Raw genomic sequence first — 57,671 nt, forward strand, 5'->3', positions numbered from 1 at the left:
ACATGCCGCAGTGAATTTCATATTCTCCAGGCTGCAAATTTTCATCAACCGTGTAGTAGTTGTCTCCTTTTTGCATGTACAAATCCATTCCCAGATCCTGTGAACCAACCGATTTCACATGGGTGACTGACCGGGTAAGAATAAAATTAATTTTAGTGGGAACTCCGGCTTTAACTTCAATCACCCCAGGCTCAAATCCGTCATTACTCACATTCACATCAATAACTTCATATCCTTCCAATTCTTCAGACGTCTTCGCTTGCGCCGTTACCGAACTTCCTGCCCCTGGAGACATGTCCTTGCCCATGAAATAAACCAAAAATGATCCGAGTAATACAATAACAGCAAGGCCCAGCGTGAGCCACGGCCACATTTTCTTAATCGAGCTATTCATATCAGCATGCCTCTTTTCCTGAAATAAATGTACAGCCTATATCATACCTTAACCCGCTGCAGAAGAAAATGGCTCCTATGGGCCATGTCTGATCATACTTAGCAAGTGAGGGCTGTATATCCAACTGAAAACTTCGTTTCATTAGAAAAAGCCTGATTACTCAGGCTTCTCTACTGTTTTATATTTATATCCATGATAACTCTAGCGCATCCCCGGCTTACTGGGTTAGTTAAGAGGAATACTGCGGAGCACTTCGACTCCGTTTCAGCCTTAGCTTATATAACTCTGGCAGTGCAACGCCGATCAGAACGATAATGACGCCAAACCACTGCAGTCCACTAACATGCTCATGAAGCACGATGGAAGATAACAACACCGCAACCGGAAGCTCTACTGCACCCAGAATGCCTGCCATATCGCCCCCAATATGAGGAACCCCAATGGCGAACAACACTGGCGGAATGAAAGCACCGAAGAAACCGAGCAGTAATCCGAACACAAGCAGCTGGCTCCAGATCAGTCCGTTAAACAGGAATGTCGGCGGGAACAGAATGCAGAGCAGAATCAATCCGCCAGTAACCATCCACGCGCTGCGAAAAGCAGGATGAGCTGACGGGACAGCTTTGCCGCTAAACAGCACAAACAGTGAATAACTCACAGCAGCCATCAGTCCGAGTGCAATTCCCAGACCGTTAAACTCGCTCAGTCCCTGCTCCAGGAATCCTGCAGCAAGGAGAGTACCTCCGAACAGAATAATGAGTGTTAGGAAGGTTACTTTGTCTGGACGTTGCCGTTTACTTATCGCCTGAATCAACACGCTAATCCAAGTAAACTGAAACAAGAGAATAATGGCGAGGGATGCGGGAATGTAACGTAATGACTGATAATATACCAAACCTGTAATTACTGTTGGCGTACCTGCAGCCATTAACAGTAGACGCTGCTTCCACGTAAGTCGCGTAAACACACGGGTCGCTGCTGCTGTTTTGCTAGTTTGTGATCTGCGTTTTGTTTTAAATTTCGTGTATAATGCCAGCAACCAGGACAGGATGAACCCCGTGACCAGCTGTGAACCGACAACCTCTCCGAGTTGATATCCTTCACCGTATGCCAGCACAACTATAGTTGATAAGATGCCATAGCTCATCGCTCCAGCGAGAACGGACAAATAGTATTTCATTATGAATAAACCTCCTGATGATCGATAATACGTCCGCATGTCTAATCCATGCCAAAGTCACAACCTGCCATCCAAACGCAAAAAATCCTAACTTCGTGCAAGGAATAAATGAAATTCCTGGCATCGTAGTTAGGAAGTATAGGCTTCCCGTAGAGACCCTCGCCCTGTGTACACTTTTGGCCTGCGAGGTTATACGAAATGAAGTATGCTTTTGTGATGTTACGTATGTGACGACTTTTCATATATTACATGGCAGGTGAGATGGTGTCAACCCCATCATTCAATCGAAAATGAAATTGGACAGCTAGGGGTATCGAAGAATATCATCCACGGCGTTATCTCATTCAGGAGATTCCCAAGCCAGCGTTTGTTCCAAACCCTCCTGTAAACCTTGCAGATCCAAGCCATCCACGGCAAAAGCTTCCCGGATCAGTGCCGGGGCCACAAATTCATCGTATTTGCCTAGATACGGGGCCTCGTCTTCCGCCAGCAGTCCTGAAGCATCCTCAACGGTTCGGCATTCGCTCATAATCTCTGCCAGTAGTGTTCGTGCATCCACTTTACCAGAGACGACAAAATAATAAGGCTCCATGGGCACGACAGACCGCAGCGCAAATCGATCGGACAGATTATGCTTCATCAGTCGTTCCAGTGTACGAAACGATTTGCTTCCCACCCAAGGGAGAACATACAGGGAATCACCACCAGCCGGAATAACCACCTGCTTCAGCAATCCGCTTTCCCGAGCCAACCGGCGTGCACGCTCCAAGCGATTCACTGCTTGTGGAGACAGATAAGGATAGATCACTGAATCCGACAGAACCTCACGCATTTTCTGAATGACCAGCGTATGAATGTCACCCCCCGCTCCTAGCCATAGGGTGTCCACTTTGCCTTTGGCCGCCTTCACATATACGGCTTTGTGTTTATGATCCACTTCTTCGACTTTCCAAAGCTTTCCTGCAAGGGAAAAGCAATAGCCTGGCGGTGGAACTGTCGTTATCGAACCGATTTCCTCTGAACCATTCAGCACCTTGTGTTCCTCATCATCTTTGAAAACCGCGTAAAAGCGATAATTATTCACCGTTTTCTCGCCAGTGAGCCCAATGATTAATGTCTGTTCCTCGGTCCACTGCAGATGATCAGTTTCAATCAGATAATTTAAGAATGTTTGGTACTGATCGGGCTGGATCTGACTGAACGGCGCAAGTGACAGCACGGCATACGCGAGTTCGCGAGGCTCTGCCTCCCCCATACTTTTCAGCATGCTCATCGTCTGATGGTAGAGAACACCCATTGGCATTTTGCGAGCCTCAAGCGGTTCGACCCATTTGGTCTTCACATACAGTTCTATGACAGCAATCGCACGCAGCAGCGTCCATGGCATGCGAGCTGGAAGCTGCGCTTCTTCATCCTCTTCTTCCGGACAAACGAATAACATTTCCGAAGCCATGTCATCCCGTCTTCCTGACCTTCCCAGACGCTGGACAAAACTCGAAGCACTGTAAGGGGCACCGAGCTGCACAACCCGTTCCAATTCACCGAGGTCAATCCCCAGTTCCAATGTTACCGTAGCCGCAGCTACTGCCGGACCTACCCCGGTCCGCAGGGCCGCCTCCGTCTCTTCGCGAAGCATGGATGATATGCTCCCATGATGCACATGAAATACATCCCTTTCTTCCCGGCGTGCAGCGACTCTTCTCATTTCAAGGATGGTCACTTCGGCATCCGTTCGGCTGTTGGTGAAGATTAGCGCCTTTTTACGATGGGTACTCTCATAGATGAAATCGTAAAAGGCCTTGCGTGCGTTGTGCAGATGTTCAGCCTGCTCCTCATCCCGGGCATCCGGAAAAGAGAAATGCTCCACCCGCAAGCGCAGCTTGCGGCCACCTGGAGAAGACACGACATCTACCCCTTCCTGCGTTCCTGCTGCCAGCCATGAAGTTGCTGCCTCATAATCACTCAGTGTCGCAGATAATCCAACTCTGCGGGGTCTGCAGCCAGCCATCCGCTCAATCCGGGCCAGTTCACTTAATACCTGAATTCCCCGATCTGCTCCCATAAATGCATGGACCTCATCAATAATAACGTACCGCAAATCATGAAACAGCGCTGGTATGGCATTGGGACGGTTCATGAGCAATCCCTCGAGCGATTCCGGTGTAATCTGGAGCACGCCGGACGGATTTCGCACCAATCGTGTTTTTTCCGCTTGAGGCACATCCCCGTGCCAGTGCCACACCGGTATGTTGCCCTCAGATAGCAGATCCTTCAGGCGCTCGAATTGATCATTGATCAGTGCCTTAAGTGGTCCGATGTACAGAATGCCCACTGATTTGGAAGGACGTTCATACAACTCGGTCAGTGCTGGAAAAAAGGCTGCTTCCGTCTTGCCTGATGCCGTTCCTGCCGCGATCAGCATATGATGCGGGGTATCGAAGCAGATATGACAAGCCTCAATCTGTGCAGGGCGAAGCGAATCCCATCTTTTTTTATATATAAATTCCTGGACAAAAGGCGCCAGTCTGTAAAAAGGATTGTCCCTCATAATTCAAATTCCGCCAGAAAATCGTCCATCTCATCCGGAGCAGAAGATGATGCATTTCCTTTTCCGCCATCCTGTGGCCCGGCTGCCCGCTCACCAAGCAATTGGGCATAGGTCACTTCCGGATTCTGGTGGAGCGTATGCAGTACATCCATAAAATCTCGCACTACTTCACGGGTTGTTAACAGCTCATCCGCCCCGAGACGGTTCACCGCCGTTTGCATGAAATCAACCAGATCTTCATCCGTCAAGCTGGCCCGGTAACCAAAATGAAGGGCATGAATCTGACGCAGCTTCTGCAGCAGGATGAGAATCTCTTCATGAGATAACATCGCAAGCTTTAGAATAGGCCCTGTGTAATTCGCATATTCTCTCGCTGCATAACGACCATCGATCAGTCTGGAACGAAGCGCCTCATAACTAAACAATCCGCGCCTCTCATCCTCTACAAATTGCGGCGTACCGCCAACAAAGATGCCGAGGTGCTCCGCCTTGCCCTGCATCGTGTCATTAAACATGGTCAGCAATTTCTCATAATTGCTTTGCCGAGAGATGCTATTTGTGATCTTGTACAGATTCACCGCTTCATCAATAAAGAGCAGTAATCCTTTATAACCTATACGTGCCGTAAACTCCGACCATAATTTGAAATAATCATACCAGTTGTCATCATCGATGATCACGCCGACAGCAAGTTCCTTTTTGGCTTCCGTCTTGGTGGCATACTCCCCTCTTAGCCAGCGAAGCGCAGCCTGTTTGCGATCATCATCTCCCAGCTTGTATCCGTTCCAGTACGAAGCAAGAACTTTGGCAAAATCAAAGCCATGCACCAGGTTCTGCATTTCGTTCGTGACCGCGTATATCTGCTTCTCTACCTCTAACGGCAGGGCAGGATCATCAGGTCGCAAACCCTGGTTCTGCATCGTTTGCTGTTGCAGGGCAGCAATCCACTTTTGCAGAATCGGTTCAAGTGCTCCACCATCCGGACGTGTGCGCGTGGACAGACGGGTCATCAGTTCTCGGTACGTTGCGAGTCCTTGACCTTTGGTACCTACCAATCTTCGCTCTGGGGACAGGTCTGCATCTGCTACAACGAACTCCCGGTCCATCGCATAGTTCCGAATCATTTGTAAAAGAAAGCTTTTCCCGCTGCCGTACCTTCCTGTAATCAGTTTAAATGCTGCTCCGCCTTCGGCAATGTTATCCAGATCACGCAATATCGCGTCCACTTCGGGCTTGCGGCCGACGGCAATCTGCTCCAATCCAATTCGCGGTACAACACCCGCTGTCAATGAATTCACCAGCGCAGTGGTCAGCCGTTTCGGTATTTTTAGTTCTGTCACTGTCCTCTCACCTCGTCACATGTTCAAATACATTCATATATTCAGAAACAATCCGGTCACTGTCAATCAGTAGGTCACCAATCGTTTCCATGGCCAGATCGTTAATTTCATCAAGCAGAAGTGCAGGCATTGTTCCATATTGCTCAGCCACAAGGTTCAGTTCAGTATCTGGGTGCTCGCCGAGCAGAGCATGAATGGCCAGCACATGCTGAGGAGCAAGCTGGTCCGCCAAGTGGAGCCATTCTTCATCCAAATCCCCGGCAATCGCTTCCTCCCACTGCAAACGGACTGGCTTATCGTTCGGTGCGACGGGCTCGGAACGTTCAGCTAACCCCTCATCAGCCTCTGGTTCGAGAGAGTGATCCTTATCCTGTTCGGTCATGTATTTCACGGTATCGTTCGCTTCTCTCTCCACCGCAGCCTGATGTTCGAAGGGAGGCGGTTCATGTCCCCTGTCCACATCTTCCTCAATCGTTAAAGCCTGGCGGACATATTCGCTCTCCTGCTGTAATGACGTCAGTTTCTCCGGATCAATTCGAATCATTGGTTTCTCGGCGGCTTCTGCTTGTTTAGCAGCATATACCTTGTCCAAATAACGTTCGATCAAGCCTGCGAGTTCAGGTTCCAGAGTCTTTCCACGCAATCGGCCTCTGAATCCGAGCAGTTCCCGGCATTTGTTTTCGGTACAGCGAAAGATGCGTGTAACCAACTGAACAAAATCCGAATTCTCTCCAACCGGAACATAGGATAAGGGAACCGTTTTCCCATAAAGGGTATCGTCATATACCGCTTTGCGAAAGAGCACCCGCTCCGTTGTTCTCGGCTTACCCTGTATAAACTGGTTCGCGATCCCTTCCTGACGTGTTCGCAGCAGATAGGAATCGACGAGCACCATAACCTTGGGGATAACCTCTTCCAGCACTTCCTGGCCGCCATCCCTATAAAATTTGCTGAGCGTGATGTCATAGTCATAATATCGACGCAGCAGATTCAACGAAACGTCGGAGATTCGATTCTGCAAAATCCGCTGCATCTCCATATCCTGTATCTCAGCGGGAAGATATCCGCTTGAAATGTCGAGAATCTCGGACAACGGCATATCCAGTTGATGAACCAGCGTGTAATCCACAAGCCATTCCTGCATATACATGTCCAGCTGCGGATTCCGGACACGGTAATGTATCCATAACTGTTTCAGTTGATCGAAACCCGCTTGAGGATCTCTCCACCCTACGCCGTTAATCAATTCATACGTATGAACGAATACGTAGGACAGATCTGTATCCGGGAAACGTCTTTGCCTCACTTCCGACCTCCAGTACAAGTACCACTCGCGCTGGGACTCGTTCATGACACCATAAGTCGGCCAGTAGCTCATAAAAGGAACAAACGGAGCAGGTTCTCCCTCCACTTCTTCAAGCTGCCGTGCCTCTTCCACGAATCGCTTCTCCGAAGACAATATGCTGCCGCCAGCACGGCTTGAATGAAATTGCCTGTGGGGAATGGTTGAACGTTCAGGCACCGGAATAGCCGAGGCTTCTGGCTCTTCGGTCAGATCGATCTCCATAAATTCCAACTGTCTTGAATGATCTTTCATTGAAACTGTTTCACCATCCTCCATCCTTCATAATACGAACAAGTGTATCCATATGCATCATTATAGCACTTGTCCTGTGACAATGGCGATGAGAATGCATTTTTCAAAAAAAGAAAGAATGGCGTTCAAACTGGCCTCCAGTTCAAACGCCACCCTATAATTGATCAACAGCCTTGCTAAAATGAATTTGTGATCCGTGAAGGATATCAGACCATAGTGATCCGATTTTTCCCTTCATTCTTCGATTGAAGCAATGCCTGCGTTCCCTTTTCAATTAAATCAGACACGGCCAGACTCTCTTCTGGCACCATGACAGCACCGCCCACACTGACGGTAACGACTTCATCCGGGCTGGACGGGTCCCGCTGAATTTGAAGAGCAAGTACATGTTGCCTGATCTCTTCTGCAAGCTGGTCAGCCTGTTCTGACGTTGTGCCCTTGAGTTTCAGTATGAACGTTCCTCCGCGCAGGCGGGAGATCAGCGCTTCATTCTGCTCACTAACGACAGCCAGCACTTCGCCTATCCATTGCAGGCAGAGATCTCCGCCCTGGAGACCGTAGGTAGCATTGTAGGATCGGAAATCGTCGATATCAATAATCAGCAGTCCCAGACTGCATTTTCCCTGCAAACACTCATCCCAATCTTCCTGAAGCTGAGATTTAAATATGGATTGAATTGGCATCTCCGTTAACGGGTCTGTATTAAGATAGTTTTGCAGCTGATTGGTTGTCTCCGTATAACGTTCCTGCTCGTGGTTGGATACTCCACTGTTCAGAACGACCATAACCGAAGGTTTGCCTGCGTGCATAACCGAAGCAAGTGTAACTTCCAGGAGCAGGGAAGCTCCTGCAGCTGTTGTGAAATAGGACTGATTTGTGTACAAACGTGTATCATCCAGTTTCAACTCTTCCAGATGCTGCTGCAAGACGGCTCTTGCATTATCAGGTACGAATTGGCTGAAGTCCATGCCGTTCAGAAGCTTGGAGTTTTCATACCCCAGCAGTTCTACCGCCCTGTTATTGCAGTATATAATTTTGCCATCCGTCAACGTAAAGAAGGCTACAGGTGAGAACTCCATGAGCTGCAAATAGCGTTGTTCATTTTGCCGCAAAACACGTGCATTTTGCAGCGCCTGTTCTTCGGCCTGAACCAGTTGATTTTCCGTTTGGCGGCGCACAATGCTTTTGAGCAAAGGCAGCACATTCAGCTCTTTTGTTGTCCATGGATAGGAGGTGGATTGTACAACCTCTCGCCATTTCTCAAATGATTTTCGCGGAGAGAGACGCACACCGTCATCGTTCTTTATAACTGCTTTGGCCGGATCCCCCGCCCAATCCACAAGTTGAATCACCTCAGGCCGGAACCAGATCATATAATGATGCTGCCCGGGTGAAATTGCAACATAGATTACACCCGACACTTTCTCCTTGTAGGCTAACGCAGGACTGTACTCCAAACTCAGCTTGGATGTATGGTAACTATAGTCCTCTGATTTACCCGCAAGCCAAGCGGCAAGCTCACGCACTTGTTCTCGTGTCGGTGTATCGCCATACAACATTAATTTGTCCTGATAGCAAATGGCAGCCCCGGAGGCACTCATGAGACCAAGTAACGTTTGCTCTTCACTCTGAAGCTCTTCCAGAATTCGGGCAAGGCTGGTATTCCCGATAAATATGCTGGAAACCCGGGAAGCAGCTTCCCGCGACCTGATCTCTGCCTGATATTCATCCAGCTGTTGTCGCTGGAACAATTCACTGGAGAAAAACGCACCCAGGAAGTTGCATAAGTTTCGTACACGATGAGGTACATATCTGGCCGAGTAATGATGGCATGTAATCAATCCCCACAGCTGATTGTCATGAATCAGAGAAATCGTTACTGTCGCCCCAACGCCCATGTTCTGTAAATATTCAATATGCAGTGGCGATACACTGCGCAGGACCGAAAGACTCAGATTGAGTGGTTTACCCGTCAAAGGCTGCAGTGTAGGGATGATCTCTACAGGTTTGTAGTTGACATTAACGATGGTACGCAGCCAGTTCCGCAAATATAATTCACGCGCCTGTTTAGGAATATCCGAAGCCGGATAATGATGTCCGAGAAACGGTTCTAGCTGTTCCTCACGCGCTTCGGCAATGACCTTACCATTCCATTGCTCGTCAAATTCGTAAATCATGACCCGGTCATAACCGAGCATTTCCTTCACTTGCTCCGCTGCAATCTGACTGGCCTCAATTCGGCTGTCCGTGCTCTTGATCCGTCCAAAAAAGCGTGAGATCCACTCAAAATCATTACCTTCCATCGTTCTGCTCTCATTGGAAGGCTCCATCTCTAGTATGAGCAAACCTTCGCTCTCATGGATCACCGACGTGAACACCTGATCATGTCCGGCGATGTTGATTGTGAGATCCATATATTGCAGATCTGAGGTTACAGAAGCACTGAAGCTGCGTGCAAGGATCTGGTGAAGACTCTCTCTGCCAATCAGATTTTCGAGAGGCAGACCGAGCACTTTATCGGCTTCAAGGCCGAGAAGCTCTTCTGTATTCTGACTGCATTGTACAATGGTAGGGACATGCTGGGTATTAACAGCCAGTAGTACACCATGAGGCTGAATGAAGCCGGGAATATGAATCGGTTCTTTATCACAATTGTTAAGATCTATAGGATCATTGGTGTACGTACCTTGATGAAGCAGCGTACGGTTAAGTAGATTATTATCTTTCCTGGACTTCGATTCGGCCATGGCCTGAAAATACCCCTCTCATGATATCCCCCATATATAAATTAAAAGGATTCCTTCATTACATAGATTTGCTTATTACTTATTTATATATCTCATTTGGTATTAATCCATTGGTCAAGCAGCCGGAAAGTTTCCGAAGCCGTATGAACCATTTCATTTTGTTCTTCCTCGCTGTGAGCGAATTGGACCAGCTGCTCCATGAATTCAGCCCATCTTGTTCTGGTCTCGGAACCATAAGCGTTGAAGTATTCAAGTCCGCGACCCGCATCAATCGGCAAAAACTGTGAAAGACGTTTGGTTATGATCTGACCTCCGTTGGTGGAACCTTCAATGACGTACAGATACCCGAACAATCGTGCAGGTGAAGATATATCCGGCAGTTCCTCACATCTTGGCAGCTGCTTGATCTCGTCATCACTGGAACCTAAATTACGCAGGTCGTTTTCAAGTAATGCAGCTTTCCCCCGAATCTCGTAGTCCAGTCCGGTGCTCTTCCAAAACGGCTGCTCTAGTGCATGTTCTTCCAATGGTTTTAAGAAGCCATAAAATTTCGCTAAATATTCCTTATACTCTTCTAAGCTCACGGTTTGATTCATAATAGCCTTCGCATAGTCGTTCTGTTCCACTTGTCTGTGATAATGAGCTGTCTCACTCTTCAGACGTTCCATAATGGTACTGGCTGTCATGTAATCATCACCTTTCTCTACTTCCTTTATCAAAAATTAAAACAAACAAAAACAACATGATGTTCAGTGCAGGTTACAATAGGTGCCCACTAATCCAGATAAAGATTCTATGTAAGTATACTTTTTCTCACAGAAGAAAACTACTTGTACCCCGTCCCGTTACCTTTGAAACGTTTTATACAGTTGTTAAAATACGTTCTCCCTCATATATGTAGTCCATTCTCGTTGTAATGCGAGGTAAAATGCCCCTACCATCATGTTTGCCGGGAGCCACCAGTAATTTAAATCTATTATTAACCTTGGTCAATCTAGCAGTGAAAAACACAACCCGATGTTTAGCAGTAAATCTACAATGGTTAATGCTGGAATATGATCAAAATGATACACTGAGGATATATTCTGTCATTGGAGGTATCGTATTCATGGAGGTACGTGTTCAAGAAATTATCGATCATATGACTGCTCATGTTGAATTGCAGGATAGCACCGTGGATCAGTTAATTAGCGGATCGATGGATCAACTCGTCACTGGTGTTGTTGTTGCATTCATGCCCACTCACCAGGTCATTGAACGTGCAATACAACAGGGAGCCAACCTGATCATCGCCCATGAGCCCCCCTTCTATAACCACCATAGTCATACGGATTGGTTAACCGAAGATACTGTCTATCAGACGAAGCGGAACCTCATTGATGAAGCCGGAATTGCCATTTATCGCTGTCATGATTCCATTCACCAAGTTCAACCCGACGGCATCACCGAAGGTTTAGTTCAAGCATTGGGATGGACATCCTTCCGTGAGCAAAGGAAGCCAGAAGCAGATATTCTTTCTTTTGATCCAGGTATGACGGTTCAGCAAATTGCAGAACATATCAAACATACACTTCAGATTGAATATGTGCGCGTTGCCGGTAACTTGGAGATGACTTGCCAGCGTGCAGCCGTATTGGTTGGTTTTCGCGGTAATGGGAATCTAACGATCCCCCTACTGCATAACGAACGATTGAACCTGATTATTGCAGGCGAAGGCTTCGAATGGGAAACACCAGAATACATACGTGATGCTGTACAGCAAGGCAGGCAGCAGGCTCTTATCATGATCGGTCATGCCGAAAGTGAGTCTTCCGGGATGAAACTCCTAGCAATGAAGCTGGATCAAGCCTATCCTGAATTACCTGTGACCTTTGTTGGAGAACAGCCTGTATATAACGTGCTTTAATTGATTTTGACTTGATCGCCGCCCTCTGCGAAGAGGGTTTCTTTTATTTCCTCCAAAACATCCTTAGTTGCTGTCTGACTGATTAAGCTTAGATTGTACGACCTCCACTTCGCTCACATGTGGATTTTTATGCTCCAATGTTGTACGCTGATTGCTATGGTTTTAGAGTTCAGGACATTTGTCCTTGGCGATCGGGGCACTTCTATCATTTAATAGAAGTCGAAGTAACACAGTGATAAGGAGCGTACAGCATGAAAGGAATTATTTTTGCATTACTCGGCGGTGCCTGCATTACGCTGCAAGGTGTAGCCAACACCCGGATTAGTACGGACATGGGTACATGGCAAGCCGCCACCATTACACAGTTTACCGGCTTTATCTTGGCAGCCATCATTCTGATGTTTGTCCGTGATGTCAATCTTCAGGGATTAAAACAAATCAAACCGTTATATCTCGCCGGAGGAGCTTTCGGTGCGGTTATTATTTTTAGTGAAGTGTCTGCCATTCAACAAATTGGGGTAACCTTCACGATCTCTGCCCTGCTGATTGCACAGCTGTTCCTGACTTTTCTGGTCGACAGCAACGGGTGGTTTGGAGTCGTGAAGCAGAAGATGAAGCTGCCGCAATTTCTAGGCATAGCACTCATGATTACGGGTGTTATTATTATGAAACTGTAGTTTCTTTTTAGTTTTCAAAAGAACAGGTCGGGGGAGAAGTACTTTATGGAAGAAATCCATGATGAAAATCAATTGTTATACTACTTGAAGCAGTACCAGCTCGAAACCGTATTTCCCGAACCCCTGCATCCATTGATGAACGTATGTCATTTTGAAAAATGTGAATTGATCTGCCGCCAAGGTGAAGCATCTGAATACTTATATGTACTGGTAGAAGGCAAAATCAAGATTTTTACGACGTCTGCCCAGGATAAAACACTCGTGCTCTGCTTCAAAACCCCACTTGAAGTTGTTGGGGACGTGGAGTATGTCCGGGAAAGTCATATCATTAATACCGTGCAGGCTGTCACACCTGTCGTCATGCTGCGTATCCACTACCGACACCTGGCCGAACTTGCCGGCGACTATGCCCCTTTGCTTAAATTTTTGCTAAAGATCATTTCTCATAAGTTCTACATCGATTCAAACTTCTCAAGTTTCAACCTGATGTACCCAGTTGAGGTGCGGTTAGCCAGTTACCTGCTGTCCATCTCCACCGAGGAGGCAGGTGCCGTCGTACATGAGGGACTGGATTCGTTCAATCTGACGGACATTGCCAATCTGATCGGCACAAGCTACCGGCATCTAAATCGGGTCATCCAAAAGCTATGTACGGACGGGTTCATTGAACGCAACCAAGGTTTTATTCAGGTCAAGGATCGAGCCGGTTTGCGTCAAATTGCAGGTCACAACATCTATGAATAAGGAGATTACAGCTAATGATTGTTACGGGTATTTTGCTCGCATTACTTGCAGGTGCACTCGTCAGTCTGCAAACCGTTTTTAATAGTAAAGTCAATGAAAAGACTGGGTCATGGTCCACGACGACGATGGTTCTTTTCACCGGATTCCTTGCCTCTTTCCTGATTTCGCTGCTGGTGGAAGGCAAAAACACGTTCAGCTTCCAGCATATGCAGCCATGGTACTGGGTAAGCGGTGCTATCGGGGTAGGCGTCGTATTCTGTCTCGTTCAGGGAATGAAGCTGCTCGGGCCTACCTTTGCCATATCCATTGTCCTGACCTCCCAGCTGAGTTTTGCTCTCTTGTTTGATTCGATGGGTTGGCTTGGGCTGGAAAAGATCCCCTTCTCCTGGAATCAGCTGCTCGGCGTGCTTGTAATCGTGGGGGGAATTGTACTATTCAAATTTGTCGGCAGTAAAAGCAATACAGCAGAGAAACCTCGTCGTGCTCTGCGGTCCAATTCTTAATTACACATGCAAAAAAAGAGTGTCTGACCATCAGCAAGATGGATTGGACACTCTTTTTCTTATAGACACAAGCATATGCATGATATCTTATACAAACTCTACGTTGTGGTACACTTGCTGAACATCTTCCAGGTCTTCCAGAGCATCAATCAATTTTTCGAATTGAGCCTGTGCATCCTCGGGAAGTTCGATATGGTTTTGCGCCAGCATCGTCAGCTCGGCTACGGTGAACTCAGTAACACCAGCAGCTTTGAAAGCTTCCTGAACGGCATGGAATTGGTCTGGCTCCGCATATACGATCACGGATTCATCCTCATCCACGATATCCCGCACATCCACGTCTGCTTCAAGCAGGATTTCCAGCACTTCTTCGGAGTTTTTGCCTTCTACACCGATGACCGCAGTTGGATCGAACATGTAAGCAACCGAACCGCTGACGCCCATGTTTCCGCCGTTTTTGTTAAACGCGGAACGAACTTCAGGCGCTGTCCGGTTCACATTGTTGGTGAGTGCATCCACGATGACCATCGCACCATTCGGTCCGAAGCCTTCATAACGCAGCTCTTCATAGTTCTCATCCCCGCTGCCTTTAGCCTTTTCCATCGCGCGATCGATAATCGCTTTTGGTACATTATACGTTTTCGCACGTTCCAGCACGACTTTCAGCGCACGGTTTGCCTCCGGGTCTGGTTCACCCTTCTTGGCAGCTACATAAATCTCAACGCCGAACTTAGCATAAACCCGGCTTGTATTTGCATCTTTTGAAGCTTTTTTTTCCTTAATATTATTCCACTTACGACCCATATCGTTTCCGCTCACTTTCAACATGTAATCTGCATTCTACCTAGTTATTATATCTTGTTGAGACTGCTTCAACAAGTTCAGTATGACGAAATAATGGTAATGTTTCATAGCAAACGGTCGTCAGATGCAGCCTGAAACGTCATTTGACCTTTCATTAACCTTTCGGCTCCCTCCTAAATATACTTTGATTTCCTAATGTATGAGGAGCTTCGCCGAATACCAGATCAATCAATAAATCTAGCACAAAGAGCATTCCCGCAGGAATGCTCTTCTAACAATCCGATTCAATCAGGCATGAAACTGCTGTCCATCCAGCACTTCAGGCACATAACCGGCACGAATAACAAAATCACCGAAATGTTCCCCTTCATGACGTTCTCTCGCATACTGATGCACCATCGGAGTCAACGTATTCAGGATCTCTGCTTCACCAATGTTTTCTTTATAGAGCTTGTTTAGACGATGCCCCGTGAAGCTGCCACCCAGATACATATTGTATTTGCCGGGAGCCTTCCCAATAAATGAAACCTCGGCGAGCATTGGTCGCGCACAACCATTCGGGCATCCAGTCATACGAATGACGATCTCTTCGTCTCTCAGCCCTGCTTCATCCAGAACAGGTTCCAGCTTGTCGATCAGGGACGGCAGATACCGTTCGGACTCCGCCATGGCAAGACCGCAGGTAGGAAGTGCCACACACGCCATGGAATTTCGGCGCAGAGCCGAATAATGAGCCCCATCCGTAAGATTATACTGCTGAATCAGCGCTTCGATTTTTTTCTTCTTCTGACTGCTGATGTCCCCGATAATCAGGTTTTGGTTGGCTGTCAGTCGGAAATCGCCACTATGAATCTTCGCAATTTCGCGCAATCCCGTCATAAGCGGATAGCCGTCGATATCTTTTACCCGTCCATTTTGGATAAACAACGTATAATGCCATCTGCCATTACTGCCTTTGACCCAGCCGTACCGATCTCCGTTATGATCAAAATGGTAAGCGCGTGCTGCTTCCAAGCTCCAGCCCAGGCGGTTCGTCAATTCCTCCACGAACCAGCCGAGCCCGCGGTCATCGATGGTATATTTGAATCGTGCATGCTTCCGTACTGCACGATCTCCATAGTCCCGCTGAATCGTGACCGTTTTCTCCGCAACATCAATCATTTGCTCCGGTGTGCAGAAGCCGATGACTTTGGACACTTGTGGATATGTCTTCGGATCACCATGCGACATCCCCATTCCGCCGCCTACCGACACGTTGAATCCCTGCAGTTTGCCGTTCTCTACGATGGCGATAAACCCAAGATCCTGTGAAAATACATCGACATCATTCGATGGAGGAACAGCAATCCCGATCTTGAACTTCCGCGGCAAATATACTTTGCCGTAGATTGGTTCCACTTCCTCGTCACTCGCTCCGGTATCGATCACTTTCTCCCCGTCCAGCCACAACTCATGGTATGCCCGAGTACGCGGATCCAGGTGGTTGCTCACTTGGCAAGCCCACTCATATACTTCTGCATGCACATCGGACTGATTCGGGTTCGGATTACACATCACGTTCCGGTTCACGTCTCCACATGCCGCAAGTGTGCTCAGCAGGGAGTCGTTCACTTCACGAATCGTATTTTTGAGATCCCATTTCAATACACCATGAAGCTGGAAAGACTGACGTGTAGTCAAGCGAATGGTTCCGTTCGCATATTTATGGGCGACTCGGTCCATCATGAGCCATTGCTCAGGAGTTACAATTCCGCCCGAAGCTCGTACACGCAGCATGAACTGGTAAGCAGGCTCAAGCTTCGACTTGTTTCGTTCGTTGCGCAGATCACGGTCATCCTGCATATAGCTTCCGTGATGCTTCATCAGCCGGTTGTCATCCTCCGGAATCGAACCACTAATACGGTCCGCCAGTGTTTCGGTGAGACTGCCGCGCAAGTAATCACTTTTGATCTTTATATCTTCCACATCACTGTTAGCGCGCTGCGGATTCAGTAAGTTATTATAAACCATGCTGCTTTCTCCTCTCGTCTCTGCGGGTGCCTTCATCCGGTATTTCCGAATTAATACACGTCCCGCTGATAACGTTTTTCCTGTTGCAACCTAGTCAGATACTCCGAGGCCTGCTCAGAAGTCAAACCGCCCTCTTGTTCAAGAATGGTAGCAAGTGCGCCATGAACATCATGCGCCATTTTCTTCTCATCACCGCACACATAGATGACTGCACCTTCCTGAAGCCATTGATACAGCTCTTTGCTATTCTCCAGCATCCGGTGCTGAACATATACCTTATGCTCCGTATCCCGAGAGAAGGCCACATCCATCTTGGTGAGCACGCCGTCTTTGAGCCAGCGCTGCCATTCCGTTTGATATAGGAAATCCGTGAGGAAATGTTGATCCCCGTAAAACAACCACGTTTTGCCCTGTGCTCCCGTTTCTTCACGCTCACCCAGGAACGATCTGAATGGGGCTACTCCCGTTCCAGGACCAATCATGATGATTGGGGCATCCGGGTTCTCCGGCAATTTGAAGTTCGGGTTATGCTGGATGTATACGGGCAGGCTGTCTCCTGCCTCAATCCGCTCTGCCAGATGAACTGAACAAACTCCATAACGCTCTCTTCCGCGCGCTTCGTAGCGCACCGTACGCACTGTAAGATGTACTTCATCCGGGAATGACTTCGAACTGCTGGCGATGGAATATAAACGTGCAGGGATTTTACGAAGAACGGCAACAAACTCTCCCGCCGGTATGCCCTTCAGATGATAATCCTGCACCAGATCCAGCAGATCGCAGCTGTTCATAACATTGCGGAACTCGGCGTCATTTGCGAGCAAATCGGCAAGTCCACTGTCAGGACTTAGTTTTGCAAGCTCCTGGACTACAGGTTTGGTCACAGCAGTAATTTCGAAATAGCGCAGCAACGCTTCATACACCGATACCTGCTCTCCTGATTTGTTCACCGTTACACGTTCATCGGCATTCCATCCCATGGCTGCAATCAGCTCATCTACCAGACGAGGATGATTTTCCGGGAATACACCCAGGCTGTCTCCCGGCTCGTAGTCCAGATTGGAACCTTCCAGAGACAATTCGATATGACGAGTCTCCCGGTCTGATCCCCTGCCGTTCAGATTAAGATTCTCCAGCACTTCTGCCTTGAATGGATTGGTCCGATTGTACTCGGATTCCCCGCCACTCACCGCAGCGACGACAGCTTCGCTGGATACGGTACCCGCAGCTGCTGGCGTACTGCTAAGGGAGGCAAGAACGTCATTCATCCATTCCGCTGCCGCTTCGTCAAAATCAACATCACAGTCTACACGAGGAACAATTGGCGTACCTCCAAGCTCCTGCAGACGCTGGTCGAAATCCTTGCCAGTTTGGCAGAAGAACTCATACGACGTATCTCCCAGCGCCAGCACGGAATACTTTAATCCATCAAGCTTCGGAGCACGTTTGCTGTTCAGGAACTCATGAAGCGGAATCGCATTATCCGGCGGTTCGCCTTCACCGTGAGTACTGACAACAATGAGCAGATTCTCAATTTTTTTCAGTCCGTTCGGTTTGAAATCTCCCATTGATGATAACGTCACCTGAAGACCTTGCTCTTCCAATTTCTTAGCCAGCTTCTTGGATAATCCGCTGGAATTCCCTGTTTGGGATCCGTAGAGTACCGTTACTTCCCGGGAAGCCGGGGGTACACTGACAGCCGATACCGCTTCCGCTTGTACATTTGATGCTGCACCTGTTCCGGCCGCTGCTGCTGCGATCCCCTGAATAGCTGTTAAATATCCGCTAAGCCAAGTCTTTTGTGCATCGTTCAATGTAGGAATAAGACGGTTGAGCAGCTCAACCTGTTCCTGATTAAAAGGGCTGTTTGTCACTTGAAGTTCCACCATTTGCCACCTCGCGCATTGCTTCAATTTTAATTCCTACTAAAATGATCAAATTTATTTCTACTCTCTAGAACCTAACACACCGGGTGTTAGGGGTCAATTTCAATCATTTTATAACATTTATCAGTTTCGCTGATAAAGGAACAATATGTACGAACCCACTCCATTTATGGTCATGCAAAAAAGGCTTACTGAGACCTTCAATCCAGGCCTCAGTAAGCCTTTTCTTCTTCTACTTCATTATATTGTTTTCGTTAGTTAGGCCACACCAATTTGTCCATCATTGCGTACACAAGTGCAGCCGATTCAGCACGGGTCGCCTCGGCAAGCGGCTTGACCTCGCCGTTGTACCCGCTAACGATACCAAGATCCACTAGAGTGGCCACACTGTCCCGGGCATATGAGCGGATTGCAGAAGCGTCGCGGAAGCGAGCAAGGCTATCCGTGGAAGCCGATTCGGGTTTGACTAATCCTGCCACCTGCAATGCTCTTACCGTTAGCGTGATCATTTCCTGACGGGTGATGGTGGCTTCAGGCTTAAAGCGCCCATCTCCCGTGCCGCCAGTAATGCCAAGCGAGCGAGCGGCATTAACTGCTTCGTAGTACGAAGCGTCAGTACTTACATCCGAGAACGGAATACCAGGCGCACCATTCAAGCCGAGTGCCGTAATCAGCCACTGCACGTAATGACCACGCGTCATCTCTTGTTTCGGATGTAATTGACGTTCGCTGCCGTTTTCAGCTGCATCCAAGACGCCGCGGACAGCCAGTGCCTCCAATGCATTCTTGGCCCATGGCACATCGGTGATATCTGTGAATTCCTGCTGCACAAATACGGCTGCATAATTTCCTGCTGCCGACACCACGGAGAATGCTACTTCCCTCTTTTCTTGATCGTAACGGCTTTGCGGCAGCGGGGTTGCCACATGGTTCGCATTCAACGCGAACGCTACGATTCTATCTCGCTCTGCACCTTGCAACGATCGGTAAGGCAGGTGAAGCTTCAGCTCATGTGTTTCTGGCCAAGCATCGCCATCCAAAACGAGTTCAAGGCGTACTCCATGCTGTGTTCCGAGTTGATCGGCGACTGTTTTTGGCAGGTCCGTGCGGATGAATCGCACTTTAGCCAGTTCGTGGCCTGCCAAGTCTTCTGTTGATAGTGTCGCAGGAAGTTCTATTGTTCCCAGTTCCGTAACGATCTGGAACACGTGCGATTCGCCTTGATCCGCCAACGCCGAGGCTGGCAGGGACACTTCATACGTGCTCGCCCCTGAGACTGGTTTCTGCCGAAGTTCAACCTGACGAATACCCTTACCTGTAGGAGGTGCAGCTTGGAGGGCTTCTTTGATTACAGAAGCATCCACACTCGTCTGCACAACCCCATTCTTATCTGCCACCCCTTGTAACTCAAGAATGGAACGATCCTTTTGTAGTTCAGGTTTTGGCGAAGAATTCCCTGGTGTTGGATTACCAGCCCCCGGTTGTCCTCCGGAATTGCTCGAGCCTCCATTAGAATTTCCACCTGAACCATCGGAGCCGGATCCGCCCGGGGAAGGCGTATACCCAGGTACGTACACCGTTAACGGCTGGGTCATGGCTTTGCTGTCATCCGAGGTTCGAGTAACCTCCAGTTCCAATGTCACCGCAGTTTCCTTGGGTGGAGGCACGATTGTTCCATCGGTTTGAATGACGGATGGTAACGAGCTTGCAGCGATCTTTACTGTAAAACCTTGCGGTACGACCGGAAGTTTTAACTGCTTGGCACCTGCAGAAGGCTGCTCCAAGGTTGTAATGCGTGCAGCCACATCAGCAGCGGCCTCTTCAGCGGTACGCACTAGATAAGCAGAAGATAAACCACGAATGGTACGCCCTGAGGCATCAAAGGCCTCCACTTTGTAATAGTATTCGGTGCCAAGACGCAGCCCACCGTCGGTGTATTCCCGAAGACTACCGCTGTAAACGACATTATACTCCCCCTGCTCCTTGTTCGAACGGTAGAGCTTGTAGCTTGCTGCACCTAGCTGAGCATCCCAGCGAAGCGTAGCACTCGCTGCATCCGCTATTTCGGCATCCAGTCCGGCCGTGTTGTCCATCGGTGGAACTGCACCCGGCTTGGCGATCACGATCCAGCTAATCAGCGGGTCCTGTGATGCCGTATTGCGCACCGTCAGTTCAAGCTTATTCTCTGTAACGGCAATACCTGTATGAGCTCTGACATTAGCAGGCGTATACGTCACCGGACCCGTGTTATTGCCGTTGATCAGGAAATTTGCTCTGCGGGACGTATTGGTCCACGGATCGTTGAAACCCGCGTATACATCATAAGTTCCATTCGGAACTTCAAAGGTGTAGGTGAGATCGCTGCCCTTTGGCGAATTGCTCACATTACCGCCGTTCAAATAGCGTACGGTCGAGTAGATATCCCCGCCAGCTGAACCGGATGGCAATGCATCTGCACTAACATAACCCCAATTACGTCCTTCCGCCGGTGCATACAGCTGGTCAGCCGTTCCCGTATTGGCAAGCGAACCTTTCATATATTCACCCATTAGTTTGTAATCAGCCGTTTCATAGCCTCCGCTGTTCACGAAATAGATTGCATTCTCCGGTACGACATATACACGGACCGCCTGTTTCTTTTTGCCGTACTCCGGTGTTGTGACCTGCAGCGTAATCGGTCCCGGTTTGGCAAAATCCCCTGCCGTCATCGCTCGATTATCTACCGTCCATACTGCTGGTGTTGGCACAATCGACTCTCCATCCCGCACGTTAACCGTTGTTGGTAGAGAGGGTACTTTCCCCAGAGGCACGGCCTCAGGCAGCGGATCGGCGATGTCCACCTTGCCCATTGAATTCAGCAAATCAGGTGTCCAGCTGTCGTACCATCGAATTGCAATGTCGGAGCCCATGCCAAACTCAATCGGCAAGAATACGTATTTAGCCCCATCATTGGAGAAATTCCCGCCGTTCCACGTATCTCCCACGTATATGAATTTTCCTTTTTCAGGGTCAACAGGAATGACCGATGTAGTCTGCGTGCCGAATGCCTTGCCTGGATCAGGATCGCTCGGCAGGGTACGAATGAATGGATTCGTCATTGTGGTCCATGGGCCAAAAATGTTATCCGCCACAGTTACCTTATTTTCGTTTGGAGACCACCCAGATGCACCGGAGGTCAAAATGTAATATTTGTCCTGATATTTGAACATGGCGGGTGCTTCGCGTTGTCCACCCGGGAATACTCTGACGTAATCAACGCCGTATTCCGCCTGATACGCAGCATCTCGCACCGGATTGCCTTTCTCATCCGTGAGACCTTGCTTATGCCAACCTGTCACATCGCTGTAATCTTCGTTCAGTTTGGAAATATACAGGGTCAGATTTTCCTCACTGGAATAGATCAGGTATGCCGTACCGTCATCGTCCTTGAATAAAGTCATGTCACGTGCCATGCCCCGATCGCTTGGGAAGTAATCTTTTTCCCCTTCCGGAGCTCTGTCCATCCGGTAGCTCTTTTGGTAAACGAACGGCCCCGTTGGCGAATCGCTAATGGCATAACCAGCCTGTGCTTTTCCGTAATTGGCACTATCGTTGTAGGGATCCTTGTCTCCATCCATGTGAGCCCACATGACGTACTTTTTCGTTTTGTCGTTATAAATCACCTTCGGACGTTCAATAATTCGCCCTCTACGGATATCGGCCCAAATGTCCACCTTATCATCACGTCCAGCATACAATTTGGAAATCAGCGGATCCTTCTCGAAATCATCCATGGATTGAATCATGGTGAGTGCCATGCCTTCATCCGTCCAGTTCAGCAGATCCGTCGATGAATACACGCGAATACCAACGGCAGGCCATCCTCCCGTATGATATTCCCCATACCAGTAGTACTTTTCTGTCTGCTCATCGTAGAAAAAGCCAGCCCCATGTGCATCGATGGGCTTGCCATTCAGATCCGGCCATAACTGGCCCGGTGTAAAGCTCGTGCGAATTGTGGCAGCACTCAGTGGTGCAGATGCAGGAGAAGGAACCCCATCCACAGTTGCCTGAAGAATATAATAATATCCTGTGCCCATCGTCAGGCTGCCATCGTTAAATGTGTTACCGTCACCGCTATAGACCTCCTGATACGTACCGCCTGCACTGGTGGCCCTGGATACGGAATACGTCACTTCGGAACCCGGCAGCGCTTTCCATCCGAGGCTAATCGACGTATCGGTTACGTCCGAAACGGTAAATTCGGCGGGGGAGTCCGTCAGGTACGTTGTCACCTCTGCAGCTGCATATTCGGACTCTCCGGCGGCATTATACGCCGTTACACGATAGCCGTAGCCTTGGCCGGATGCAAGACCTTGATCCGTGTAAGTGAGTGCCTGGCCTTCGTACACCTGCTCATATTGCTCACTGCCCGCCTCAGAACGGACGATACGGTATCCGGTTGCGTTATCCACAGCTGGCCAAGACAATTTCACACTGGATGTATCCAGGGCCAGAGCCTTCAATTCTCCTGGAGCCTGCGGTGCGGTTGCTGCTGTCCGAACCTCAAGTGGTGCCGACCATAACGATTCCGTCATTCCCCCGTATTCATAGGCGAGCTTGTAATAATAGACCGTATCGGTGATTAAACCATCGTCTACATAACCAAGTGATTCGGTATCCGCCACCAGGGAATATCCCGCTTCAGGCGAGGTGGAACGATACACGCGATAGCTGGTCGCACCTGCTGTCTCGGTCCACTGCAGCGAGACCGAGGATGACGTCTGCCCATCGACTGAGAGCACAGCATCGTTTCCTGGCGGCGGCTCGGTGATGATCACGTCATCTGCATGAACCGACTGCCAGCGATTTCGTATGCCGAGGCTGCCCGCACCGTATGTAGTATCGATCAGATCGAACACCAACCGATTTGCTCCGTTTTCGACGATGTACCCGCGAATGGAAGGTCCTGACAGCACTATTTTCAGGGTATACCATGTATGTTTGGCAAAAGAATAATCCACTGACTTTAAGGTGGTATCCGCTCCATTCACCCGCTTGGAGAAGACGAGTTTATTGGCTGGAACCTGCATTTGAAAATAATAAAAATTGCTCTTATCCTGAAACCGCGGCAGCATTCCCGGATATCCCTGACCATCTCCCGTGTAAAAGCGCATGGACACCGTCATATCGGACATGATGTCACCGGTGGAGATGATGCCTTCCCCGGTATCGCTCTGAAAAAGCGTCTGGTTCGATTCGTCTGTAGGATCTGAGCTTACCTCCCATAGACCTGAACTTACGTTCCATGCGGGTGATGCCGAGTAATCCCCATCAGAAAAATCGTCCTGCAGCAGCGTACCAGCCATGCTGTAAGCATCAGCATATGTCTTGCCTGGCAGCATCAAAGGTCCGGAAGATAACACGAGCGTAGCAGACAACATGAATATGAGCGGCTTTCTGAGTTTATCCAATATCCATTCTCTCCTTTGCCTTGGAAAATGAAAGCATGGTCCTGATAACACGGTGCTGTTATTCGGCGTTACCTGTGTATCCAGCGCGCGGTAAGGCGTTTCACCTCCTTCGGCTAATGAAATCGGTTTCATTAGAGGGCAAAAAAAGACCTGTCTCCCCTGCTAAGTGCAATGATCCCAATACGGATTACCGTGTCTTCTTTGCCCTAAGGAGTGAAACAGGTTGCTTATGTCATGTGAATGTAAGTGCTTTCTCGCATTATATTATCGTCTTATTGACACTGTCAACCACATCACAGCTCGAACATTTTTCGCAGAACCACGCAAAAAAACACGCATTCTGCCGCTTCCGCAAGCAAAATACGTGTTCTTTTTTTGGTTCGAGTTTATTCGCAATTGTGCTCATTTGGCACCATTCGATCGGGGCCAAGACGGATGTATTTTCAGATTGCGAAAAGTCTCACCTTTTCTTTTCGACATCAATTTAGAATACTTTCGTTGTCCACGATTCGCAGTTCCATGTTTCCGTCACAACATCACGATAGAATTCCGGTTCGTGCGAAATCAACAGAATGCTGCCTTTGTAGGCTTTGAGCGCGCGTTTCAGCTCATCCTTGGCATCCACGTCCAGATGGTTCGTAGGCTCATCGAGTACAAGCAGATTGGTTTCGTTGTTGATCAGTTTGCAGAGACGCACTTTAGCCTTTTCTCCACCACTCAGCACAGCAACCTTACTCTCAATGTGTTTCGTGGTCAGTCCACATTTCGCAAGGGCAGCACGAACCTCGAATTGTGTATAAGACGGGAACTCCTGCCAGATCTCTTCGATACAGGTATTGTAGTTCGCATCCTTCATTTCCTGCTGGAAGTACCCGATCTCCAGATGCTCCCCGCGCTGAACTGTTCCTTCCAGGGCCGGAATTTCACCCAAAATGCTGCGCATCAGGGTCGTTTTACCGATTCCGTTTGCACCCACGAGTGCAATCTTCTGACCACGCTCCATACGCAGATCCAGCGGTCTGGACAATGGCTCGTTGTACCCGATCACCAGTCCTTTGGTTTCAAAAATTAGCTTGCCGGATGTTCTGGCATCACGGAAGTTGAACTGTGGCTTCGGCTTCTCCTTGGCGAGTTCAATCACATCCATTTTGTCGAGCTTCTTCTGTCTGGACATCGCCATGTTGCGTGTCGCCACACTGGCCTTATTACGTGCAACAAAATCCTTCAGATCGGCAATTTCCTGCTGCTGACGCTTGTAGGCCGATTCGAGCTGCTGCTTTTTCATTTCATAAACTTCCTGGAAGTGATCATAATCCCCCACGTAACGGGTCAGGTCCTGATTTTCCATGTGGTAGATCAAGTTAATGACACTGTTCAGGAATGGAATATCATGCGAGATCAGAATAAATGCATTCTCATACTCTTGCAAATAACGCTTCAGCCATTCGATATGCTGTTCATCCAGATAGTTCGTCGGCTCGTCGAGGAGCAGAATATCCGGCTTTTCTAGCAACAGCTTGGCAAGCAGCACTTTGGTCCGTTGACCACCGCTCAGATCATTAACGTCCTTATCAAGACCGATATCCGTCAGACCCAGACCGCGTGCAGTCTCGTCCACTTTTGCATCAATCATATAAAAGTCCTGGTTGGTCAGGGTATCCTGGATGGTTCCGACATCCTCAAGCAGCTGTTCGAGTTCCTCGGGAGTAACGTCTCCCATCTTGCCATACATCTCGTTCATTTCCTGCTCCATGTCGAACAGGTATTGGAACGCACTGCGCAGGATATCACGAATGGATTGTCCCTTGTTCAGCACGGCATGCTGATCGAGATATCCCACGCGCATGCGCTTGGACCACTCGACTTTGCCCTCATCGGGCTGGAGCTTGCCAGTAATAATGTTCATGAAGGTGGATTTACCTTCACCATTGGCCCCGATCAGTCCAATGTGCTCGCCTTTCAACAGGCGGAAAGATACGTCGTTAAAGATAGCACGGTCACCAAAACCGTGACTTAATTTTTCCACATTTAATATGCTCATTCATGACACCTTTTCTATATAGACTTCATTCCTGTATATTATAATCGTTATAACCTGCACAACTCAACGCCATATTTGCCTTATATGCATGAATCGGTTAAAATTTGGCCTTAAACTACTATAGAACGGAGCTCTCTCAGGCGAGCATCAGGTGAACATTATGATTGAAGTAAAACAATCCAAATTGGGTGATGGCGAATTTAATCGAGGGGTTTTTGCCACAGTGGATATTCCCAAAGGTCAATTGATTCATCAGGCCCCGGTTGTCCCTTATCCCAACGAAGACCACGAACATGTCGAAAAAACGATCCTGGAGGATTATGTATTTGAGTACGGTGCCAACCACACCGCCATTTTGCTGGGATACGGCAGCTTGATCAATCATTCGTACGAACCCAACGCAACCTATGATATCAACTTTGAAAACCATACATTTGACTTCTATGCTTATACAGATATCAAAGCGGGCGAAGAGATCCTGATCAATTACAATGGCGAAGAAGACAACATGGACCCGTTATGGTTCCTGGACGATTATGAAGAACGGATGCGTGAGCTGAACGAAGCTGAGGAACGTAACGAAGAGAATGATAATGGTGAGAACAATGAAACGAAGTAATTTGATGTAAAAATGAGTAATCCAGAGACTAGACAGAATAATCGCAGCGTCACATCTCGCGGAATTCCTGCTGAGGATTCTGTCTACTCCCCTCCCCAGAACGTAAACAAGCAAGCCTTCCATACAGGAAGGACTTGCTTGTTTGGCATGGAAAGAACCGTTCAACGGTTGCTTCCGTTCTCAATCCAGTATGGGCGGATCGGTGTGCAAATCCTCATCAGGTGCCGTTGTTCTCCACTTCGTGAATGCCACTTCAAATCCCGCTCGCTTGGGTGAACACAGGAATGGACCTGCCTGCTTGTTCGCCGGATAAGCAAAACGCGCAACCCGAATGGTTCGCCAAGGATGTTTGTCCGTACGCGCCCGAATGACTACCGCTTCGTTGTGGTAGGAAGCTCGAATGGTAACCTTACGTCCTCCCCATTCCGGAACAGGCGATAGCGACCAGTCCGAGAAGTGATCCGTTACCACAGCGCCGATATGAACGATCCCATCGTTTACTTCCACGCCAGCCTTGATCCATTGTTCACGGCTGTGCCAGAGCATTAAACCTGCCTGATCATAAAGTTCAGTAAAAGAACTTAGATCAAACGTAATTTCGACGGCTTCATAACCGTCCCAAGGCGTCAGAAGGGCATGTCCATTTTGGTGACTGAATCCATAGAACGTGTTCTCCCAAAAATCACTGCCTTCCTGTGCCTCCACGATGAAACGCTCTCCCTCTGTACGGGTTGCAACCGGTTCAGTGGTCCATTTGGAATCTGATGTGCCCAGAAATTGTGCTGCAGACATGTTTTCAACACCCTCCCCTAATCAAAACGTCAAATCAGAGAGCCCAAATCCGATGCAGCGGTAGGATATGCAAAATTCATGGTGCTTAACTGATCGGCTGTCAGTTCGAACTGAATGGCCATGGCAAACAGGTTAATCAGCTCTTCGGTCTCGCTGCCCAGTACATGGGCTCCCAGGATACGTCCTGAGTCGTTGTCGATCACGACTTTGGCCATGGCATACTTCTCATTTGTCCGTTTATAAGTATACCATTGCGACATGTCATTTACCTTCACCTCGTAGCCTTCCTCCTGCGCTTGATCCACACTAAGACCAACAGAGCCCAGCGATGGTACGGTAAACACGATGGACGGCATAACGTTGTAGTTCGGCACCGTATGGTTGCCCTTCAGCAAATTGAAGGCTACAGCCCGTGACTCTTGGCCTGCCAGAGGCGTTAGGGGAAGCCCCTTCGTTGCAGCAACGTCACCGGCTGCGTATACTTGGGGATTGCTGGTGCTTTGTAAATACTCATTCACGGTGATGCCATTCTCACTATAGCTGACCTTTCCCTTTTCCAGTTCCAAACTATCCATATTAGGGATACGTCCCGCTCCATGCACCACCCGTCCACCATGCCACTGATGATCGGCTCCGTTCCGGGTACCACTGACCACGAAGGTCTCCCCCTGTTTCCGAATAGACTTCACTTCCGCGTTCAGATGAACGTGAATGCCGATCTCTTCCGATTTTTGAACCAGCAAGTCAACAAGCTCCGGATCAAACTGCTCCAGCGGCCGCTCTCCCCGGTGGATAATGTGCACCTCGCTTCCTGCTCTTGCAGCGATGTGGGCAAATTCAAACGCAATGTAACCTCCGCCCACCAAAATCAGTTGATCCGGAAGCTGATCCAGTTCCAGAAAATCATCGCTGTAAAGTAGATACTCTGAGCCATCTATTGGAAGCGGTGCAGGCTGCGCGCCAGTTGCAATCAGAATATGTTTTCCATGCAGCACTTCATCTCCCACACGAATGTGATCTTCATCTACAAAAGAAGCCTTGCCATGGAAGGTATCCATGCCGGCCTGTTTGAATTTATCCTCGCTGGCTCTCGGAATGCTCGCCGTAAATGTTCGTTTGAAGGCCATAAGTTCCGGCCAGTTTATGGTCGTCCTTCCCTGAGCCCCCTTCCCCAGCATCCGTTCATTCCAGTCGATCAGTTCAGCAGCTCCTGCTAGTACTTTCTTCGGATCGCAGCCTCGCAGGGCGCAAGTTCCGCCAAATTCACGCTCATCAATCACGGCTATTTTCCACCCGGCTTCAGCACAGCGAGATACAACTGAATTCGCTGCACTACCAGTTCCTATTGCAATTAGATCGTATACTTGTGTCATGAATTGTTCCTCCTCTTCCCTTTTCCCCATTGAAATTTATAGTAAACCCGCCTTCTGTAAATAGTCGGACGCAACCTGCTCCGGACGGGCTCCATTCACATTCACCTCATAATTCATCTGACGCATCTCATCATCTGTAATGCGTCCCGCCAGCTGATTCAGTATCTCGATCAGCTGCGGATAGGCATCTGCGGTCTCCTTGCGCAGCAGCGGTGCTCCCTGATATGGCGGGAATAGCTCCTGATCATCTTCAAGCACCACGAGATTATACTGCCTGAGCTCACTATCCGTGGAATAGGCATCAACCAGATTAATATCACCTCGCTGAAGAGCAGCATATCGAAGTTTGGGTTCCATTGTGGCGACGTCAGGAAACTGAATGCCATATTTCTTCTGTATCCCCAGATAACCGTCTTCACGGTCCGAGAATTCAAGTGTGAACCCAGCCTTAATCTGCTGCTGAGCAGACTTGAGGTCTGATATGGTTTTCAGGTCATATTGGTCGGCAACCTTCTCCGGGACTGCCAACGTGTACGTGTTGTTGTAAATCATCGGGTTCAAAAGAACCATACCAAAACGGCTAAGCATTCCGTCTCTTGCCTGTTCATAAACTTGTGTGCGATCCGTATTAATAGCCGTTTCCTTCAAGAATTCTGATATTGCTGTCCCAGTAAATTCAGGGTAGATATCAATGTCGCCGGATCGTAGAGCATTGAACAAAAAGGGAGTCTTCCCCAAACCAGGTTTCAATTCAACCGAAAGATCGGTGTGCTCCTCAATCAGCAGCTTGTACATGTTAATGAGAATCTCAGGCTCTGCACCCAGCTTCCCCGCAATGACCAGATCCTTCTGTTCACTGCGGAATAGTAACGGAATGGTAATCACAAGTACAGCGATCAAGGCCAGTGTACCAAGTGTACCAACCGTTTTTCGAAAAGACAGCCGTTGGAACTGCCGAAGCAGGACATCGAACAAAATCGCCAATAATGCTGCCGGTATCGCCCCTAAAATAATAAGTGCTGTATCATTACGATCGATCCCAAGCAGAATCAGATCACCCAGGCCACCTGCGCCTATTAAAGCTGCTAGAGTTGCGGTACCCACGATAAGAACCATTGCCGTACGAATCCCTGCCATAATGACAGGCATTGCAAGCGGCAGCTCCACTTTGCTCAAACGCTGTCGACTATTCATGCCCATCGCATTGGCGGCTTCAATCATGGAAGGGTCCACTTCGGTTATCCCTGTATAAGTATTGCGGAGTATCGGAAGCAGGGCATACACCACTAGTGCAATAATCGCTGGTACTGTACCGATACCAAACAGCGGAATGAGCAACCCAAGAAGAGCAAGTGATGGAATGGTCTGCAAGATAGCCGTAACACCGATGATCGGTTCAGCAACTTTGGGTTTTCGGGTTAGATAAATGCCGAGTGGAATTGCAATGAGAACGGCGAGAAACAGGGCGATAAATGAAATCTGTACATGCTCCAGAAGAGCTGTTAACAGCTGCCCTTTGCGCTCATTAAATACCTCTGAGAATTTACTCATGGGTCTCACCCCGCTCTTGCAGCTGACCAGACCAGTACCTCAGCACATCCGCCCTGCTCACTTGTCCTACAATCTGATGATTCTTCTCGACCAGCAAGGTATCGTATGCATCCAAGACATCCAATAACTCCGTCAATGTCATAGAAATCGGGACTGCTGTCTTGGCAGACTTCGGAACATGGCCTGGTGCAATAGGCGTCATAATCGATTCAAGATTGAAATTTGTCTGAGTATGAGAAGACAAGTTCACGCTATGATCTTGATTCACGTCTGTGCCAGGACTTCCGACAAAATGACGCACAAATTCATCCGCGGGGTTCTGTAACAGCTCTTCAGGTTTTCCCACCTGCAGTACTTGTCCATCCTTCAAAATACATATGCGATCACCCAGCTTCATGGCTTCTTGTATGTCATGCGTAACAAACACAATCGTTTTCTTCATCTGACGCTGAATCTCCAGAATATCGTCCTGCAATTTCTCCCTGCTCATTGGGTCGAGTGCACTGAATGGTTCATCCATAAGCACAATCTCGGGATCTGCCGCCAGTGCCCGCAATACGCCGATTCTTTGCTGCTGTCCACCCGACAGTTCTGCTGGTTTGCGATCACTGTAGGTCTCTCCGTTTAATCCCACCATATCTAGCAAGTTATGTACCCGTTCATTAATCTGGGCAGGCTTCCATTTTTTCAATTCAGGAACAACAGCGATATTTTCGGCAATCGTCATGTGCGGAAACAAGGCGATCTGCTGCAGTACATACCCGATATTCCAGCGTAATTCGTGAATGTTAAATTCATCGATTGGCCGCTCCTGGATACGAATCGTTCCATCCGTTCGTTCAATCAGGCGATTTATCATTTTGAGCATCGTCGTTTTGCCGCAACCGCTAGGCCCAATCATGACCATTAGTTCACCTTTATTGATTTTGAGATTAACCTGATGAAGAGCCTGTGTCCCATCAGGGTATTGCTTGGATACATTTTTGAATTCAATCATCCGTACATGTCTCTCCTTTAATTAACCTTTCATATCTCATCTATTTCCCCAAAAGAACACCCCAATAATCATCACATGCACGGAGATCTTCTTCCGATCCGACCAGACATGTATAAATTATTTGCGTTGATTTGGAAGCAAGGTGGTATAATGAAAGGAGAGTCAACTACTTCATTTACATTTCAGGATTATTTTCAACATATAAGGAGTGAGCGCGATGCATATTCAAATTACAGATCTGGCTGCAGCGAGATTAACCGAGAGCTTGAATGACAAACCTGGCTACTTCAAAGTGTTTTATGACACTGAAGGCTGTGGCTGCAACGGAATTCTGGTCCTCTTGATTGTAGATGAACCTGCTGCACTGGATGAGCAGATCGAGACCAACCTGGTTCCATTCTATGTTGATCCGAAGCAACAATTAAATCTCGAACAGCATATGAAGCTGGATACGGAGGAAAACTATCCTTCCTTCACGTTGAGCAGTGATTCCGGTGTACTTAGCAGCAACGTTCGGGTTAGGGATACGCGAGCTGTAAGTGCGGGAAAATCCAGTGCACCTGATGCATGCATGCTGTAAACAATAACTTTCATGATCTCAAACAATCGTTGAACATTAATTATCAGATAAGCAAAGACTCTGCACTGAATGCAGAGTCTTTTTTTGTGTTCCTTTTGGCCAAATGACCGAAACTATGAATCTCGCATGATTTGTTTACAACTCGGAAACAATTGGAGAACCTATGGATATAATCCTCTAGTATACTCGGTATATAGAAACGCATGCCTGGTATCGATCAGATGCAGCATGCCAGAGATTCATTAACCCGAGGAGGAACATCATGAAATCATTCACACGCAAATCTATCATATCCACTCTACTCATAGGCTCTGTCGTAGCAGGAGCTGCCTTCACTGCCTTTCCCTTTGTACCATCCATGACGCCAGTCGCATCGGCTGCAAGCTCTAGTTTCACTCAATTTTTGCATGATAACGCGCCAAGCCGCACCATTAAAACAAGCAGCAGCGGTCTCGCAACGGTAACGAATCTAGCCAGCACCGTGGTACTCGTGAACAAAAAAAGAAATCTGCCTTCAACCTATGCACCCAAAGATTTGGTTGTACCGAATATTCCATTCAGCTTCTCCGGCTCCAGTCCGAAGAAACAAATGCGTAAGGTCGCTGCTACCGCGATCGAAAAGCTGTTTGCAGCAGCCAAAAAAGACGGCATTGACATCAAAGCCGTATCTGGTTACCGTTCCTATTCGACACAGAAATCCATCTTCGAACGAAATGCAAGTATCAAAGGTGAAGCTGTAGCCAACAAGACAAGTGCTCGCCCAGGTCAAAGTGAACATCAAACCGGACTTGCAATGGATATTTCCAGTGCATCCGTAGGCTACGATCTGCAGCAGAGCTTCGGCAACACCAAAGAGGGCAAATGGCTGAAGGCCAATGCCCACAAGTATGGATTTATCATTCGATATGGCAAGGATCAGGAGAAGTTGACCGGTTACTCTTATGAACCCTGGCATGTGCGTTACGTTGGGGTCTATATCGCTGGGGAAATTACAAGTCAGAAACTTACTCTGGAACAATATCTGGAGCGCGCCAAATAACGAAGAGGTTGCTGTACACTAAGGAAAAAATTGAACCAGGAGCCGGAGCCCGGAAGGGGGCATTCTGCTCCTGCATACTACACGATAACTACATGATGCTTTGGGTTAAGACATCATAGGTTTCTGCAGCAACATTTTTATGATTAAAAACTGACCATTCTTTTGACCGCTAGAGGCAGTCGTTTCAAACCTTCGGTTCCCGCCCAGGAACCTGCTCCTGCCAGGAGTGCATTGTGACACAAATAAAATGCAGCATGGTAGGCAAGCGTGCCAACGATGATTTCCATGACGAAAAATCGCTTCAATGTGGAGGATTGAATGACATATACCTTGAATTCGTGATAGGAGCTCTCCCTCCTGAATCTGGTGATGAACGTCCTCATGTTTCACCTCTACTGTTTTTATTAAAGGTTATGGCCCTTTGGTCTTGTCTTATTCGAAAATAATACTTACCAAAAGTAACCAAGCGTGTTATAGTCAATTTATACTTTATACATAAGCGAGGTAAACCACCATGAGTGCACTGGAAAACTTGGTCAAAAACCGTAGATCCGCCGTTATTTTTGAAGAAGGTATCGAAATCCCGGAAGCCGATTTGCAGCAGATGTTTGCATTAAACAAATTTGCCCCATCAGCCTTTAACCTTCAGCATACCCACTACCTGGTCTTGACCGACCCGGCCCAAAAAGAAAAAGCATACGAAGCTTCACAGCAATACAAAGTAAAAACCGCCTCGGCTGTCATCGTTGTTCTGGGTGATATCAAGGCTCACCACCACATCCGCACGATTAACGAAGGTTTACTGCATTTGGGTGTGCTCAATCCGTTTGAATATGAACAGGAGTCCCAAAGTGTTTTTGATTTCTACGAAGCCCGTGGCAGTGTGTTTCAGCGTGAAGACGCCATCCGTAATGCCAGCCTGTCGGCGATGCAGCTGATGCTGATTGCACAGGATATGGGATGGGATACGTGTCCCATGATTGGTTTTGACGCCGATGAACTGCAGAGCAGTCTGAATGTTCCCGAACATTACGTTCCTGTCATGATGATTACGATTGGTAAAAAGTCAGAAGCCAAACAACGCCCACGCGGCTATCGTAAACCCACTAACGAGTACGTCAGCTTTAATAAAATGCATGCAGAGTAAATCCATCCAAATAGATATACCAAAAAAGCCACGGTTCCGTGGCTTTAATACATTTCATAGATCAGCTGCTCCGACAATTGTAGGTTCTCATCGAACTCCGCATAGATGTACATTCGGCCTGCTGGTGTATCACCCGCGTCATACCCGAGCCTGAAAACCTCACAGTCCTGAAATTCCACATCTGCCAAAACCAATTCTGATACATCCTCATCCGGATGCGCTTCGGCGATGAACACCAGTGCTTGTTCAGTAAGCGACTGCCATCGCCTCCACGCTTCTTCCATATACGGAGTCAGCTCTTCCATCTCTGCCTTAGTCGAAACCTGTGCGGTAACGACGAGCTCACCTCCCCCTTGGATCGGCAAATTCAGTTGATAGTTGGAGAATGAGCCATTGTATTGAAACACACCCATTCCCTGAACTGCATGAGCAGATTCCGTCATCAGATTATCGACAGTATGCAGTTTCTCCAGCTTGGAATTATGACTGCGGTCCAGCTCCGTGAGTTTGTTCTCTGAACAATAGAGTTCTCTGAGCTGTGTATTATGTTGAATATCCAGTTTGCTGATATGGTTGTTGAAGCATCGTACACTTTCAAGCTTCGGGTTAGAACGTAAATCCAACTCTTTGATATGGTTATCATGGCATCGAAGTTCAATTAATGCTCTACAGTTCGTTAGATCCACACTCGTAAGGTAATTACTGGCGCAGTTAAGCTGCTTAAGCAGTGTATTATGATGAAGCTCAAGTGAAAAAAGAGCATTATAGCTGCAACCCAGTTCTTCAAGCTCTACCTGCTTGTCCAGATCCAATTGGGACAGCATGTTCCAATGGCATTCCAGATGAATAAGTTTGGGATTATGACTTACATCCAATTGCCGCAGTCGATTGAAGCTGCAATCCAATCGTTCCAATTCGGTATTCGAGCTAAGGTCAAGCGAGAGAATTTGATTTTCCTTGCAGTGTAAAATTCTGAGCTTATTATTGCGCCCAAGATCCACATACGTTATTTGATTATAGCTACAGTCCAGTTCTTCGAGGTCTCTGAAATATTCAATCCCGCTCAGACTTCTCACATCTTGTCTTATGATTTGCAATGAAGTTACCTCTTGGATGTCACTCTCCTGAATAGAATCCCGTTGATTACAAAAGTGGTCTAATACATACTGTCTGAAACGTTCATCCGTAAAGGCATGTGTAATATCCATATCCGGAATCTCCCTTCCTCATTTCATAACGAAACGTCCACCAAGCATATCATCCCTATTCTATGGTGAACCGGTTCAGGAATCAATCAGGAAGCTTACATACAAGACCTAGAACCCACCGTTAAACGAAGTCCCCTCCTGCGTCTCTCCTTATACGAAAAGAGTTATGCAAATTTTTTTATACCATGTTAACATCCATCAAGTAAGAGAATTCCTTTGGGAAGGGAAGGTAAAAAAAATGGAAATGTCTATGGAACATCTGGCGGCATGTCGAATCGCTTATGTAAGGCAGGTTGGTCCTTATGGTTCTGCAAACGTCCAAGCTATGAACCAGTTAAAACAGTGGGCAAACGAGAAACGATTACTCACAGAAGCTGCCGTATTATATGGCATACCACAGGATAACCCATCAACGACACCACCGCACCACTGCAGATACGATGCCGCAATCGTGCTCCATGAACTTGAACTCCCTGAAGATGACTCGATAGAGATTGGAGAGCTCCAGGGCGGGAACTATCTCATCTGCAAGGTTAGACACACGCCAGAAGGTATTCAGCAAGCATGGAATGAAATAATCCCTTATTTGCAAAACAACCGTTATATCATGGATCACCAACCGGTTCTGGAGCGATATCGTTGGGATCTCCTCGAACAACATGAGTGCGAAATATGTGTCCCTGTGAAACAGGTCTAAACTAATCCGTTGGACAGCACAAAAAAGTGACTTCATCATTGAAGTCACTTTTTCACTAGTCTACTCTGTAAAAATATTAAAATGCCCAGTTGCCTTTGCGGAATACTGGTTCAATTGTGCCATCCTGCAGCTCGCCGTCAATGTCCAGTTCAGCCGATCCAATCATGAAGTCGACGTGAGTCAAACTCACATTGCACTCATGTTTAAGCAATTCCTCGTTGGACATCGTTGTGCCATCCTTCATATTAAACGGATATGCGCTGCCTACAGCCAGATGGCAGGATGCATTCTCATCAATACCGGTATTATAGAAAATACGATTCAGGTTCGAGATAGGTGAATCATGCGGTACAAGTGCCACCTCACCCAGATAACGCGCTCCTTCATCCGTAGCGAACAGGTTCTTCAGATGCTCTTCACCGGAAGCCGCTGTGAAAGCTACAACCTGGCCGTCCTTAAACGTTATTCTCATCTGATCTACCAGCTGTCCGTTCAAGTTCAGAGGCATCGTACTGCTGACATATCCATTAACACCGCTGCGTTTCGGCATAGTAAATACTTCTTCGGTTGGCATGTTCGCAACGGTATACACACCTGCTTTATTCTCACTTCCGCCGCCACCCCAGATGTGATTGTCTACCAACTCAATTTTCAAGTCCGTTCCTGGTGCGCGGTAGTGCAGGCTCTTATAATTTTTCTGATTCAGCTGATCACTCTTCGTGTTAAGTGTGTCCAGATGCTGTCTCCAGTTCTGGATGGCATCACCGCCATCCACACGATTCATTTTGAAGATGGTGTCCCACATCACATTGATGCGTTCTTCCTCAGGTATGTCGGCAAACACCTTATTCGCCCATGCCTTGGTCGGCGCCTTGATCAGGCACCAGCTGATTTCATGGTTGCGCGTATATTTCGAATAACCGCGGCGTGCCTGGGCAGCCGCCTTGGTAGCACGAGAAACCTTGTCGGAATCAATTCCGTTATACAGTTCCGGGTCCGGTACTTTGATCGTTAAGGTAGCGCCGCCAGCCTCTGCAAATCTCTCCATCATGTCGCCTTTCCATGCCGGATAGTAATCGAAGCTGTCGTCAGAACCTTGCTGGAAACGACTGCGTGTAATTTGATCGTCTTCAAAATCCACCTGTACATACTTGGCCCCGGCAGCATATGCCTTTGCAACGATCAGGCGAGTAAACTCAAGCGTTTCGATAGGAGCTGTAACAAGCAGATCCTGTCCTTTTTGAATGTTCACGCCTACTTTGACCACCAGTTCTGCATATTGTTCCAACGATTGCTCAAACGTTTGCTCGAAATTACTCATAGATTCATTCACTCCTGATTCATATAGAATTAATTCATGTTTTACGCATTTTTCTTTTCCTGCTCGCGCAGTTCAATCCGGCGGATCTTGCCAGAATTCGTCTTCGGCAGATCCGTCACAAATTCAATTTTGCGCGGATACTTGTATGGTGCGGTCCATTCCTTGACGTGATGCTGCAGCTCACGCACCAGTTCTGGTGAAGCAAGGGACTCGTCTCTGAGCACAACAAAGGCTTTGACCACATTGCCCCGAATTTCATCCGGACTGGCAACGACGGCACACTCCTTCACACTGGCGTGTTTCATCAGCGCCTCTTCCACTTCAAACGGTCCTATTGTATATCCGGAGCTGATGATAATATCGTCGCTGCGGCCTTCGAACCAGAAGTATCCTTCTTCGTCCCTGCGTGCGCGGTCACCTGTTACGAAATATTCCCCGCGCTGATTTGCTTCTTTCCGTCCTGCATCCTTATAATACGTCCGGAACAAGGCAGGCATATCCTGATGAACGGCGATATCACCCACTACCTCTGCGGGTTGAGGTTGTCCTTCCTCGTTAACAATCTCAATGAGGCCCGGCGTAATCGATTGTCCCATGGACCCGATCCGTACTGGCGCATCTTTCAGACTGCCGATCAGCAATGTACTTTCGGTCTGGCCGTATCCATCACGAATGGTCAGGTCGAAGTGACGCTGGAAGATCTCAATCACTTCCTGATTCAAGGGTTCACCAGCTGATACTGCACTGCGGAGTTTGGACAGATCATAGTGACCGAGGTCATCGGCTTTTGCCATCAGACGATATTCCGTTGGTGTGCAGCATAGTACGTTAATGCCATGCTCCTGCATTAGCTCCAAATAGCGCTTTGGCTGGAATGATCCGTTATAGACCAGACCTGTTGCTCCTCTTCCGAGTACGGAAAGGAACGGGCTCCAGATCCATTTTTGCCATCCCGGCGCGGCTGTGGCCCATACGATATCTGATGGCTGAATATCCAGCCATAACGTGGAAGCGATACGCAGGTGGGCATATCCCCAGCCGTGGCTATGTACAACTCCTTTTGGATTTCCGGTTGTGCCGGAAGTGTAGGCCAGAATGGCGATATCATCACGGTGTGTCTCTACGGCATTCATCTCATCCGACTGACCTTCCATCAGCTGATGTACGTTAACCCAGCCCTCAGCGGGAACGCTGCTGTCGCCAGATGGTGATGCCACGATGCGGTGAGCCAGTGCAGGCAGGTCTGCATCCATTTTCTCCACTTCAGCCGTTGTCTCGGACCATACAATGACCGCACGCGCCTCTGAATGCCGCAGGCGGTACTCCAAGTCCTTGGCACGCAGCATTTCGGACGAAGGAATCACGGCAATCCCTAGTTTCAGACAAGCGATATAAATGACATAGGCAATGATGCGGCGTGGTACCATGACCAGCACCCGATCACCCTTTTCCAAGCCCAAATCACGCAAGCCTCCGGCAAGACGGTTAGCCTGCTTAAACAACTCTCCGTACGTAATCTCTTCTAATTCTTTTTGATCGCTGAGCCATCTAAGTGCAATCCGATCTGACGGGTGGTTCTCCATCTCGGATGTCAGGTTATAGGTTTCAGGCGAAATCCACTGTTCAAAATTCAAATGGAGCCTCTCCTTCATATTTCAAATGTATAGCATCTATATATTATACCCTAAATCCTAGGACCAGGTGCTATGATATGAACACCTTTTTGAAAAAAAATAAACACAGGTCAATTATAATGAACTCTCATTACAACTGACTTGTGTTATTCTCACGATTTTATTCGTGATTTCTGAACGTTTTTCGTTCCATTTATTTTACCAGGCGTAATTTCCAATCCCGTTCAGAATGCCTTCAATTTCATTCAATTCTTCGGTTGTCAGGCTAGGTGCTTTCAATGCGGCAACATTCTCTTCGATCTGTGAAACACGGCTTGCGCCAATCAATGCAGAGGTTACGCGGTTGTCACGGAGAATCCAATTCAGCGCCAGTTGGGAAATGGTTTGCTCCCTGCGCTCAGCAACGGCCTGAAGAGCTTCAAACTTGGCAATCCGTTCGTCTGTATAGGCTTCTGTTCTCATATTGCCTGTCGGGTTCGCACGTTCTTCCTTGATCTTGTCCACGTATTTGTTCGTCAGTTGACCTCGCCCCAGAGGACAAAATGCAATGGAGCCTACGCCCTGCTCATCCAGTACATCCTGTAATCCGTCTTCGATCCAGCGGTTAAGCATGGAATAGTTCGGTTGGTGGACGAGGCAAGGCGTTCCCAGATTACGCAAAATGGCGACCGCCTCTTTTGTCTGCTCCGCATCATAGTTGGATAATCCGACATACAGCGCTTTGCCCTGTCTTACGATATGATCCAGCGCAGCCATCGTTTCCTCCAGCGGTGTATTCGGATCCGGACGGTGATGATAGAAAATATCCACATACTCAAGCCCCATCCGTCCAAGGCTTTGATCCAGGCTGGCAATCAGGTTTTTGCGGGAACCCCACTCACCATAGGGACCTTTCCACATATAATATCCGGCTTTCGTCGAGATAAGCAGTTCATCCCGGTATGGGCGCAGATGTTTTTTGAACAAGACACCAAAGTTCTCCTCGGCAGATCCTGGGGGTGGTCCGTAGTTGTTCGCCAGATCAAAATGGTTAATTCCGAGATCAAATGAACGCAGAATCATCTCTTCCTGAATATCCAGCGTGCGGTTTCCGCCAAAGTTCTGCCACAGGCCAAGTGCAATTTGCGGCAGTCTGATTCCGGATTTGCCGGAACGTGCATACTTCATCTCATCGTAACGCTGTTCATTAGCAGTATAAGGCATATCATTTTCTCTCATTTCTTGTTAAAGTGGGTGAATACCCTTTCATCTTAGTCAGTTTCGGTCCAAAACGATATGGCATATCGCTATAACCATATGGAATAATACTTGTTGTCTATCCATAGAATCACATCTATAATTCATATCCTCATACTAAAAACATGTTAAAATGCAAGATGAAATGAACTACACAGGAGTGAATGCCTTGATTACATATATGTTCAAAAACAATCCGTTCCAGGATCTGCAGCTCCTTCATTATGGAACCGAACCCTGCACACCGGGTCACCACTTCGGCCCAGCCATGCGGGATCATTACAAAATCCATTATGTTTTGGATGGCAAGGGTACTTTCGAAGTCGGAGGCAAAACCTATGAACTGCATAAGGGCCAAGGCTTCCTCATCGTCCCGAATTCCGTCGTGCACTATAAGGCTGATCTGGAAGATCCATGGGAATACAGCTGGGTTGCTTTTCAAGGAAATGCCTCCCATTCACTATTACAGCAGGCCTGTCTGTCGGAGCAGCATCCGATCTTCGAACTGGAAAATGACGATGAAATGCGTTCCTGTCTGCATCGCATGATCCGTTCCCGGAATACACACAAAGGATGGGAGATTAGCATGACCGGATGGTTATACCAATTTTTCTCCATTCTGATCGATCATGCAAACGAAGACATCCTTCCACCCGAGCAAGAGTTCTCCAAAGAAACATATGTCACCCAGGTCATGGACTTTGTTGAGATGAACTATGCGAATCCTATCACGGTGCAATCCATTGCTTCTCATATCGGCTTGCAGCGCAGCTATCTGTGCTCCCTGTTCAAAGACCGGATGGGCACCAGCATTCAATCCTATTTGGTCAACTACCGGATGCGCAAGGCTGCCGAACTGACTCTGGATACCGGGTTGACCATTGGAGATATCTCCCGCTCTGTCGGATATTCCGATCAGCTTCTCTTCTCCAAAATGTTCAAAAAGGTGATGGGCGAAGCCCCCACCCATTACCGTAAACACAAAGCAGCACCTTCCCGGTTAAGCAGTTAACGGGAGGGTGCTGTTCTTTTACTTACACATAAGCTCAGACAGCATAACCTGTCCATCGATAATCTTCATTCCTTTTCCGCAAGAGACCATCTCAGCTACACTTGCTCCTGCATGGATACACCGACGACATGCACTTTAATCTCATTGACCAGAATGCCTGTCATCTGTTCCACGGCCTGTTGTACATTGTGCTGGAGCTCCTTGCACACTTGGTGCATCTTGAACCCGTACTGCACATTAATACGCAGCTGAATGGAGGCCTGGTCATCTTTTACATCAACGTCAATGCCTTTCTGCAGACTCTTGCCGCTGATGCTCTTCGCAATGCCTTCGGTCAAGCCAACCGACATGGAAGAGATGCCGGAGGTGGCCTGAGCTGCTATACCCACAATCTTGGATACGACATCATTAGAGATGTGAATGGCACCCATTCGGACGGCTTGAGGTTCGATGTATTCGGGTTCAATATATTCTTTAGGGATGATTTCAGACATGGTTCCCACTCCTTTTATGGTTAATTGAATGATTAAGCTATAAAATGCAAATGAAATTTTTACACGTTAATGGAGAGTGCAGTACCGATCTGGAGAAGCGAAGCGCTCGCCTTTATCACCAGAGTTTCTCCCTTATAAGGGGAATCAAAGAAACTCGGGGATAACAGCGATCGGAAGATGGTACTGCAATCGGAGTGACTGAGTGTAACAGCCCATTCGTTTTAAATCCTATAATCATGCATTCTGCCATTTTTCCTTGAAGAACAGCTGGTAGACTCTGACCAGAATAATTTTAACGATCATGTAGACAGGGATGATGATCAAGATGGCAATGATGCCGCCGAGATCCCCTGCACCTAGCACCAATATAATGGTGGTCAGCGGATGAATGTCGAGCTTTTTGCCAAACACATACGGAGCGACCAGATTGTCCTGAATTTGCTGGGCCACCAGAATAATAATTAGCGACCAGATCGCCACCGATGGCGACTGAATCAGACCGATAATGACAATGGGGATGGACGACACGATAGCGCCGATAAATGGAACAAAGTTCATAATTACGGCAACGACGGTAAGCAGCAGTGCATACGGCAGACCAATGATCAGGAAACCAATATACATCAGTACACCGAGTGCGAGATTAACCAGTACTCTTCCGACAATAAAGCCACTAAGTGCCTGATCGATCTCAAGAACAACCTCACGGCTGTCTTTTTGGAACCGTTTAGGTGCGATATGCACCAGTTTGCGGCCGAATTTCTCTCCCTGTTTCAGCATGTAGAACAAGATGATCGGGAATGTAAACAGAATGATCGCAAAACTGGAAATGAGCGAGAACAATCCACTCACATAGTTGGTCACGAAGGTAAATCCTTTATTAATATAATCCGTAAGCTGAGAAAACGGCGTGGAGCCCTCTGGGAATAATGCCGTGATCGCTCCGTTCTGCTCCAGTTCTCTCAACTGTACACTGAGTGAATTAATCAAATTCGGTGCATTGTCAACCAGATTGATCAGCTGCTCACGCAAGGACGGCCATAACCCCACAATGAACAGGACGAGCAGCACACCGAAGACCAGATAGATCAGCAATATGCTGAGTGTTCGGTTCAGCTTCTTCCGTTCCATGTAATTCACGAGCGGCCTTAGCAGATAATAAAAGAATACGGACAGCATCATCGGCACTGTGATAACTGTAATCATGGTCACCAGCGGCTGAAAGATAAAGCTGACGCGTGATAACAGGTAGATATTGACGAGCACCAGAGCCAGCGCAATGCTGAAACGGACAAACGAACTTGCTTTAAACAAAATGTTCCCCTCCACATAACCTTTTCTTTTTTCAGGATTTTTCTACAGGTTTTTTCTGCCCTCTTCGTTACCCGTTTAAATGTACATTCAACTTATCAGTTTGGAATTTGAATGGTAAACACAGTAGTCTCCTTGCCTCGCTGGGACAGGATCAGTCTTCCGCCCATCTTCTCTGTATTTCGCCGGGCAATCGCGAGTCCAAGTCCGGTTCCGCCGGTACCGGTGCGTGCTTCATCTCCTCGTACAAATGGATCAAAAATGGTGCTCCACAGTTCCTGGGGAATACCGACCCCCGTGTCTGCAACCTCAATGACTACATGCGTATCAAGCGGAATCAATTCCACCCGCAGCTCCGTTCCCTTCGGATTGTAGGACAGCGCATTGGTAATGAGGTTTTGAATAACCCGTGACAGTAATTCAGGATCGTATCTGGCGTATATCTCCTGATCAGGTACCAGCACATGAAGCACAAATTGTTTCTGCTCAATCTCACCATAGGTATCCGCCATGACTTCACGCACGAATTCCCCGATCTCTCTCTTCTGGATCTGCATGTGATAATCGGGTGAGTCCACCTTGAGTAGTTCGAGCATATTCTGTATCATTCGTGCCACCTGAACGGACTTGTTATAGATATATCCCAGATAACGCTGCTGTCGTTCCTTGTTCTCTCCCCGCCCTTCGACAAGAGCCTGAGCGTATCCCTGAATGGAGGTGATTGGTGTTTTCAGATCATGCGACAGGTCCACGATCAGCCGCTGTTTGCTCTCTTCCGCATACCGCTTTTCAGCCGAGGTATTCTCGATGACATCTGCCATATAATTAAACGTCTCGCCGATCTGGACAAATTCCTTCTCTGCCGAGATGGACAAGCGTGTACTGTAATTTCCCTGAATCATCTGGGTAAGCCCCAGTGATAAAATACTCAGTGGTTTTTTGATACGGCGTGCGACCCAATAGCTGTATACGAATATCAGGAGCAGAACGAAGCCAACTCCGATCATGATGTAAAATGACAAAGGGTGCTTCAGATTGGTAATCAGCAGATTTTCATTCATACGAATACTCACCAGATCACGCGGTATTTTCAGCAGTACATACTTCGCATCTCTCTCTGCTGCGTATGGAGAAATAGAATAATAATATGTACTATCGCTTCGATTCTCCAGTCCGGCATACAACTCCGACTCACTGTAATATGTAACTGCATCCTGCTTGACACCGATCTGGCGAATGACCGAACGATCTGCATCCAGAATTTCGATCCACCCTCCGCTATCCATCAGACGCTGAATTTCCATGCTTGAAGAGTCATCCTCAAGCCGCTTGTTCAATTCGGCTGCATAGACATGCGCCTCGACGTTCAGATCAGGATCAACCACCTGATCCGAAATGCGGAAATCCACGACATCCAGCGAAACCATGAGATAGACAATCAAGACGAGCAGCAGCAAAAAGAAGTTGAACAGCAGGAAGTCCAGTGTCAGGGACGTTTGCAAAAGTCGCTTTTCTCTAGCTTTCCGTTGGCGCTTCAATTTTGTATCCGAGTCCCCTTATCGTTTTTAAATATTCCGGTTGTCTGGAGTCGCGCTCGATCTTCTCGCGAATGTTGCTGATGTGCACCATAATGGTGCTGTCTTCATGCGCGTAATAGTCCCCCCACACCGCCTCGTAGATTTTCTTGCGTGTAAATACCCGGCCAGGCTGCTCCAGCAGCAGATCCACAATTTTGTATTCCGTGGAGGTTAGGGTTACAGGTTTGCCTGATCGAAAAAGCACACATTTGGAGCGATCCAGCATAAGTTCACCGAGAACAAGATTGGTCTCCTGGGGTGCTGCGGATTCAGGGGCGTCAAATTGATTCACACGTCTTAACAAAGCTTCTACACGAGCAACAATCTCAAGCGGATTAAACGGCTTTGAAATATAATCATCCGCACCGAGTCCAAGTCCGAGAATCTTGTCATGGTCCTGGCTTTTGGCAGATAGAAACAGGACGGGCATATGATGGGTTGCCCTAATTTGCTTGATTAACTGAAGTCCATCCATTACAGGCATCATAATATCCAAAATGACAAGATTGACCGGTACAGAACGAATGCATTCCAGCGCCTCCGCTCCATTCGCGGCAGTCCTGATGTCATAGTCCTTTTCAAGGTACAGTTGAAGCAGTTCTACGATCTCTGGTTCATCATCTGCAATCAATACGGTGTATCTCATGTTATTCCTCTCATTTCTTCATTCCTCAATCATCGGTATTGTATTCTTTTACATGTATCTTACTACTATATACCACGTCCCTTAAATCCACCTAAATCAAATCTAAAGATAACCTAAATAAAAGCCCTGGCATGTGCCGGGGCTCGTAATTCTATCCATTCAACTCAATGCTGCTGAAGCTTCAATGACTACTTCATATGGAGCCAAGGCTCAACCTTTTTATTCAAACTTTCCTTATCATATTGTATATACTGGCCTGCACGGTTGCGAACCGGATCACCTGCGTAGTAACGTTCATAGAGATCATGCCTCGCCCCAAGTGCACTTCCGGTCAGATCCCAAGCCAGCTGAAACAGACGAATTTTCTCTGGCGCTTGCAGTGTCACTCCACCAAGATATTTGGCCATCAATGGTCCTACCGTTTCATCCAGATCGAATCTGCCCGAAGGGATCTGAATAAGTCCACCAGCTGCAATGGTTTTCAGAATTTCAACTGCTCTCGGGTAATATCGGCTGCCCAGATTACGAGCTGTCTCAATGTATTTGAATGACGGGAGCCAGTTACCATGTGCATCTGGCTGTGCCTGGGCCTCAGAAGCAACGATCAAGCCCTCAATGGTCTGCATCTGGCTGATCATCTCTCCGATTTGTTCCTGTACATTCAGGTATGAATCCACACCAATCTCCTGCGCAATGGCTGCTGTGATGGCGGTGATGAATTCCAGCTTGGAGTGCAGCCGAATGATGCTCTGATGGTAGGCCAGACTCGAAGAGGCTGCGTTACAGCGAACCTGCCACACGGCTTCCGGATTGTTGTGCAGCAGCACACGCTCCCATGGAACCAATACATCATCAAAAAATAGTACAGCGTCCATCTCATCATAACGGGCACTGAGAGGATGAGCAGCATCCAACTGCGGAGCGGCAAAAGATTCACGACAAATCAGATGTAAACCCGGACTTCCCACAGGAACAATCACCATATGTGCCAGTTCCGGCAGATGTCCCGGAATCCGCTGAATCGGATACGCAATGATATCATCTGCATAAGGAGCTGCGGTCGCCACCATCTTGGCACCCCGTACAATAATCCCTTCCGAGTTGGTTTTCACAATCCGCAGCATGGCATCTTCATCCTCCCCAACAGGCAGAGAACGGTTGATCTGCGGGTCACGCTGGACAATCGTCAGAAATGCATCTTTTCGTTTGGCCTCCTGATAGTAGGCTGCTATCTTATCTGCATACATGGGATCGTGTCGTGCCATATCTTGACGTGTGGCATACCATCCGACAAGACGCGAGCGGGCATAATCCGACAGTCTGCTCATGACTCCATAGGTTCGATCCGACCAGAGCCGAAATGCTGCCGCTCTACTGCTGACATCTTGAGAAGCGTGAGGCACCCGAAAAGCCTGATGCACATAACTCCCTGTCTGTTCATCCCAGTATGCTACCGTATCTCGTGTATCCGGATCATCCACCAAATCGAACAAGTTCTCAATGGTCTGCAGTGTTCCCTGAAAGGCGGGATGTTCGGTTACCCGGACACGCTTGCCATCCAGCCATACGTTTCGCTCATCATTCAATCGGTGTATGTAAGCTTGTCCGCGAGACATCGTGATGCTCATGATAAGTCCTCCCTCTCAGGCAAAAAGCCTGTTATGGCTATCAATCTCAAAGTACAACTGTCATATGCTGAAGTTATGTATGATACACACTGTGATACAATTTGTATCTAATGAAATAGTACTGTGCCCAGGATAGAAAAGTCAACAAACACCGAACGAAGTGTCCGATGTTTGCCTAGGTCATGCCAGTTTAGATTAATTTGGAGTACATATGGCGTAAATACCGCCAGCGCACAAGCGCAAAGAACAGGATCTGCATGGTGGCAAAAACGAAGAAGATACGCAGGCTGTATCCCATAACCGAAAAATCGACCAACTGCTGCAGCGCCACAAACGCTACCGAACTATGAATCAAAGCTATGAGTAATGGTAGGAAAAACATAAGCAGCAGCTGCTGAGTTACAATTTTACGAAGTTCAGGACGACTGAGTCCCATCTTGCCAATCATGCGATACTGTGATTCATCCCTTTCCAGATCCGCGTAGAGTCTAAAATAGGTAAAGCTTGCCGCAAAGGTAAAGAAGACAATACCGATCAGACCGCTCAGGATCAAAATGATCCCATTGGTTTGTTTCGAATTCAGCCAGTCCACAACGAGAGCACTGAACATGAAGTAGCCTTTCGTACGCGGCTGATCCTGAATCGAATTAACCAGTTCAGGGGCGAAGGCCCGCGTGCCCATCCAGTCTTCCACCACAAATTGAGTCATTTTATTGGAATAGTAATCTTCACTCAAGTCTAGGAATTCATTGTACGCTCGCTTCATCTTTTCAAACAATTCATCGGAAATGACGTAGATGTCCACTTTGAAATCAACAGGAATAACGATTTCGGTAGCTGGAGGAGACAGCTGAACCTGTTGATGATAATTTTCAACTTCAAGATCGACCTGTGTTGGTGAGAACCCCTGCTCCACTTGTTTACGCAGCTCTTTGCGTGCTGTCAGATTCGATGGAGTCATAAAGGCCCCATTTTCCGTATCCAACGTGCGTTCTTCGTAACCAAGGGCCTTGGCCAGATGGTTGTATTCACTCAATTTGATGATATTGCTGCCAGTGTTATTCTCATACAGCTGGGTGTAGCTGCCTTTTACATAGGGGACCTCATGGTCAACAAGCGTTTCCTCAATCTGTCTGATATCCCCCTCTGCCTCAGGTGTATCCCATGAATTCGTGTAAGTGAATGCATACGGGTTCGTCATCGACGACAACCCTGGATCAGCGATCGCCAGCATGGTGCCAATGCCGGTAAATGCCGAGGCTGAGATGACACTTACCATGAAAAACATGACAGCATTGTCTTTCATGCGATACGTAAGCTCGGATAGAAACAGTACATTGGTTTTACGGAAAAACAAACGTTGATTTCGTTTTAGCGCCCGAATGACATACACACTGAGCTGCGTGAACAGCAGGTATGTACCTGCGATAACCATAATGACACTCCCCAGGAGCAGCGGGAATGAGTACGTCACCCACACAAAAGTGAACACCCCTGCATAGCCACCGCCAATCAACAACACGGATAGAAACGCGAGCAAACGTGATGCCTTCGGCTCCGGTTTCGGCTTTTCCTCCGATTTCACCAAATCAATCAGCGTTCCCTTGCGGATAAGCAGAGAAGAAGACAGTGCAATGACAGCAAACAGAATAAGGAATGCGACAGCTGTCAGAGCAATTGCTTTTAATGGAAAATAAAATCGTAGACTGTTCTCCACAGCCAGCAGGGAACCGCAGATGAGCAGTATCAGTTTTCCGAAGATCATCCCCAGTCCAACACCCGCTGCAATGGCGGCGATCCCGATACACATGTTCTCCATAAACAGAAGCCGATTCATCTGCTTGCGTGTCATCCCAATGATCAGGAAGATACCAAATTCCTTCTTGCGTGTTTTCAGAAAAGAACCTACCGAGTACAGCAAGAACAGGAATGAAAAGATGAAAATTATGATTTCTGCGATCATAAAACCTTGGTTCGCAAGCATCGTTACGGTTTCACTCGAACCTTTTAAACCATCCTTCAAATCCGGGTGAAACAGAAGCAGTGCATATGTGAAAAATATCATAACGGAAAATGTGCTGCTCAGAAAATGAGCCAAATAAATCCGTTTGTTGCGAACTACATTGTTAATGGCGAACTGGCGAAAATTCATGTCCTGACCCTCCCATTAGGGATAACACATTAATAATCTTTTGATAAAAAGCTGCCCGGTTATCGCCGTAGTGAATCTCATTATAGAGTTTGCCGTCCTTGATGAAGACGACCCGGCTGCAGTAGCTCGCTGCAACTGCATCGTGTGTAACCAGAAGCATCGTCGCCTGATCCTCCTGATTGCGGAGCTCCAGCATCTCCATGACATCACGTGCCGCCTTCGAGTCCAGGTTGCCTGTTGGCTCATCCGCCAATATTAGCTTGGGGGAATGGATTAGCGCTCTGGCAATGGCTGTTCTCTGTGCCTGTCCACCTGAAATCTCATAGGTCCGCTTGTCCAGAATCCCCTCAATTCCCAGCTTGCTTGCGAGCCGGTCCACACGAGCGTTCATCTCCCCCAGCGGCGTTCCATCGAGCGTAAGCGGAAGCACAATGTTCTCCTTCACCGTAAGGGTATTGAGCAGATTGAATGACTGAAAGACAAATCCCAGCTCTTTGCGCCGGAACAGCGCAAGCTCATCCTGGTTCAGCTCAAACGGATTTTTCCCGGCAATGCGCAGTTCTCCCGATGTCGGATGGTCGATCGTGGAAATCATGTTGAGCAGTGTCGTTTTGCCGCTGCCGGATGGACCCATGATTCCTACAAATTCGCCTTCCTGTATGCTGAGGTCAATCCCCGATAAGGCTTCATAGGAGACGATCCCTTTATAGATTTTGCTGATCTGTTTTACCGAGCATATTTCCATATGTACCACTCCTTTTTTACGTTGGACATGAGTCAACCATGACCAACTCGCGTCTATTTATTCATTGGTTATTCATTGGCACTCTTGATGCCCCTGACTTCTGACTTCAGTTTACCGAAGTTTCGGCTAATCTCCTATGGCTTAACCTTTCACCTGCATGACAAAGTTGTAAGGTTCTTCTATATAAAACAAAAAAGACGTCATTACCCCGGGGTAACAGACGTCGATTCTCTTGAACCATCCTCTTGAAAAACAATGTAGAAAATCACCTTACACTCACTAGACACTAAATGTAATCCGGACCGTCGTCCCTTCACCATATACCGATTCCAGATTGATCCGGTGATTCATTCGGGTTAGGACCTCTTTCACGATGTACAGCCCCATACCCGTTGACTCCTTGAAATGACGACCATTCTCTCCCGTAAAGAAAGGCTGGAACACCCTGTTCAGATCCGACTTAGGAATACCGGCACCCTGATCTTGAACTTCAAGAATAATGGACCGTTCTGCTTTATATGCACGCAGATATATCTTCTGTCCGTTTCCAGAGGAGTATTTGATGGCATTGGAAAGCAGTTGGACGATGACAAAACGAATCCATTTGGCGTCCGATTGCACAATTAGCGAAGCATCCATCTGAATCTCCGGATAGACATGATTGCGAATGAAGAAACGCTTCAGCTCATGAATGGCCTCTTCGCCTGCTGCCTTAAGTGTAACCGGTTCAACACTGAAGTCCTGTTCAAATGTGTCCAAACGCGCTACGTACAGCACCGTTTCCAATCCCCGTCTCATCTGATCTGCTTCCTCACGAATACTCCTGAGACGTGGGTCATCGTCCTCCTGATCCTGCACGGTCAATTCAATCACGGATAAAGGTGTCTTCATCTGGTGTACCCACTGATTCATAAATGTGAGATATTCCTGCTGGCGCTGCTCCAGACGGTGGAGATGGGCATGATAATGACCATATTGTGAATCCAGCAGCTTCTCCAGCGCTACCGATAAGGGAACCATCTCTTCGAGCGGAACAAATTCATTAAGCGAATTCATGGGCTGTGTCATTCGGGTATAGAACGCCCTGTGAGACATATAACGGTAAGTCAGGTAACCTGCATATAAAAATAACCCCAGCGATACGGCATAAACTGCCGTCAGCACATGGTCGTAACCGTCATACCAACATACGCCGACGACAGTAAGCAAGATGACGACCACCCAGCAAGTCAAAGCAAGGTGTTCTCTCATAAACAGCTTCATGATGGTGAAGCCGTATTCCAGTTTGCGTTTAATCGATAACCGGAACCTCTCACCGTTTCCAAAGCGTCTGTTATGCCTATTTCGGCCAATCGCTTGCGTACACGGGTTACATTGACACTGAGCGTATTGTCGTCTACAAAGGAGTCATCCCACAGTTTCTCCAGAATCGTCTCCCTGCTCACGAGCTTCGGACTACGACGAAGGAGCGTTTCCAGCAGTATCGTTTCCTTCTTCGTCAGCTGCACTTTGCGATCACCGAGCTGAATCTCCAGTCTTTCCAGGTATACTGTCAACCCTTCAAGCTCGACCTTGCGTTCTTCGTCACGGGCTGCGTAATCTCCATATACACGTCGCAGCTGACTTTTGATTTTGGCCATCACGATCTCATGTTCAAACGGCTTCGTTATATAATCATCTGCTCCGTTCTCCAGCGCCATCACCTGGTCCATCTTGCCGCTCCGGGCGGAAATAAACAAAATCGGACACGTTGACATCGTACGGATCTGACGACACCAGTAGAATCCGTCATAGCTGGGCAAGTTGATATCCAGGAGAACAACATGTGGCTGGATCTGCTCAAATTGCTGTATCACCCGCTCAAAATCCTCTACCAGAACGGCTCTGTCCCCGTAACGTTCAATATGGGATTTCAGCAGTCCTGCAATTTTGGGATCATCTTCAACGATCATTATGGTATACATAAATGGGCCGCACCCCTAACCTGTAATAATGAAATGTAATATGTTCTCTCTCATTCCAAAATCATAACACAGGATGGATTATTCGGCATGAACCTGTTTGCGCCACTGCACAATGTCTGCGTTCAATTGCTTGAGGTCATCAGATGGTTGCTGCTCATCAGACAGCTTGTACGACTGCTTCAGTGCCAGAATACGATACACGCTTTCATCAATTCGAGATTCGGTGATTTTGCCATTCTTCACCGCATTTTTCAATGTATCAAATATCGTTTTGGCACTTTCATAACTGTGAGCCACGAGCAAAATATCACTGCCTGCCTGAACGGTCGCGATTGCAGCTTCATTCAGTTTATAGTTTTTGGCGATTGCACCCATGCTGAGATCATCTGTAATGACGACGCCGTCATAATTGAATTTGCCCCGCAGATGTTCACCAATAATGACATCCGATAACGAAGCAGGATGATCGGGATCCAGCTTAGGGAATAAAATGTGAGCCACCATTACAGCTTCCACATGCTCTTTCACCGCGGCCTGAAACGGAATCCACTCCAGCTCAGCAAGCTGCTCCTCTGTTTTGTTCACCACGGGAAGATCCAGATGGGAGTCCACCGACGTATCCCCATGACCGGGAAAATGCTTCACGACCGGAATCATTCCCTCGCTGCGCAGACCTTTCATCTCAGCGACGCCGAGACGAGACACGAGTTCAGCCGAGCTGCCAAAGGAACGGTCACCAATCACCGGATTGTTCGGATTGCTGTTGACGTCCAATACCGGAGCAAAATCCACATTAAAACCTGCAAGTTGGATTTGTCTTGCCAGCAACCTTCCCATGGTTTCAGCCAGCTCGGCGTCTTTCGTCGCTCCGACTTTACCATTGGAAGGAATACTCTCCACTTCATCCGGCATTCGGCTGACTTTGCCGCCCTCCTGATCCACACTTATGAAGATTGGCACCGGATTGGAACGGTTTGCTTCTTTGATGGACTTCACAAAATCCGCTGTTCCCTGCAAAGTCGTCACGTTATTACCATAGAAAATGATGCCTCCTACCTTTTGGTCCGCAATCATTTGTTTGGCCTGGTCATCCAAAGTAGTCCCCTGTACACCGGCCAAAATCATCTGTCCAATCTTTTCATCCAGCGAGAGCTGGTTCAGCTGCTCCTGAACCGGATCTGCCTCTTCCTGAGGGGAAGCATTGTTCTGCTCATTGTTCTCCTCAGCTTCCTCCGCATCGGAATCAGCACTGCCTTCCGGTGCAGCTTGTTGTTCCGTAGTAGAGCCTGCAGAGGAATTCGCTGTGGAGCCGGGCTTTTGCGTTTCTCCGCATGCAGTAATGAGCATAAGGACTGCAATAATCAGAAATAACATTTGCACCGAGTGTCTTCGTTTTCTTTTTATAGAATTGTTATGTACATACAAGGAAAGTCATCCTCCTAATTCATGTTGGAATGTGTACCGTAATGTTCAGGCATAACATTAACATAAGCAACTCTTTTTTCAAAATCACGTGCTTTAAATAAAGGAGTGAGATATGAGTCTGATTAGCCAATAAAATGTTTGCATTTGAAAGTCGTAGTATGGTTTCCAATGATTTTTTCAACGAAGGGCGTGGGTGTTGTATGGATCAACGGGGAACGTAATTGCGGGCGAGAAATGGTAATTTGTTGTGAATTTTTCATATATTGAAATTATTATTATAGCAGGTTGAAAAAGCCGCCTTTCGGCGGCATAAGGTTGTTGTGGATTGCTCGTTTTTGTCTTCCTTGTTGGTGAATATGCAGAAGAATGCTGATAATTAGCTACTATTCACTAATTCAATGTTTTCAACACTTCAGTTGTAAATGGAATGATCTCGGACTGGCGTCCTTCACGTACTTTTGCAGGCCACTCCGGATCACTAAGCAGTACACGTCCCAGAGCGATAAGTTCAAACTCCTTGTTCTCTAACATCGTATTCAATTGGTCCAAGTGAGCATCGCCAGTCCCCTGATTCTCGGTTGATCGGTCCACGAATTCGGCTTCAAGACCAACGGACCCAACGGATATCGCAGGTTTCCCGCTTAATTTTTGTGTCCACCCGGCAAGGTTTAATTCGGATCCTTCGAATTCCGGCAGCCAGAAGCGACGAGTCGAGCAATGAAAGATATCTACGCCTGCCGCAGCCAGCGGCGCAAGAAATTGCTCCAGCTGTTCCGGGGTATCCACCAGGCGAGCATCATAATTGCCCATTTTCCATTGCGAGAAACGAAGCACGATCGGAAAATTCGGTCCAACCGCCTTGCGGCACGCTTCAATGACCTCGACTGCGAATTGTGTTCGTCTGACCAAGTCACCGCCATACTTGTCTGTACGACGATTGGTATGTTCCCAGAAAAACTGATCAATCAGGTATCCGTGAGCGCCATGCAATTCTATGCCATCGAAACCGATCCGCTTCGCATCTGCAGCCGCTTGTGCGAACGCTTGTACGAGGCCTTGGATCTCTTCTTCGGTTAAAGGTTCCCTGTTCTCTTCCCCTGCCATGCTGATGCCAGAGGGGCTAACAGGCTCCGCTTCTGCATGAGGCAGATCACCTGTACGCCTTGCTGTGCCCACATGCCACAATTGAGGCATGATTTTACCGCCCGCCTCATGGACGGCTTGAACCACATTCGACCAGCCCTGAAGGGATTCATCTCCATGAAATAACGGGATACTCGCACCGCTTACAGAGGAAGGATGGTTAATCCCTGTTCCCTCCGTAATAATGAGCCCTACACCGCCAGCTGCTCTGCGTCTGTAATATTCAGCAACTTCCGGCCCGGGTACACCCTCTGGAGAGAAACCGCGAGTCATGGGTGCCATGACGATCCGATTGGACAATGTAAGCTTGTCTGAAGTGAAGGGTGTAAACAACGCTGAAGGTATATTCATTTGTTTATAGCTCCTTTATCTTGTGGAATGTCAGAACCCAATTACCTTTCCATTTTATAGTTTGTGAGTTTTATTTTCAAACTCGCTCATGAAGTGATCTATTATGTAACATAAAAAAATAGAGCATCCCCGCAGCAAGTGGAAAACAATTACGCTGCTGCACGTGTACGCTCTGTGTTTACGTCTTTTTCATTTTAAATGATAACCAAAAATAGATATGAATCATAGTATATACTCCCTACTCTTTCTGTGCGTTCCCCTTAATCCGAATTCACAGGAATGTCATTGCGATGAACTCTGAGGATTTTGCCTGATGAAGGTGAGACGACGTCCGGATCCGTGCCCAAACCGAAGTAGAAATCCCCTTCATGCTCTTCAAATGACTTTGCATACGTATCCTGGTTGAACCGGAGGATTTCATGCCAATTGATCAGATCCGTGGTTTGGTATACCCGGTTAATATACAGGTTTTTGTTTTGCAACGTGTAGGTGAGTACATATACTTTACCGTCGCGCAGAAGCAAGTCTGTTGGCAGGGCTTTGGCATCTGGTAAAATCACGCGTCTAGCCTGGTTAATGGCCGTCATGACATTCAAAGATTTAGGAAGCAATTGACCGTCATTGAATACACCACCAGCGATATAGACTAACTTGTTATCAAAGTTAACATTTTTCCCAATCTTGTTATACGGAACCGTGCCCTGTTGATAGGTCAGTCCCGGCAGGATTTTGTTACCGTAGATTACGACGTCTTTCTTCTCCAGATTCGCGTTAATCTCAAGGAAATTGGTCTTGTCATTCCAGATTTTATTGGCAGGATACATCATGCCGGATGCATACAGCTTGCCCCCGAGCTCAAACAGCGTATACGCTCTCAGTCCAAACGTATTAATGTTTGCGAACTTCTGCCAGCTTACGCCCATATCATGTGAAATCAGAATCGTTGGCTTATCTTCTGTTCCGAGGGCGGCAAACATTTTGCCTTGATACAAGGCAAGGTCATAAACGTGTACCCCGAGCGGAAGGTTGCGGTATTTCGTCCATACGTCCCCATCCAGCCGATAAAAGTTTCCGAAACTCCATTGCTCTCCGTCAGAATCATTTCCCGGAATATAGAGCTTGTCGTCCAGCACCTTATAAATATCAATCTGCTCTTCATCCACAACCATTTTGGTCGATGGAACAATTCCTGGATTGCTGTTGCTGACTGCCTGCCTATTAAAGGATGAGGTTGTTGTATCGAAATAAATGACCGGGATGGGCCCCGAGTTCGGCGCTACCCCCATATTGCTGCTGTTGCCATGGCCCAAATATATCTTGTCTCTGTACAACTGCATATCCCACACATTATTGGCATAAGGCGTTTTGGCAAAAGGTCGTCCAAGGAGCTCAACCTTGCTTGTCACATCCGCAGAATTGATGGGTACATTGGATACCTTCGCCATAGCCCGTTCAACCGTCGGCTTGCGCTCGGCCTTGTCACTGCTTTTGGGCTTGGCACTCCCTGTAAGCATCCAGCCCACGCTTGCAACGATCGTCAAAATTAGAGCTGCCCATTTCGTGTTGTTATGCATGCCCGCTTCCTCCTTCGTTTTGATATTGAATGCCTTTTCATATAAACGATACAAATTGTATCTTTTTATATTATGTAAAACAGAACAAGCATGCAATACATTCCGCCCTTTTCAACAAAAATAGACAGCTGCATCCGAAGATGAGCTGCCTACGCAGGTACTCTATTTCGTCAAAATGACTTCGTTTTATTAAAAGAAAAGATTTCTGAGTTGCTGCTACTCGGCTTTGACCAGGATTTTCACCTGATTTTTCTCTTTCAGTAGAGCTTCGAATCCTTGATCCACCACTTCATCCAGCGAAATACGCTTGGTCACCAGCTTGTCTGCCGGGAAGAAACCTTTATCCATCAGACTAATCACGGCCGGGAAAACATCACGATAACCAATAATACCATTCACTGTACGTTCTTTCATGACGATAGAGTTAGGCAGAATCGGAGCCGCTTGCTCAAAAATGCTGACGATCATCAGCTCTCCGCCAATACGTGTCGAGTCGATCGCCTGCTGCAGCACAGGTGGAACACCTGTCACTTCATAAGCAACGTTCACGCCGCCGTGTGTACGTCTATGAATCTCTTCCACGACATTGTACTGGGTTGGATCAATAACGATGGCGCCAAGCTCTTCGGCTTTCGCTTTGCGTTCCTCGGACAGCTCGACCACATAAATGTCGGAGGCGCCGGAAGCTTTCAATGCTTCAATAACGAGCAGACCGATTGGACCCGCACCAAATACAGCTGCAGTATCGCCTACTTTCAGCTTGCTTTGACGCACAGCATGCAGCGCAACCGCAGACGGCTCCACCAATGCTCCCTGTTCGTAGGAAATGGAGTCAGGGAGGGCGTGTACCATATACTCTTCAGCTGTTACGTATTCGGAGAAACCTCCGCCTCCTCCGGCGAGACCGAGGAATCCCATCTGGTCGCACAGATTGTATCTTCCCTGTTTGCAGGCTTCACAATGTCCGCATGCATAGATAGGTTCAACGACAACACGGTCTCCAGCTTTATAACGGGTAACCCCTTCACCCACTTCAACGACTTGTCCCGAGAACTCGTGCCCCATCACAACAGGTGCTTGTTCGCCTGTTAGCGGATGCGGCGCTTGAGCAGGAATGAAAATCGGTCCTGCGGTGTATTCATGCAGGTCACTGCCGCAAATTCCACACCACTCTACTTTTATTTTAACTTTCCCCTGTGCCGGGCTAGGTTCATCGATATGTTCGAGACGCAAATCTTTAACTCCATGCCAACGTAATGCTTTCATTCATTTCATCTCCCAGATCATAGGTTTGAATATAACCGGAAACGTTTCCGTAGTTAAATATGTCACAGTTTAGATAGTCTGTCAAACACATTTTCCCATAAATAAGTCGAATTCATGAATTTTATGCCTTTACATGCAGCATGATAAAACCCGATGTGATTGCCTGTATCCAAAGGTTTTACAGATTATATGCTCAAGAACGTTTGGAATAAGTTAACAACCTGCTTACGGTTATAGGTCATGGAAAGTCTATTGACTTACAAAAAGTGTTATAATCAGAGTATACACATGAATTCAACATGAAATTACTATGGATTCGGAATCGTTTCCGTTGAAGTGAGGTTACCCAAACGTGAGCA

Annotated in this window: 45 protein-coding genes (2 of these 45 cut by a window edge); 11 read left to right on the plus strand and 34 right to left on the minus strand. The window is 47.7% G+C overall.

Translation table 11 applies throughout. The features are described 5' to 3' along the window. The 7 genes from CHH60_RS05975 to CHH60_RS06005 all read right to left on the minus strand — a co-directional run. Nucleotides 1-394, minus strand: partial view of a cupredoxin domain-containing protein gene (locus CHH60_RS05975; protein WP_095358366.1) — the 5' portion only. It extends 32 nt beyond the left edge of the window; the window shows 394 of its 426 coding nt (coding positions 1-394); its start codon is at nt 392-394; its stop codon lies off the left edge, out of view. Between the two features lie 229 nt (nt 395-623). After that, nucleotides 624-1,574: an EamA family transporter gene (locus CHH60_RS05980; RefSeq protein ID WP_095358367.1), complete on the minus strand. Its 951-nt coding sequence runs from the start codon at nt 1,572-1,574 to the stop codon at nt 624-626. A 340-nt stretch (nt 1,575-1,914) separates the two neighbouring features. Next, entirely contained in the window at nt 1,915-4,122 is a 2,208-nt protein-coding gene (locus CHH60_RS05985; RefSeq protein ID WP_095358368.1) for a DEAD/DEAH box helicase, read from the minus strand. Then, nucleotides 4,119-5,462 carry an ATP-binding protein gene (locus CHH60_RS05990; protein ID WP_095358369.1) on the minus strand — a complete coding sequence of 448 codons (1,344 nt, stop codon included), beginning with the start codon at nt 5,460-5,462 and terminating at the stop codon, nt 4,119-4,121. The genes CHH60_RS05985 and CHH60_RS05990 overlap by 4 nt, the downstream gene beginning before the upstream one ends. A 7-nt stretch (nt 5,463-5,469) precedes the next feature. Next, the gene (locus CHH60_RS05995) at nt 5,470-7,059 is read right to left on the minus strand and encodes a TerB N-terminal domain-containing protein (RefSeq protein ID WP_176475994.1); all 1,590 of its coding nucleotides are present in this window, start codon (nt 7,057-7,059) and stop codon (nt 5,470-5,472) included. Nucleotides 7,060-7,265: 206 nt separating this feature from the next. After that, a complete protein-coding gene (locus CHH60_RS06000; protein ID WP_095358371.1) occupies nt 7,266-9,806 on the minus strand; it encodes a diguanylate cyclase domain-containing protein in 2,541 nt (846 codons plus the stop codon). A gap of 92 nt (nt 9,807-9,898) precedes the next feature. Next, entirely contained in the window at nt 9,899-10,492 is a 594-nt protein-coding gene (locus CHH60_RS06005) for a biliverdin-producing heme oxygenase (protein WP_095358372.1), read from the minus strand. 422 nt (nt 10,493-10,914) lie between these two features. Between CHH60_RS06005 and CHH60_RS06010 the strand changes: the two genes are divergently transcribed. From CHH60_RS06010 to CHH60_RS06025, 4 genes are all read left to right on the plus strand, one after another. Further along, on the plus strand, nt 10,915-11,712 hold the full coding sequence (locus CHH60_RS06010; RefSeq protein ID WP_095358373.1) for a Nif3-like dinuclear metal center hexameric protein: 798 nt from the start codon (nt 10,915-10,917) through the stop codon (nt 11,710-11,712). A gap of 251 nt (nt 11,713-11,963) precedes the next feature. Continuing rightward, a complete protein-coding gene (locus CHH60_RS06015) occupies nt 11,964-12,389 on the plus strand; it encodes a DMT family transporter (RefSeq protein WP_095358374.1) in 426 nt (141 codons plus the stop codon). 45 nt (nt 12,390-12,434) lie between these two features. Then, complete coding sequence (locus CHH60_RS06020; protein ID WP_095358375.1) at nt 12,435-13,133, plus strand: Crp/Fnr family transcriptional regulator; 699 nt, start codon at nt 12,435-12,437, stop codon at nt 13,131-13,133. 14 nt (nt 13,134-13,147) lie between these two features. Further along, complete coding sequence (locus tag CHH60_RS06025; RefSeq protein WP_441339379.1) at nt 13,148-13,636, plus strand: DMT family transporter; 489 nt, start codon at nt 13,148-13,150, stop codon at nt 13,634-13,636. 87 nt (nt 13,637-13,723) lie between these two features. Here the strand turns inward: CHH60_RS06025 and CHH60_RS06030 are convergent, their stop codons facing one another. From CHH60_RS06030 to CHH60_RS06050, 5 genes are all read right to left on the minus strand, one after another. Next, nucleotides 13,724-14,440 carry a YebC/PmpR family DNA-binding transcriptional regulator gene (locus CHH60_RS06030; RefSeq protein WP_095287765.1) on the minus strand — a complete coding sequence of 239 codons (717 nt, stop codon included), beginning with the start codon at nt 14,438-14,440 and terminating at the stop codon, nt 13,724-13,726. Nucleotides 14,441-14,728: 288 nt separating this feature from the next. Continuing rightward, nucleotides 14,729-16,450: an assimilatory sulfite reductase (NADPH) hemoprotein subunit gene (gene cysI, locus CHH60_RS06035; RefSeq protein ID WP_095358376.1), complete on the minus strand. Its 1,722-nt coding sequence runs from the start codon at nt 16,448-16,450 to the stop codon at nt 14,729-14,731. A 50-nt stretch (nt 16,451-16,500) separates the two neighbouring features. After that, nucleotides 16,501-18,336, minus strand: coding sequence for an assimilatory sulfite reductase (NADPH) flavoprotein subunit (locus CHH60_RS06040; protein WP_095358673.1), 1,836 nt, complete (start codon nt 18,334-18,336; stop codon nt 16,501-16,503). Nucleotides 18,337-18,590: 254 nt separating this feature from the next. Beyond that, nucleotides 18,591-23,789: an S-layer homology domain-containing protein gene (locus tag CHH60_RS06045; protein ID WP_095358377.1), complete on the minus strand. Its 5,199-nt coding sequence runs from the start codon at nt 23,787-23,789 to the stop codon at nt 18,591-18,593. Nucleotides 23,790-24,273: 484 nt separating this feature from the next. Next, entirely contained in the window at nt 24,274-25,830 is a 1,557-nt protein-coding gene (locus CHH60_RS06050; protein WP_095287476.1) for an ABC-F family ATP-binding cassette domain-containing protein, read from the minus strand. 160 nt (nt 25,831-25,990) lie between these two features. On the opposite strand from CHH60_RS06050, the gene CHH60_RS06055 reads away from it, so the two are divergent. Next, entirely contained in the window at nt 25,991-26,449 is a 459-nt protein-coding gene (locus CHH60_RS06055; protein ID WP_095358378.1) for an SET domain-containing protein, read from the plus strand. 180 nt (nt 26,450-26,629) lie between these two features. Here CHH60_RS06055 and CHH60_RS06060 read toward each other — a convergent pair whose 3' ends face one another. From CHH60_RS06060 to CHH60_RS06075, 4 genes are read right to left on the minus strand one after another with little or no spacing between them, the layout of a single operon-like run. Next, on the minus strand, nt 26,630-27,241 hold the full coding sequence (locus tag CHH60_RS06060; RefSeq protein ID WP_095358379.1) for a DUF1349 domain-containing protein: 612 nt from the start codon (nt 27,239-27,241) through the stop codon (nt 26,630-26,632). Between the two features lie 29 nt (nt 27,242-27,270). Beyond that, the gene (locus CHH60_RS06065; protein WP_095358380.1) at nt 27,271-28,614 is read right to left on the minus strand and encodes a dihydrolipoyl dehydrogenase family protein; all 1,344 of its coding nucleotides are present in this window, start codon (nt 28,612-28,614) and stop codon (nt 27,271-27,273) included. A 36-nt stretch (nt 28,615-28,650) separates the two neighbouring features. Beyond that, the gene (gene opuFB / locus CHH60_RS06070; RefSeq protein WP_095358381.1) at nt 28,651-30,165 is read right to left on the minus strand and encodes an osmoprotectant update ABC transporter permease/substrate-binding subunit OpuFB; all 1,515 of its coding nucleotides are present in this window, start codon (nt 30,163-30,165) and stop codon (nt 28,651-28,653) included. After that, nucleotides 30,158-31,162, minus strand: a complete 1,005-nt coding sequence (locus CHH60_RS06075; protein WP_095358382.1) for an ABC transporter ATP-binding protein — start codon at nt 31,160-31,162, stop codon at nt 30,158-30,160. The genes opuFB and CHH60_RS06075 overlap by 8 nt, the downstream gene beginning before the upstream one ends. 217 nt (nt 31,163-31,379) lie before the next feature. Between CHH60_RS06075 and CHH60_RS06080 the strand changes: the two genes are divergently transcribed. Beyond that, nucleotides 31,380-31,742, plus strand: coding sequence for an iron-sulfur cluster biosynthesis family protein (locus CHH60_RS06080; RefSeq protein ID WP_095358383.1), 363 nt, complete (start codon nt 31,380-31,382; stop codon nt 31,740-31,742). Between the two features lie 262 nt (nt 31,743-32,004). Then, a complete protein-coding gene (locus CHH60_RS06085) occupies nt 32,005-32,781 on the plus strand; it encodes a M15 family metallopeptidase (protein ID WP_095358384.1) in 777 nt (258 codons plus the stop codon). A 143-nt stretch (nt 32,782-32,924) separates the two neighbouring features. Here CHH60_RS06085 and CHH60_RS06090 read toward each other — a convergent pair whose 3' ends face one another. Beyond that, nucleotides 32,925-33,164, minus strand: coding sequence for a hypothetical protein (locus CHH60_RS06090; protein ID WP_095358385.1), 240 nt, complete (start codon nt 33,162-33,164; stop codon nt 32,925-32,927). Nucleotides 33,165-33,295: 131 nt separating this feature from the next. Here CHH60_RS06090 and CHH60_RS06095 point away from each other — a divergent pair, with 131 nt between their 5' ends. Continuing rightward, nucleotides 33,296-33,928, plus strand: coding sequence for a nitroreductase family protein (locus tag CHH60_RS06095; RefSeq protein WP_095358386.1), 633 nt, complete (start codon nt 33,296-33,298; stop codon nt 33,926-33,928). A gap of 44 nt (nt 33,929-33,972) precedes the next feature. Here CHH60_RS06095 and CHH60_RS06100 read toward each other — a convergent pair whose 3' ends face one another. Beyond that, entirely contained in the window at nt 33,973-35,136 is a 1,164-nt protein-coding gene (locus CHH60_RS06100; RefSeq protein WP_095358387.1) for a leucine-rich repeat domain-containing protein, read from the minus strand. Nucleotides 35,137-35,380: 244 nt separating this feature from the next. Here CHH60_RS06100 and CHH60_RS06105 point away from each other — a divergent pair, with 244 nt between their 5' ends. After that, the gene (locus CHH60_RS06105; RefSeq protein WP_369680175.1) at nt 35,381-35,833 is read left to right on the plus strand and encodes an AraC family transcriptional regulator; all 453 of its coding nucleotides are present in this window, start codon (nt 35,381-35,383) and stop codon (nt 35,831-35,833) included. A gap of 76 nt (nt 35,834-35,909) precedes the next feature. Here CHH60_RS06105 and CHH60_RS06110 read toward each other — a convergent pair whose 3' ends face one another. The 3 genes from CHH60_RS06110 to CHH60_RS06120 form a co-directional block, all read right to left on the minus strand. Beyond that, the gene (locus CHH60_RS06110) at nt 35,910-37,154 is read right to left on the minus strand and encodes an aminopeptidase (RefSeq protein ID WP_095358388.1); all 1,245 of its coding nucleotides are present in this window, start codon (nt 37,152-37,154) and stop codon (nt 35,910-35,912) included. 41 nt (nt 37,155-37,195) lie between these two features. Next, nucleotides 37,196-38,806 (minus strand): acyl-CoA synthetase, encoded by a 1,611-nt coding sequence (locus CHH60_RS06115; RefSeq protein ID WP_095358389.1) that lies wholly within the window; start codon nt 38,804-38,806, stop codon nt 37,196-37,198. A gap of 180 nt (nt 38,807-38,986) precedes the next feature. After that, a complete protein-coding gene (locus tag CHH60_RS06120; protein ID WP_095358390.1) occupies nt 38,987-39,991 on the minus strand; it encodes an aldo/keto reductase in 1,005 nt (334 codons plus the stop codon). Between the two features lie 202 nt (nt 39,992-40,193). Between CHH60_RS06120 and CHH60_RS06125 the strand changes: the two genes are divergently transcribed. After that, a complete protein-coding gene (locus tag CHH60_RS06125) occupies nt 40,194-41,036 on the plus strand; it encodes an AraC family transcriptional regulator (protein WP_176475995.1) in 843 nt (280 codons plus the stop codon). A 95-nt stretch (nt 41,037-41,131) separates the two neighbouring features. On the opposite strand, the gene CHH60_RS06130 is transcribed toward CHH60_RS06125, so the two are convergent. From CHH60_RS06130 to CHH60_RS06190, 13 genes are all read right to left on the minus strand, one after another. Continuing rightward, a complete protein-coding gene (locus CHH60_RS06130; protein WP_095358391.1) occupies nt 41,132-41,530 on the minus strand; it encodes an Asp23/Gls24 family envelope stress response protein in 399 nt (132 codons plus the stop codon). 234 nt (nt 41,531-41,764) lie between these two features. Then, nucleotides 41,765-42,844, minus strand: a complete 1,080-nt coding sequence (locus tag CHH60_RS06135; RefSeq protein ID WP_095358392.1) for an AI-2E family transporter — start codon at nt 42,842-42,844, stop codon at nt 41,765-41,767. A 95-nt stretch (nt 42,845-42,939) separates the two neighbouring features. Continuing rightward, nucleotides 42,940-44,379 carry a sensor histidine kinase gene (locus tag CHH60_RS06140; protein ID WP_095358393.1) on the minus strand — a complete coding sequence of 480 codons (1,440 nt, stop codon included), beginning with the start codon at nt 44,377-44,379 and terminating at the stop codon, nt 42,940-42,942. Continuing rightward, nucleotides 44,357-45,064 carry a response regulator transcription factor gene (locus tag CHH60_RS06145; protein ID WP_095358394.1) on the minus strand — a complete coding sequence of 236 codons (708 nt, stop codon included), beginning with the start codon at nt 45,062-45,064 and terminating at the stop codon, nt 44,357-44,359. Before CHH60_RS06145 ends, CHH60_RS06140 begins: the two co-directional genes overlap by 23 nt. Nucleotides 45,065-45,252: 188 nt before the next feature. Next, nucleotides 45,253-46,692 carry a 4-hydroxyphenylacetate 3-hydroxylase family protein gene (locus tag CHH60_RS06150; protein ID WP_095358395.1) on the minus strand — a complete coding sequence of 480 codons (1,440 nt, stop codon included), beginning with the start codon at nt 46,690-46,692 and terminating at the stop codon, nt 45,253-45,255. 190 nt (nt 46,693-46,882) lie between these two features. After that, complete coding sequence (locus CHH60_RS06155; RefSeq protein ID WP_095358396.1) at nt 46,883-48,844, minus strand: FtsX-like permease family protein; 1,962 nt, start codon at nt 48,842-48,844, stop codon at nt 46,883-46,885. After that, nucleotides 48,819-49,589: an ABC transporter ATP-binding protein gene (locus tag CHH60_RS06160; protein WP_095358397.1), complete on the minus strand. Its 771-nt coding sequence runs from the start codon at nt 49,587-49,589 to the stop codon at nt 48,819-48,821. The genes CHH60_RS06155 and CHH60_RS06160 overlap by 26 nt, the downstream gene beginning before the upstream one ends. A 279-nt stretch (nt 49,590-49,868) precedes the next feature. After that, entirely contained in the window at nt 49,869-50,852 is a 984-nt protein-coding gene (locus CHH60_RS06165; protein WP_141236941.1) for a sensor histidine kinase, read from the minus strand. Beyond that, a complete protein-coding gene (locus CHH60_RS06170) occupies nt 50,849-51,553 on the minus strand; it encodes a response regulator transcription factor (RefSeq protein WP_095358399.1) in 705 nt (234 codons plus the stop codon). The genes CHH60_RS06165 and CHH60_RS06170 overlap by 4 nt, the downstream gene beginning before the upstream one ends. A 78-nt stretch (nt 51,554-51,631) precedes the next feature. Beyond that, nucleotides 51,632-52,927, minus strand: a complete 1,296-nt coding sequence (gene nagZ / locus CHH60_RS06175) for a beta-N-acetylhexosaminidase (protein ID WP_095358676.1) — start codon at nt 52,925-52,927, stop codon at nt 51,632-51,634. Nucleotides 52,928-53,368: 441 nt separating this feature from the next. Beyond that, complete coding sequence (locus CHH60_RS06180; protein ID WP_095358400.1) at nt 53,369-54,472, minus strand: NADH:flavin oxidoreductase; 1,104 nt, start codon at nt 54,470-54,472, stop codon at nt 53,369-53,371. 260 nt (nt 54,473-54,732) lie between these two features. Further along, nucleotides 54,733-56,046 carry a hypothetical protein gene (locus CHH60_RS06185; RefSeq protein WP_095358401.1) on the minus strand — a complete coding sequence of 438 codons (1,314 nt, stop codon included), beginning with the start codon at nt 56,044-56,046 and terminating at the stop codon, nt 54,733-54,735. A gap of 216 nt (nt 56,047-56,262) precedes the next feature. Next, entirely contained in the window at nt 56,263-57,312 is a 1,050-nt protein-coding gene (locus CHH60_RS06190; protein ID WP_095358402.1) for a 2,3-butanediol dehydrogenase, read from the minus strand. Between the two features lie 352 nt (nt 57,313-57,664). Here CHH60_RS06190 and CHH60_RS06195 point away from each other — a divergent pair, with 352 nt between their 5' ends. After that, a protein-coding gene (locus CHH60_RS06195; protein WP_095358403.1) for a LacI family DNA-binding transcriptional regulator crosses the window boundary here: on the plus strand, nt 57,665-57,671 show its start. Its footprint extends 1,025 nt past the window's final position; the window shows 7 of its 1,032 coding nt (coding positions 1-7); it begins with the start codon at nt 57,665-57,667; its stop codon lies beyond the right edge, outside the window.

This window comes from Paenibacillus sp. 7523-1 (genome assembly GCF_002276415.1).
Classification (GTDB): Bacteria; Bacillota; Bacilli; order Paenibacillales; family Paenibacillaceae; genus Paenibacillus; species Paenibacillus illinoisensis_A.

Coding starts and splice junctions, on each gene's coding strand:
- cysI (WP_095358376.1), bottom strand. CDS start 16,450: ATGGTTTATAATAACTTACTGAATCCGCAGCGCGCTAACAGTGATGTG.
- CHH60_RS06010 (WP_095358373.1), top strand. CDS start 10,915: ATGGAGGTACGTGTTCAAGAAATTATCGATCATATGACTGCTCATGTT.
- CHH60_RS06180 (WP_095358400.1), bottom strand. CDS start 54,472: ATGAATATACCTTCAGCGTTGTTTACACCCTTCACTTCAGACAAGCTT.
- CHH60_RS05995 (WP_176475994.1), bottom strand. CDS start 7,059: ATGAAAGATCATTCAAGACAGTTGGAATTTATGGAGATCGATCTGACC.
- CHH60_RS05985 (WP_095358368.1), bottom strand. CDS start 4,122: ATGAGGGACAATCCTTTTTACAGACTGGCGCCTTTTGTCCAGGAATTT.
- opuFB (WP_095358381.1), bottom strand. CDS start 30,165: ATGAGTAAATTCTCAGAGGTATTTAATGAGCGCAAAGGGCAGCTGTTA.
- CHH60_RS06025 (WP_441339379.1), top strand. CDS start 13,148: ATGATTGTTACGGGTATTTTGCTCGCATTACTTGCAGGTGCACTCGTC.
- CHH60_RS06170 (WP_095358399.1), bottom strand. CDS start 51,553: ATGTATACCATAATGATCGTTGAAGATGATCCCAAAATTGCAGGACTG.
- CHH60_RS06050 (WP_095287476.1), bottom strand. CDS start 25,830: ATGAGCATATTAAATGTGGAAAAATTAAGTCACGGTTTTGGTGACCGT.
- CHH60_RS06160 (WP_095358397.1), bottom strand. CDS start 49,589: ATGGAAATATGCTCGGTAAAACAGATCAGCAAAATCTATAAAGGGATC.
- CHH60_RS06190 (WP_095358402.1), bottom strand. CDS start 57,312: ATGAAAGCATTACGTTGGCATGGAGTTAAAGATTTGCGTCTCGAACAT.
- CHH60_RS06030 (WP_095287765.1), bottom strand. CDS start 14,440: ATGGGTCGTAAGTGGAATAATATTAAGGAAAAAAAAGCTTCAAAAGAT.
- CHH60_RS06005 (WP_095358372.1), bottom strand. CDS start 10,492: ATGACAGCCAGTACCATTATGGAACGTCTGAAGAGTGAGACAGCTCAT.
- CHH60_RS06060 (WP_095358379.1), bottom strand. CDS start 27,241: ATGTCTGCAGCACAATTTCTGGGCACATCAGATTCCAAATGGACCACT.
- CHH60_RS06100 (WP_095358387.1), bottom strand. CDS start 35,136: ATGGATATTACACATGCCTTTACGGATGAACGTTTCAGACAGTATGTA.
- CHH60_RS06165 (WP_141236941.1), bottom strand. CDS start 50,852: ATGAAGCTGTTTATGAGAGAACACCTTGCTTTGACTTGCTGGGTGGTC.
- CHH60_RS06055 (WP_095358378.1), top strand. CDS start 25,991: ATGATTGAAGTAAAACAATCCAAATTGGGTGATGGCGAATTTAATCGA.
- CHH60_RS06115 (WP_095358389.1), bottom strand. CDS start 38,806: ATGAAGGAGAGGCTCCATTTGAATTTTGAACAGTGGATTTCGCCTGAA.
- CHH60_RS06145 (WP_095358394.1), bottom strand. CDS start 45,064: ATGAGATACACCGTATTGATTGCAGATGATGAACCAGAGATCGTAGAA.
- CHH60_RS05980 (WP_095358367.1), bottom strand. CDS start 1,574: ATGAAATACTATTTGTCCGTTCTCGCTGGAGCGATGAGCTATGGCATC.
- CHH60_RS06015 (WP_095358374.1), top strand. CDS start 11,964: ATGAAAGGAATTATTTTTGCATTACTCGGCGGTGCCTGCATTACGCTG.
- CHH60_RS06090 (WP_095358385.1), bottom strand. CDS start 33,164: ATGAGGACGTTCATCACCAGATTCAGGAGGGAGAGCTCCTATCACGAA.
- CHH60_RS06075 (WP_095358382.1), bottom strand. CDS start 31,162: ATGATTGAATTCAAAAATGTATCCAAGCAATACCCTGATGGGACACAG.
- CHH60_RS06120 (WP_095358390.1), bottom strand. CDS start 39,991: ATGCCTTATACTGCTAATGAACAGCGTTACGATGAGATGAAGTATGCA.
- CHH60_RS06020 (WP_095358375.1), top strand. CDS start 12,435: ATGGAAGAAATCCATGATGAAAATCAATTGTTATACTACTTGAAGCAG.
- CHH60_RS06095 (WP_095358386.1), top strand. CDS start 33,296: ATGAGTGCACTGGAAAACTTGGTCAAAAACCGTAGATCCGCCGTTATT.
- CHH60_RS06105 (WP_369680175.1), top strand. CDS start 35,381: ATGTCTATGGAACATCTGGCGGCATGTCGAATCGCTTATGTAAGGCAG.
- CHH60_RS06065 (WP_095358380.1), bottom strand. CDS start 28,614: ATGACACAAGTATACGATCTAATTGCAATAGGAACTGGTAGTGCAGCG.
- CHH60_RS06150 (WP_095358395.1), bottom strand. CDS start 46,692: ATGAGCATCACGATGTCTCGCGGACAAGCTTACATACACCGATTGAAT.
- CHH60_RS06080 (WP_095358383.1), top strand. CDS start 31,380: ATGCATATTCAAATTACAGATCTGGCTGCAGCGAGATTAACCGAGAGC.
- CHH60_RS06110 (WP_095358388.1), bottom strand. CDS start 37,154: ATGAGTAATTTCGAGCAAACGTTTGAGCAATCGTTGGAACAATATGCA.
- CHH60_RS06085 (WP_095358384.1), top strand. CDS start 32,005: ATGAAATCATTCACACGCAAATCTATCATATCCACTCTACTCATAGGC.
- CHH60_RS06000 (WP_095358371.1), bottom strand. CDS start 9,806: ATGGCCGAATCGAAGTCCAGGAAAGATAATAATCTACTTAACCGTACG.
- CHH60_RS06130 (WP_095358391.1), bottom strand. CDS start 41,530: ATGTCTGAAATCATCCCTAAAGAATATATTGAACCCGAATACATCGAA.
- nagZ (WP_095358676.1), bottom strand. CDS start 52,927: ATGTTATTTCTGATTATTGCAGTCCTTATGCTCATTACTGCATGCGGA.
- CHH60_RS06185 (WP_095358401.1), bottom strand. CDS start 56,046: ATGCATAACAACACGAAATGGGCAGCTCTAATTTTGACGATCGTTGCA.
- CHH60_RS06155 (WP_095358396.1), bottom strand. CDS start 48,844: ATGAATTTTCGCCAGTTCGCCATTAACAATGTAGTTCGCAACAAACGG.